General features: G+C 67.3%; 53 protein-coding genes and 2 pseudogenes (1 of these 55 only partly in view). 30 read left to right on the forward strand and 25 right to left on the reverse strand.

What is annotated here, in order from left to right; genetic code table 11:
• Positions 1-133 precede the first annotated feature (133 nt).
• Positions 134-1,129 (forward strand): annotated as a pseudogene (locus RM423_RS14435) (IS630 family transposase).
• A gap of 17 nt (positions 1,130-1,146) precedes the next feature.
• On the opposite strand, the gene RM423_RS14440 reads toward RM423_RS14435, so the two are convergent.
• Both RM423_RS14440 and RM423_RS25670 read right to left on the reverse strand, forming a co-directional pair.
• The gene (locus tag RM423_RS14440; RefSeq protein ID WP_311423740.1) at positions 1,147-1,380 is read right to left on the reverse strand and encodes a hypothetical protein; all 234 of its coding nucleotides are present in this window, start codon (positions 1,378-1,380) and stop codon (positions 1,147-1,149) included.
• 133 nt (positions 1,381-1,513) lie between these two features.
• Complete coding sequence (locus RM423_RS25670; protein ID WP_396327726.1) at positions 1,514-1,891, reverse strand: ApeA N-terminal domain 1-containing protein; 378 nt, start codon at positions 1,889-1,891, stop codon at positions 1,514-1,516.
• Between the two features lie 133 nt (positions 1,892-2,024).
• Between RM423_RS25670 and RM423_RS14445 the strand changes: the two genes are divergently transcribed.
• From RM423_RS14445 to RM423_RS14505, 13 genes are all read left to right on the forward strand, one after another.
• Positions 2,025-2,519, forward strand: a complete 495-nt coding sequence (locus RM423_RS14445) for a hypothetical protein (RefSeq protein ID WP_311423741.1) — start codon at positions 2,025-2,027, stop codon at positions 2,517-2,519.
• Positions 2,520-2,610: 91 nt separating this feature from the next.
• A complete protein-coding gene (locus RM423_RS14450; protein WP_311423742.1) occupies positions 2,611-3,522 on the forward strand; it encodes an aminoglycoside phosphotransferase family protein in 912 nt (303 codons plus the stop codon).
• A 162-nt stretch (positions 3,523-3,684) separates the two neighbouring features.
• Positions 3,685-5,361 (forward strand): GspE/PulE family protein, encoded by a 1,677-nt coding sequence (locus tag RM423_RS14455; protein ID WP_311423743.1) that lies wholly within the window; start codon positions 3,685-3,687, stop codon positions 5,359-5,361.
• Between the two features lie 37 nt (positions 5,362-5,398).
• Entirely contained in the window at positions 5,399-6,508 is a 1,110-nt protein-coding gene (locus tag RM423_RS14460) for a type IV pilus twitching motility protein PilT (protein WP_311423744.1), read from the forward strand.
• A 4-nt stretch (positions 6,509-6,512) separates the two neighbouring features.
• Positions 6,513-7,742, forward strand: coding sequence for a type II secretion system F family protein (locus RM423_RS14465; RefSeq protein ID WP_311423745.1), 1,230 nt, complete (start codon positions 6,513-6,515; stop codon positions 7,740-7,742).
• 212 nt (positions 7,743-7,954) lie between these two features.
• Positions 7,955-8,383 (forward strand): prepilin-type N-terminal cleavage/methylation domain-containing protein, encoded by a 429-nt coding sequence (locus RM423_RS14470; protein ID WP_311423746.1) that lies wholly within the window; start codon positions 7,955-7,957, stop codon positions 8,381-8,383.
• Between the two features lie 128 nt (positions 8,384-8,511).
• Entirely contained in the window at positions 8,512-9,303 is a 792-nt protein-coding gene (locus RM423_RS14475) for a prepilin peptidase (RefSeq protein ID WP_311423747.1), read from the forward strand.
• A gap of 34 nt (positions 9,304-9,337) precedes the next feature.
• Positions 9,338-10,417 (forward strand): type IV pilus assembly protein PilM, encoded by a 1,080-nt coding sequence (gene pilM / locus RM423_RS14480; protein WP_311423748.1) that lies wholly within the window; start codon positions 9,338-9,340, stop codon positions 10,415-10,417.
• Complete coding sequence (locus RM423_RS14485; protein ID WP_311423749.1) at positions 10,414-11,130, forward strand: hypothetical protein; 717 nt, start codon at positions 10,414-10,416, stop codon at positions 11,128-11,130. The genes pilM and RM423_RS14485 overlap by 4 nt, the downstream gene beginning before the upstream one ends.
• Positions 11,127-11,795 carry a hypothetical protein gene (locus tag RM423_RS14490; protein WP_311423750.1) on the forward strand — a complete coding sequence of 223 codons (669 nt, stop codon included), beginning with the start codon at positions 11,127-11,129 and terminating at the stop codon, positions 11,793-11,795. Before RM423_RS14485 ends, RM423_RS14490 begins: the two co-directional genes overlap by 4 nt.
• 10 nt (positions 11,796-11,805) lie before the next feature.
• Positions 11,806-14,484, forward strand: coding sequence for a putative Ig domain-containing protein (locus tag RM423_RS14495; RefSeq protein ID WP_311423751.1), 2,679 nt, complete (start codon positions 11,806-11,808; stop codon positions 14,482-14,484).
• A complete protein-coding gene (locus tag RM423_RS14500; RefSeq protein WP_311423752.1) occupies positions 14,469-15,122 on the forward strand; it encodes a hypothetical protein in 654 nt (217 codons plus the stop codon). The genes RM423_RS14495 and RM423_RS14500 overlap by 16 nt, the downstream gene beginning before the upstream one ends.
• Before the next feature lie 77 nt (positions 15,123-15,199).
• Positions 15,200-16,759 (forward strand): ricin-type beta-trefoil lectin domain protein, encoded by a 1,560-nt coding sequence (locus RM423_RS14505; RefSeq protein WP_311423753.1) that lies wholly within the window; start codon positions 15,200-15,202, stop codon positions 16,757-16,759.
• Between the two features lie 4 nt (positions 16,760-16,763).
• On the opposite strand, the gene RM423_RS14510 is transcribed toward RM423_RS14505, so the two are convergent.
• A complete protein-coding gene (locus tag RM423_RS14510) occupies positions 16,764-18,017 on the reverse strand; it encodes an MFS transporter (RefSeq protein ID WP_311423754.1) in 1,254 nt (417 codons plus the stop codon).
• A gap of 131 nt (positions 18,018-18,148) precedes the next feature.
• Between RM423_RS14510 and RM423_RS14515 the strand changes: the two genes are divergently transcribed.
• Both RM423_RS14515 and RM423_RS14520 read left to right on the forward strand, forming a co-directional pair.
• On the forward strand, positions 18,149-18,673 hold the full coding sequence (locus tag RM423_RS14515; RefSeq protein ID WP_311423755.1) for a MarR family winged helix-turn-helix transcriptional regulator: 525 nt from the start codon (positions 18,149-18,151) through the stop codon (positions 18,671-18,673).
• 125 nt (positions 18,674-18,798) lie between these two features.
• On the forward strand, positions 18,799-19,332 hold the full coding sequence (locus RM423_RS14520) for a VOC family protein (RefSeq protein ID WP_311423756.1): 534 nt from the start codon (positions 18,799-18,801) through the stop codon (positions 19,330-19,332).
• A 99-nt stretch (positions 19,333-19,431) separates the two neighbouring features.
• Here the strand turns inward: RM423_RS14520 and RM423_RS14525 are convergent, their stop codons facing one another.
• Complete coding sequence (locus RM423_RS14525) at positions 19,432-20,301, reverse strand: alpha/beta fold hydrolase (RefSeq protein ID WP_311423757.1); 870 nt, start codon at positions 20,299-20,301, stop codon at positions 19,432-19,434.
• A 65-nt stretch (positions 20,302-20,366) separates the two neighbouring features.
• Between RM423_RS14525 and RM423_RS14530 the strand changes: the two genes are divergently transcribed.
• Positions 20,367-21,026 (forward strand): class I SAM-dependent methyltransferase, encoded by a 660-nt coding sequence (locus tag RM423_RS14530; RefSeq protein ID WP_311423758.1) that lies wholly within the window; start codon positions 20,367-20,369, stop codon positions 21,024-21,026.
• Positions 21,027-21,043: 17 nt separating this feature from the next.
• Here RM423_RS14530 and RM423_RS14535 read toward each other — a convergent pair whose 3' ends face one another.
• Together RM423_RS14535 and RM423_RS14540 are read right to left on the reverse strand one after the other, a co-directional pair.
• A complete protein-coding gene (locus tag RM423_RS14535; protein WP_311423759.1) occupies positions 21,044-21,799 on the reverse strand; it encodes an SDR family NAD(P)-dependent oxidoreductase in 756 nt (251 codons plus the stop codon).
• A gap of 31 nt (positions 21,800-21,830) precedes the next feature.
• Complete coding sequence (locus RM423_RS14540; protein WP_311423760.1) at positions 21,831-22,175, reverse strand: Dabb family protein; 345 nt, start codon at positions 22,173-22,175, stop codon at positions 21,831-21,833.
• Positions 22,176-22,361: 186 nt separating this feature from the next.
• On the opposite strand from RM423_RS14540, the gene RM423_RS14545 reads away from it, so the two are divergent.
• Genes RM423_RS14545 through RM423_RS14555 form a run of 3 tightly spaced genes read left to right on the forward strand, consistent with a single transcriptional unit; the run spans position 22,362 to position 24,810 of the window.
• Complete coding sequence (locus RM423_RS14545; protein WP_311423761.1) at positions 22,362-23,627, forward strand: aminotransferase-like domain-containing protein; 1,266 nt, start codon at positions 22,362-22,364, stop codon at positions 23,625-23,627.
• Positions 23,624-24,034, forward strand: coding sequence for a cupin domain-containing protein (locus tag RM423_RS14550; RefSeq protein WP_311423762.1), 411 nt, complete (start codon positions 23,624-23,626; stop codon positions 24,032-24,034). Before RM423_RS14545 ends, RM423_RS14550 begins: the two co-directional genes overlap by 4 nt.
• Positions 24,034-24,810: an SDR family oxidoreductase gene (locus RM423_RS14555; protein WP_311423763.1), complete on the forward strand. Its 777-nt coding sequence runs from the start codon at positions 24,034-24,036 to the stop codon at positions 24,808-24,810. The genes RM423_RS14550 and RM423_RS14555 overlap by 1 nt, the downstream gene beginning before the upstream one ends.
• Before the next feature lie 64 nt (positions 24,811-24,874).
• Here the strand turns inward: RM423_RS14555 and RM423_RS14560 are convergent, their stop codons facing one another.
• The 11 genes and pseudogenes from RM423_RS14560 to RM423_RS14610 form a co-directional block, all read right to left on the reverse strand.
• On the reverse strand, positions 24,875-25,630 hold the full coding sequence (locus RM423_RS14560) for an N-acyl homoserine lactonase family protein (RefSeq protein ID WP_311423764.1): 756 nt from the start codon (positions 25,628-25,630) through the stop codon (positions 24,875-24,877).
• Positions 25,631-25,665: 35 nt separating this feature from the next.
• A complete protein-coding gene (locus RM423_RS14565) occupies positions 25,666-26,652 on the reverse strand; it encodes a threonine ammonia-lyase (RefSeq protein WP_311423765.1) in 987 nt (328 codons plus the stop codon).
• A pseudogene (locus RM423_RS14570) lies at positions 26,649-27,036 on the reverse strand (MaoC family dehydratase). Before RM423_RS14570 ends, RM423_RS14565 begins: the two are co-directional and overlap by 4 nt.
• Complete coding sequence (locus tag RM423_RS14575) at positions 27,033-27,872, reverse strand: HpcH/HpaI aldolase/citrate lyase family protein (protein ID WP_311423767.1); 840 nt, start codon at positions 27,870-27,872, stop codon at positions 27,033-27,035. The pseudogene RM423_RS14570 and the gene RM423_RS14575 overlap by 4 nt, the downstream one beginning before the upstream one ends.
• Positions 27,869-29,074, reverse strand: a complete 1,206-nt coding sequence (locus tag RM423_RS14580; protein ID WP_311423768.1) for a CaiB/BaiF CoA transferase family protein — start codon at positions 29,072-29,074, stop codon at positions 27,869-27,871. Before RM423_RS14580 ends, RM423_RS14575 begins: the two co-directional genes overlap by 4 nt.
• Positions 29,071-30,018, reverse strand: a complete 948-nt coding sequence (locus RM423_RS14585; RefSeq protein ID WP_311423769.1) for a succinylglutamate desuccinylase/aspartoacylase family protein — start codon at positions 30,016-30,018, stop codon at positions 29,071-29,073. Before RM423_RS14585 ends, RM423_RS14580 begins: the two co-directional genes overlap by 4 nt.
• Positions 30,015-30,866 carry an alpha/beta fold hydrolase gene (locus tag RM423_RS14590; RefSeq protein ID WP_311423770.1) on the reverse strand — a complete coding sequence of 284 codons (852 nt, stop codon included), beginning with the start codon at positions 30,864-30,866 and terminating at the stop codon, positions 30,015-30,017. The genes RM423_RS14585 and RM423_RS14590 overlap by 4 nt, the downstream gene beginning before the upstream one ends.
• Before the next feature lie 39 nt (positions 30,867-30,905).
• Positions 30,906-32,606 carry a DUF885 domain-containing protein gene (locus tag RM423_RS14595; RefSeq protein ID WP_311423771.1) on the reverse strand — a complete coding sequence of 567 codons (1,701 nt, stop codon included), beginning with the start codon at positions 32,604-32,606 and terminating at the stop codon, positions 30,906-30,908.
• Positions 32,603-33,793 (reverse strand): dipeptidase, encoded by a 1,191-nt coding sequence (locus RM423_RS14600; protein WP_311423772.1) that lies wholly within the window; start codon positions 33,791-33,793, stop codon positions 32,603-32,605. The genes RM423_RS14595 and RM423_RS14600 overlap by 4 nt, the downstream gene beginning before the upstream one ends.
• 22 nt (positions 33,794-33,815) lie before the next feature.
• The gene (locus RM423_RS14605; RefSeq protein WP_311423773.1) at positions 33,816-35,171 is read right to left on the reverse strand and encodes a M20/M25/M40 family metallo-hydrolase; all 1,356 of its coding nucleotides are present in this window, start codon (positions 35,169-35,171) and stop codon (positions 33,816-33,818) included.
• Positions 35,158-35,865, reverse strand: a complete 708-nt coding sequence (locus RM423_RS14610) for an SDR family NAD(P)-dependent oxidoreductase (RefSeq protein ID WP_311423774.1) — start codon at positions 35,863-35,865, stop codon at positions 35,158-35,160. Before RM423_RS14610 ends, RM423_RS14605 begins: the two co-directional genes overlap by 14 nt.
• A gap of 125 nt (positions 35,866-35,990) precedes the next feature.
• On the opposite strand from RM423_RS14610, the gene RM423_RS14615 reads away from it, so the two are divergent.
• A complete protein-coding gene (locus RM423_RS14615; RefSeq protein ID WP_311423775.1) occupies positions 35,991-36,557 on the forward strand; it encodes an Lrp/AsnC family transcriptional regulator in 567 nt (188 codons plus the stop codon).
• 9 nt (positions 36,558-36,566) lie between these two features.
• Here the strand turns inward: RM423_RS14615 and RM423_RS14620 are convergent, their stop codons facing one another.
• From RM423_RS14620 to RM423_RS14630, 3 genes are read right to left on the reverse strand one after another with little or no spacing between them, the layout of a single operon-like run.
• Positions 36,567-37,829 carry a methylaspartate ammonia-lyase gene (locus tag RM423_RS14620; RefSeq protein ID WP_311423776.1) on the reverse strand — a complete coding sequence of 421 codons (1,263 nt, stop codon included), beginning with the start codon at positions 37,827-37,829 and terminating at the stop codon, positions 36,567-36,569.
• Positions 37,826-38,650: a M55 family metallopeptidase gene (locus RM423_RS14625; protein ID WP_311423777.1), complete on the reverse strand. Its 825-nt coding sequence runs from the start codon at positions 38,648-38,650 to the stop codon at positions 37,826-37,828. The genes RM423_RS14620 and RM423_RS14625 overlap by 4 nt, the downstream gene beginning before the upstream one ends.
• Complete coding sequence (locus RM423_RS14630) at positions 38,647-39,594, reverse strand: N(4)-(beta-N-acetylglucosaminyl)-L-asparaginase (RefSeq protein WP_311423778.1); 948 nt, start codon at positions 39,592-39,594, stop codon at positions 38,647-38,649. The genes RM423_RS14625 and RM423_RS14630 overlap by 4 nt, the downstream gene beginning before the upstream one ends.
• Before the next feature lie 600 nt (positions 39,595-40,194).
• Here RM423_RS14630 and RM423_RS14635 point away from each other — a divergent pair.
• A complete protein-coding gene (locus tag RM423_RS14635) occupies positions 40,195-40,998 on the forward strand; it encodes an SDR family NAD(P)-dependent oxidoreductase (protein ID WP_311423779.1) in 804 nt (267 codons plus the stop codon).
• Positions 40,999-41,048: 50 nt separating this feature from the next.
• Here RM423_RS14635 and RM423_RS14640 read toward each other — a convergent pair whose 3' ends face one another.
• Genes RM423_RS14640 through RM423_RS14660 form a run of 5 tightly spaced genes read right to left on the reverse strand, consistent with a single transcriptional unit; the run spans position 41,049 to position 46,616 of the window.
• Positions 41,049-42,083: an oligopeptide/dipeptide ABC transporter ATP-binding protein gene (locus RM423_RS14640; RefSeq protein ID WP_311423780.1), complete on the reverse strand. Its 1,035-nt coding sequence runs from the start codon at positions 42,081-42,083 to the stop codon at positions 41,049-41,051.
• Complete coding sequence (locus RM423_RS14645; protein ID WP_311423781.1) at positions 42,080-43,135, reverse strand: ABC transporter ATP-binding protein; 1,056 nt, start codon at positions 43,133-43,135, stop codon at positions 42,080-42,082. The genes RM423_RS14640 and RM423_RS14645 overlap by 4 nt, the downstream gene beginning before the upstream one ends.
• Entirely contained in the window at positions 43,132-43,995 is an 864-nt protein-coding gene (locus tag RM423_RS14650; protein ID WP_311423782.1) for an ABC transporter permease, read from the reverse strand. The genes RM423_RS14645 and RM423_RS14650 overlap by 4 nt, the downstream gene beginning before the upstream one ends.
• On the reverse strand, positions 43,992-44,933 hold the full coding sequence (locus RM423_RS14655; protein ID WP_311423783.1) for an ABC transporter permease: 942 nt from the start codon (positions 44,931-44,933) through the stop codon (positions 43,992-43,994). The genes RM423_RS14650 and RM423_RS14655 overlap by 4 nt, the downstream gene beginning before the upstream one ends.
• Positions 44,934-44,984: 51 nt before the next feature.
• Positions 44,985-46,616: an ABC transporter substrate-binding protein gene (locus RM423_RS14660; protein ID WP_311423784.1), complete on the reverse strand. Its 1,632-nt coding sequence runs from the start codon at positions 46,614-46,616 to the stop codon at positions 44,985-44,987.
• Between the two features lie 288 nt (positions 46,617-46,904).
• Here RM423_RS14660 and RM423_RS14665 point away from each other — a divergent pair, with 288 nt between their 5' ends.
• The 8 genes from RM423_RS14665 to RM423_RS14700 all read left to right on the forward strand — a co-directional run.
• Entirely contained in the window at positions 46,905-49,064 is a 2,160-nt protein-coding gene (locus tag RM423_RS14665; RefSeq protein ID WP_311423785.1) for an amidase family protein, read from the forward strand.
• A 314-nt stretch (positions 49,065-49,378) separates the two neighbouring features.
• Positions 49,379-50,419 (forward strand): LacI family DNA-binding transcriptional regulator, encoded by a 1,041-nt coding sequence (locus RM423_RS14670; RefSeq protein ID WP_311423786.1) that lies wholly within the window; start codon positions 49,379-49,381, stop codon positions 50,417-50,419.
• Positions 50,420-50,641: 222 nt separating this feature from the next.
• Positions 50,642-51,616 (forward strand): isoaspartyl peptidase/L-asparaginase, encoded by a 975-nt coding sequence (locus RM423_RS14675; RefSeq protein WP_311423787.1) that lies wholly within the window; start codon positions 50,642-50,644, stop codon positions 51,614-51,616.
• A complete protein-coding gene (locus tag RM423_RS14680) occupies positions 51,616-51,864 on the forward strand; it encodes a hypothetical protein (RefSeq protein WP_311423788.1) in 249 nt (82 codons plus the stop codon). Before RM423_RS14675 ends, RM423_RS14680 begins: the two co-directional genes overlap by 1 nt.
• Entirely contained in the window at positions 51,861-53,303 is a 1,443-nt protein-coding gene (locus tag RM423_RS14685) for an amidase (RefSeq protein ID WP_311423789.1), read from the forward strand. The genes RM423_RS14680 and RM423_RS14685 overlap by 4 nt, the downstream gene beginning before the upstream one ends.
• Positions 53,300-54,223: an ABC transporter permease gene (locus RM423_RS14690; RefSeq protein ID WP_311423790.1), complete on the forward strand. Its 924-nt coding sequence runs from the start codon at positions 53,300-53,302 to the stop codon at positions 54,221-54,223. Before RM423_RS14685 ends, RM423_RS14690 begins: the two co-directional genes overlap by 4 nt.
• A gap of 14 nt (positions 54,224-54,237) precedes the next feature.
• Entirely contained in the window at positions 54,238-55,152 is a 915-nt protein-coding gene (locus tag RM423_RS14695) for an ABC transporter permease (protein WP_311423791.1), read from the forward strand.
• A 72-nt stretch (positions 55,153-55,224) separates the two neighbouring features.
• Positions 55,225-56,700, forward strand: the 5' portion of a protein-coding gene (locus tag RM423_RS14700; RefSeq protein ID WP_311423792.1) for an ABC transporter substrate-binding protein. The gene runs 147 nt beyond the window's last position; the window shows 1,476 of its 1,623 coding nt (coding positions 1-1,476); it begins with the start codon at positions 55,225-55,227; its stop codon lies off the right edge, out of view.

Consider the following 56,700-nt stretch of genomic DNA (forward strand, 5'->3'; position numbering starts at 1 on the left):
CCGCCGCCGGCACTCCGCCTGCGGCTACCGCAGCCCGATCACCTACGAGAACACCACCACCGCGGCTACGCTACGACCGGCCGCATAACAATCAAATCGCGTGTCCACTTTTCGGGGCGAAGGCCCGGTGGGAATGGCGAGGTCGATGTCGTTGCCGCATCGCACAGTGGTCCAGGCCAAGGGTTTGCTGTTGGCCGCGGATGGGGCCGCGAATCAAGAGATCGCCCGCCGGTGCGAGGTCGATTCGGACACGGTGCGGCGGTGGCGCAGACGCTTTGCCGACAAGGGTGTCGAGGGCGTCGGGGTGATCGCCAAGGGTCGCGGGCGTAAGCCCCCGATGCCGGCAGGCACGGTCGAAGAGGTCGTGCGGCTGACCCACCAGGAGCGGCCCGCGGACGGCTCGAGGCACTGGAGCACCAGGTCGATGGCGACCCGAGTCGGGATCGGCAAGGACGCGGTGGCCCGGATCTGGTCTGATCATGGGCTCAAGCCGTGGAAGGTCGACACCTTCAAGATCAGCAACGATCCGCGTTTCGAGGAGAGACTCGTCGATGTCGTCGGGCGTTACCTCAGCCCGCCGTCGCGGGCGGTGGTGTGCAGCTTTGATGAGAAGACCAGTGCCAGGCCCTGGACCCTACCCAGCCCTCGCTGCCGATGAAACGTGGCCGGGCCGCCACGATGACTCATGACTACAAGAGGAACGGCACCATCGATCTGTTCGCGGCCATGAACCTGGCCACCGGCGAAGTACTCACCGATCTGCGCAAAGGCCACGCTGGCGCCGACGTTTTGCGGTTCTTCAAACAGATCGACGCCACCGTGCCCCGCGGCCTGTCCGTCCACGTCGTCCTGGACAACCTGTCCGCCCACTCCACGCCCGAGATCAGAAATGGCTGGCTCACCGCGACCGTCGCCGCTGGCACCTGCACTACACCCCGACATCGAGCTCCTGGCTCAACCTCATCGAACGCTGGTTCAAAGAACTGACCGATCGGCGCCTACGCCGCGGCGTATTCACCAGTGTCGCCGATCTCAGTGCGCCATCACCACCTGGGCCGAGCACTGCAACACCGACCCGAAACCATTCATCTGGAAAACCACCGCCGAAGACATCATCACCAAGGTCTAACGCGGACGCGACACCCTTCACCAGGGACCGAGAGCGACGCGCCTTGGGTCTCGGATGACCAACGACATGCTGATCAGCCCGCACGCTTCCCCGCTGGCCAGCGTGAGCAGGTCGCAGAAGGCCGAGGTCATGGCGTCGAAACCCGAGTAGGCGGCGCGACCCGGCGGCGTCAATGTGAGCCCGGCGGTCGCATCCCCGATCACGGATGCGGTGTCGCGGCGCTCTTCGAACCGGAAGACGCTCGACAGCAACCCGGCGCTGATCGTCCACCCCCGACTGTGACGCCCACTGGGTCGGGGGGCCGAATGTGGGCGGAGCGATCTATGCCGTCGCTGTTTAAGCGGTGCTCCACGGCGGAGATGGCCAACCAAGTCATGAAGTTTCTCAAGGTGGAGGCAGGCACGCCTGAAGATCGGCTCGTCGAGGTCTTGGAGGTGCACCCCGATCAACGCCCTCCCGGCGCCCAGCGAATGGAAGCTCGGAGCTCCGAAGCCGGCTGTCCTTGATCCTCTGGTGGCAGTGCACCAACGTGATCGAGGTGCCCTCGCAGGTCCCATGGACCAGGGGTAACTCGCGCTGCTTGCCAGTGAAGGAGAACCCGTTCCCGCTGGGAAGCGGAATCCGGACGTCGAGGTCGAAGCCGCCGATGAGTTCGAGCGCGATCTCCCCGTCAGCGCCGATCATCAGAACGCCGGGCTGAGCTTCTGTCCGAACCCGGCACAGACCAATAGCCATGCCACCGCCGCTCCTCAACCACAGCATCAGAATGACATGCCGCCACAACCAGTACTGAGCCACGATCTTGACTGACTGACTGTCAACGCCAGCCGGTTGCGTAGCGACGGCGCATCAGCGTGCTGATCGACATCCCGCTCTCGCAATCCGAGGCAAACGAATGCTCACCTCTTTAGATGCCGCCCGGCGTTCTCCACATGCCCTCGAGGCAGGAACCGAATCAAGACGATGCAGGCTACAGATCGGCCGAGGTTCCCAGCTCTACCAGGTCCGCAACGTGCTGCGCGCCGGCGCCGAGAAGCTGTCCGAACGACAGATCATCCGGCTCAACGCCGGGCTGGAGGCCGGGGACCCGAACTACGAGGTCACCATCGCCTGGCAGTGCTATCAGAAGCTGCGAGCCGCGTTCAGCGCCAAGGACCTGCACCGCGGCCGCCGCATCGCGATCGAAGTGCTCGACAGCTTCCACACCTGCCCCATCCCGAGATCGCACGGCTCGGACGAACACTGCGTTCCTGGCGGGAACAACTGCTCGCCACTTCGGCACCGGCCGCGCGAACAACTGAGCGGCACCGAAGCGATTCAACGGGATCATCGAGCTACACCGCCGCATCGGCCTCGGCTTCCGCAACCTGGCCAACTACCGACTGTGTGATCTTGGCTGCCGGACGGCTCATCCACCCGAATCTCCGATGAGCCCGTAATCGACGTTGCGAGCCGATGGCGGATACCGCGATAATTCCACGATGCCTGAAGTCGTCCATCCGGACGGTCGCGCACACATTGATGCCGCGCTGGTGAAACGTCTGATCGCCACCCAATTTCCGCAGTGGAGTGGATTGAGCGTCGTACCGGTAGAGGTCGACGGCTGGGACAACCGCACCTACCGCCTCGGCACCGATATGACGGTACGTCTGCCCACTGCCGACCACTATGCGCCGGCGATCGACAAGGAGCACCGCTGGCTGCCCGTGCTGGCACCACCTGTGCCGGTGGAGATTCCGGTCTGTCTCGCCAAGGGCAAGCCCAGCGATGGCTTTCCGTACAACTGGTCCGTTCGAAACTGGATAACCGGTGAGACGGCCGATCATGCACACATCCCCGAAGAGGCGGAATTCGCGACGCAGGTAGGCGAATTCCTCCGCGCGTTGCAACGCGTCGACCCGACTGGCGGTCCGGTCGCGGGCGTACACAGCTTCTATCGAGGCGCGCCCCCGGCCCACTACGACGGTGAAACCCGACGCGTGCTCGAGGCACTGGCGGGCCGTATCGATACGACGACTGCCACGGCGGTCTGGGCAGCGGCGCTGAGCGCGACCTGGACGGGCCGGCCGGTCTGGTTCCACGGAGACGTGGCCACCGGAAACCTGCTGGCCAGGAACGGCAGGCTCGTGGCCGTCATCGACTTCGGAACGTGCGGCGTAGGCGATCCCGCCTGTGACCTGGTGATCGCCTGGACCAGGTTCTCCGGAGAGAGCCGAGAGGCGTTCCGGCACGCCGTCCGAGCCGACGACGGAACCTGGGCACGGGCGCGGGGCTGGGCGTTGTGGAAGGCGCTGATCGGACTGGCCGAGCATATCGATACCGACGCTCAGCGAGCGGCGATCAACCGCCGGGTGATCCAGAACGTGCTCGCCGACCATAAGCGCTCGACCTGACCGCAGCGCGACGGATTACGCAGCAGATCACGCGACTTCCGCCGGGACGCTCAGATCTGCAACGCACAGCCGATAGGAAGCGCAGTGGTGCCTACCCGTCCACGATAAATCCCCCGGTCGGGGGCGCGGTAGGTCACCACTTCGGCGTTTCCCGGAGGAGCCATGGACCCAGCACTGCGCGCCATTGTGACGGCACTGCGTACCCGGGGCATGAGCGACGAGGTCATCCAGCATGCGATGACCACCGCTGAACTGACGTCCCGCCCACTGCGCACCGTCCTCATCGACGACCAGCTTGTCACCGAGTTCCAGCTCGCGCAGGCGGTCGCCGAGGCCTACGGCGTCGAGGCCGCCGAACTGTCGAGCTTTCCGATCGAACCGGCTGCCATGGGCAGGGTTCCGCTGACGCTCGCACGCCGGCACCGAATGCTTCCCATCGCCGTCACCGAAAGCACCATCACCGTCGCGGTCGGTGATCCCGGCGATGTCCTGGCCCTGGACGACATCCGGGCCGCCACCGGCCTCATGGTGCGCCCGATGGTCGTCACCAAGGACGAGCTGAACCGGCTGCTGGACCGCTACACCCGGGAGAGCACCGATCTCGACCAGGCGGCGGCGCAGATCGTCGCGGACGAGGGCGCCGCCAGCAGCAGTGACGGGCTGAACTCCGTCAACGAGGACGCCCCCGTCGTCCGTTACGTCAATGCCCTGCTTGAGCGGGCGATCACCAGCCGTGCCTCCGACATCCACCTCGAGCCCAGCGAGTACGACCTGAAGATCCGGCTGCGCATCGACGGCGTGCTGCACGAGGTCGACGCGGTGCCGCGCGGAATCCAGGCAGCCCTGATCTCGCGCCTGAAGATCCTCTCAGGCCTGGACATCACCGAACGCCGGGTGCCGCAGAACGGCCGCATCACCAAGGAACTGGGCGGACGCAGCATCGACCTGCGTACCGCCACCCTGCCGACGGTGTGGGGCGAGAAGGTCGTGCTGCGGGTGCTCGACACCGGCAGCATCGACCTCGAACTGCGCAAGCTCGGGTTCACCGACGACAACTACGCACGCTTCTCGGCCAGCTTCTCCAAGCCGCACGGCATGGTGCTGGTCACCGGGCCGACCGGTTCCGGCAAGTCCACCACCCTGTACGCCACCCTCGGCGAGATCGCGCGGCCGGAGGTCAACGTGATCACCGTCGAGGACCCGGTGGAGTACCGGATGGACGGCATCAACCAGGTGCAGGTGAACGTCAAGGCGGGCCTGACCTTCGCCGCCGTGCTGCCGGCGATCCTGCGCTCGGACCCCGATGTCGTGCTGATCGGTGAGATCCGGGACCGGGCCACCGCCCAGCTCGCGGTCGAGGCTGCCCTCACCGGCCACCTCGTGCTGTCGACCCTGCACACCAACGACGCTCCGAGCGCGATGCCACGGCTGGTCGAGATGGGGATCGAGCCGTTCCTGGTGGGATCCTCGCTGGACTCGGTGCTCGCCCAGCGACTGTCCCGCAGGCTGTGCGAGTGGTGCAAAGAGGCCTACGCGCCGCAGGAGAAGGACCTGTCCGGCGCGCAGTGGCCCTTCGAGGTGTTCGGGAAACCGGAGAACTTCTGGCGTCCGGTGGGCTGCCGGTCCTGCGCCCAGACCGGCTACCGCGGCCGGTTGGCGATCAACGAGGTCATGCCGGTCTCGGAAGAGATCGAGCGGCTGACCGTTCGGCACGCGGCCGCCAGCGAGATCAAGAAGGTCGCGATCGCCGAGGGCATGGTGACCCTGCGCGACGACGGCCTTCGCAAGACCATGGCTGGGCTCACCAGCCTCGAAGAGGTACTCCGGGTGACGGTATGACGCCGCCATCCACTGCAAAGACAACTGAGGAAGTCACATGAATCCGCTGACCGCAATTGACGGCCCGTTCTCGATGCACGAGGCGAAGCGCGAGCTGGACGAGCTGCTGAGCCTGCTCGTGGAGCGGGGTGGCTCGGACCTGCACATCACGGCAGGCATCGCCCCGTGCTTCCGGGTCAACGGCGAGCTGAAGCCCTTGGAGGGCCGGGATCGGCTGCTGCCCGTGGACACCGAGACGCTCATCCGGTCCATCCTCAGCGACGCGTTGTGGCACCGCTTCGAGACGACCCAGGAACTCGACACCGCCTACGCGCTACCGGGGGTCAGCCGCTTCCGGGTGAACGTGTACCGGCAGCGCGGTGCCGTCGGCGCCGTCATGCGTGCGATTCCGCACAAGATCCGGGGCCTGGAGGAACTGGGGCTGCCACAGTCGGTGGAGAACTTCGCACACCTGCCCCGTGGCCTGGTGCTGGTCACCGGCCCCACCGGCTCGGGAAAGTCCACCACGCTGGCCAGCCTGCTCGATGTCGCCAACCAGACCCGCGCCGCGCACATCGTGACGATCGAGGACCCGATCGAGTACCTGCACCGGCACGGCAAGAGTGTGGTCAACCAGCGCGAGGTCGGCTCGGACACCGCTGACTTCTCCGTTGCCTTCAAGCACGTGCTGCGGCAGGACCCCGACATCATCCTGGTCGGGGAGCTGCGCGACCTGGAGACCACGTCCGTTGCGGTGACCGCGGCCGAGACCGGTCACCTGGTGCTGGCCACCCTGCACACCCAGTCCGCGGCCCAGACCATCGACCGGCTGATCGACATCTATCCCCCGCACCAGCAGCAACAGATCCGCGCGCAGCTGTCCAACTGCCTGCAGGGCGTGGTCACCCAGGCGCTGGCGCCCCGCAAGGACGGGATGGGCCGCACCATCATCTGCGAGATCATGACGGCCACCTCCGCCATCCGGAACCTGATCCGGGAGGGCAAGGTGCACCAGATCCCGTCCTTCCTGCAGTCCTCCTCCGACGCCGGCATGATCAGCTTCGACCAGCACCTGGCCCAGCGCTACGCCGACCAGGTGATCAGCAAGTCGACGGCCCTGGAACTCGCGCACGACCCCAACGAGTTCAAGCGACTGGCGAGGATCTGACCCGGTGGCCACCAAGACCTTCAGCTACGAGGCCATCGACGCTACCGGCGTCATGTCGAAGGGCAGGATCGAGTCTGAATCTGCCGAAGCCGCGGCCAACGCGCTCGCCGACCAGCGGCTGGTGCCGCTTTCGGTCACCGGCGCCGGCGGGGCCCTGCAGAAAGAGATCAAGATCCCCGGCCTCGGGGGACGCACCAGCCTCAAGGACTTGGCGGTCCTGTCCCGGCAGTTCGCGTCCATGACCTCCTCTGGCCTGACTATGCTGAGGTCGCTGTCGATCCTGGAAGACCAGGCCGCCAAACCGAAGATGAAGACAGCGCTGGCGCAGGTCCGCGCGGACGTCCAGGGCGGCATGCCGCTGTCAATCGCGATGTCGCAACATCCCGAACACTTTCCGCTGCTGATGATCAACATGATCAAGGCCGGTGAGACCGGCGGTTTCTTGGACGAGGCGCTGTCGCGGATTGCGCGGATGTACGAGTCGGATGCCAACCTGCGCGCGAAGATCAAGTCCGCCATGACGTACCCGGTCATCGTGCTGCTGTTCTCGCTGCTGCTGGGCACCGGCGTGATCATCTTCATCGTTCCGGTGTTCGAGAAGATGTTCAAGAACCTCGGTGGCAAGCTGCCGCTGCCCACCCAGATCATGGTCACGCTGTCGCACAACATGTATTGGCTGCTGCCGATTATCCTGGTCGGCTCGGGGGTGGGGCTGCGGGCATATCGCAGGGCGGTGCGCACGAACTACGGCTTCCGGCTGGCAATGGACCGCTTCAAACTGAAGCTGCCCGTCTTCGGAACCCTGTTCACCAAGCTGGCGATCAGCCGGTGGGCACGCAACCTCGGCACCCTGCTGGCGGTCGGCGTGCCCATCATCCAGGCGTTGGACATCGTCGGCGGAACCGCGGGCAACGCCGTGGTGGGTGAGGCGATGAGCGACGTGCGCGACGCCGTCCGGTCCGGCTCGCAGATGTCCGGCCAACTCGCCAAGCATCCGATGTTCCCCAACATGGTGGTGCAGATGCTCGAGGTCGGCGAAGAGACCGGCCAGATCACCGAGATGCTGGACAAGGTGGCCGATTTCTACGACCAGGAGGTCGAGACCGCCACCGACTCCCTCACCTCGGCGATGGAACCGCTGCTCGTCGTCCTGCTGGGAGCCGTCATCGGCACCATGGTCGTCTGCCTGTACCTGCCGATGTTCTCTATCTACCAGCACATCCAGAGCAACTGAGCCCTGTCCTACCCGCAGCGCCGTGCCCGGTCCGGGCTGCGGCGTTGCGCCGTTTTCCGGCCCAGGCCATCGTTACCCGAATGGAATATTCCGTAGTGAATAACTTGTGAAGTCGCCTCAGGTACCTGAGAATCGCGCCGATTTCATAGCTGAAGCACCACCTAACGCAAGCCGGCTTCGCCGCCGCTACCCGACCGAGCCAGGAGGCTCCCATGCTCAACAAGCTCCAAAAGCTCCGCGAGGAGCGCGCCGCAGGCGACAAGGGCTTCACCCTGATCGAACTGCTGGTCGTCGTCGTCATCATCGGCATCCTGATCGCCATCGCGATCCCGCTGTACCTGAACTACCAGAAGGGCGCCAAGAACAAGTCGGCGCAGTCTGACACCCGCAATGCCATCGCCGTCGTCGAGCAGTGCTACGCCGACAACAGCAACACCTACCCGGCCAGCAGCACCGCCGACGTCACCGGAACCATCCCGCTAACCTGCGGCACCGGCACCGGCACGATCAACATCTCGCCCGGAAACAAGATGACCTACACGCTGACCTCAGGCACCTACACGGTCAAGACCGTCGCCGGCAGCCCCGGCAGCGCGACCTACATCTACAGCAGCTCGACCGGCCAGACCGCCGCCTCCTGATCCCTTGTTCACCGGAGTGACCGGCCGGGATGGGGCGCCAATCGTCCCGACCGGCCGGTCACTCGCGTTTACCACCACCACAGCACCAGCTCAACCGAGTCCCCCAACCAGCCCAGAGGATGCCGACGATGCCGATCCTGATCGCGGCGGCTGCCCTGCTGGGGCTGGCGATCGGCTCGTTCCTCAACGTGGTCATCCACCGGATGCCACTGGAGCAGTCGTTGTCGACCCCGGGCTCACACTGCCCGACGTGCGGTTCCTCGATCAGGGCACGCCACAACGTTCCGTTGCTGGGATGGCTGATGCTGAAGGGCAGGTGCGCCGACTGCCGATCGCCGATCAGCCCGCGGTACCCCTTGGTCGAACTGGCCACCGGAGCACTTTTTGTTGCGGTGACACTGCAAGCGCACCGGTTGCACGAGCTGCCGGCGTTACCGGCACTGCTGTTCTTCACCGCCATCGGGATCGCACTGAGCCTCATCGACCTCGACGTGCACCGGCTGCCGAACTCGATCGTTATCCCGTCCTATCCGGTGCTGGCGCTGATGCTCACTGTCGCGGCGGTGGTGGCCGACGACCCGGCGGCACTGGTTCGCGCAGGGATCGGCGGCCTGGCCCTGTTCGGCGGATACTTCGTGCTGGCCTTTGCCTACCCGGCGGGAATGGGCTTCGGAGATGTCAAGCTCGCCGGGATCATCGGTGGCATATTGGGATTCCTGTCGTATCAGGCTCTGATCGTCGGCGCGTTCGCGGCCTTCCTGCTCGGCGGCGTCGTAGGAATAGCCGTGTTACTCAGCAGGGCTGGCTCACGCAAGACCGCGCTGCCGTTCGGGCCATTCATGATCGCCGGAACCCTCATCGCGCTGTTCACGGCGCCTCAGATCGCCGGCGCTTATACCGATCTTGTCTTCAACGCCTAAGTTATCAGATCCCGCGATCTGGTTTGGAGAACCCATGAAGCAGCGCCGGACCGGCATAGCCAAGGTCGGGGTGGTCAACACCGACGGCCATGCCATCGGCCTCGACCTGGGAGCGACGTGCGTGCGCGCCGCAATCCTCGCGCCAGGAGCGCAGGACGGCCACCCGTCGGTGACCGTGCACGGTCTGGGGCAGCTGGAGTTGCCCGAGGGCGCAGTCGTCAACGGCGTGGTCTGCAACGAAGCCGCTGTGACCGACGCCCTGCGGGCGCTCTGGCGGCTGAACAACTTCGAGTGCCGCAACGTCATTCTCGGCATGGCCAACCAGCAGATCGTCGTGCGGGACATGACCGTTCCCAACCTGTCCCCCGATCAGCGCGCGAAGGCGCTGCCCTTCCAGGCCCGTGAGATCGTCGCGTTGCCGATGGACCAGGTGCTGCTGGACTTCGCTCCGCTGGCAGAACCAGACGCTGAGACGAACACCGTGACCGGACTGCTGGTGGCGACTCCCCGCCAGCCGGTGCTGGCGGCGGTCGCGGCGGTCGAGAAGGCGGGGCTCAAGGTGGCCCGCGTCGACCTGTCCACCTTCGCCACCCTGCGTTCCATCGCCGACGAGCGACTGGCTGTCGAGGCGGTGCTCGACATGGGCGCGCACCTGACCAGCATCGTCATACACAACCAGGGCATTCCCAAGGTCGTCCGCACCGTGTCACGCGGCGGCCGGGAACTCACCGACGCGCTCGCCGACAAGCTCGGCTTCAGCCCGGACGACGCCGAGCGTGCCAAGCGTGACATCGGGCTCGACGGACCCCACCCCGAGATCGCCAGGATTCTCAACGAGGTCCTGCGCCCGCTCCTGGCAGAGATCAGAAGCTCGATCCACTACTTCGGATCCACCAGCAGCGGAGCGAGCCTGGAGCGGATCTCGCTCACCGGCGGGGCGTCCTCACTGCACGGGCTGGCCGAGCTGCTGACCGAGCAGATGAGCATTCCCACGTCGGTCGTCGCGCCGATGCAGCACATCAGCAACCGCTGGACAGCCGCCCAGCCGGAGGCCAACCCGGAGTTCCACGCCAGCGCGGTGTCCGTCGGCCTGGCCATGGGAGCGGCAGCATGACCGCCGTCGGCCCGCAGGCCCGGATCTGGAACACCATGCCCGGCTGGGGAATCGTCGCCGACCTCACGCCGCCCGAGCTCACCGCATCACGTCGGCTCGCTGTCATCCGCAAGGCACTACTCGCCGGCATGGTCTCACTGCTGGTACTGCTGGTACTGCTGGTGCTGCTGTACGGCTACACCGCCCACGCCAAGCACATGGCCTCGAACGATCTCGCCGAAGAGAACAGCCGTACCTCGCAACTGCTCGCCGAACAGCACCGCTACAGCGACGTCACCCAGCTGCATGCCTCGATGACCGGAATCGACGCCAAGATCGCCACTTTGATGACAGCCGACGTCGGCTTCGCCAGCACCATCGGCTCGCTCCGGAGCGCCCTGCCGCCGACGATGGCCCTCGACGACATCGAGGTGAAGATCAGCCCGGCGGGTGCCCTTGCCGCCACCGCCGGTTCCGCGCAGGCCGGCACCGCGTCCTCACTGGACACCTCGGGTCACAAGTCGATCGGCCAGGTCATCCTCAACGGCAGTGGTCACAGCCTGGACGACCTGCCCGCGTACCTGGCGAACCTCCGCAAGATCACAGGAGTCATCGACGTGGTTCCGGTCTCCAACGAGGTCAGCGGCCCGTCGGCCCAGTTCAACGTGACGTTGTCGCTCACCGACGAGGTTCTCACCCATCGCTTCGACGCCAGCAAGGTGACCGGCCGATGAAACTGCCTCAGAACGAGAAGACCTGGATCGCCGGCGGCTTGGCCAGCGCCCTGGTGCTCACGGCCGCGGCCTGGTTCGGCGCGATCTCACCCCAACGGTCCAGCGCCGCTGACCTGCGCAGCCAGCGCGCGGACGCCGAGACCCAGAACACCGTCCTGCTCGTGAAGACGAACCGGCTGCGTTCGGACAGCAAGAACCTGCGCCAGCTGTCGGCGCAGTTGGCCGACCGGCTCAAGCAATTGCCGATGGACAGCGACTTCTCCGGCCTCACCCTGCAGCTGAACCGCCAGGCCGCCGCCTCGCACGTGATGTTGACCAGCATCGTGATCGGCACGGCCGCACCCGTCAACGGTGCGGCGTCGGGTGCGCACAGCGTCGCCTCGGCCACGGCCAATCCCGCCGGAGGCATCTACGCTGTACCGCTCACGGTCGTGTCGTCCGGATCACTCGCCAACCAGAAGGCGTTCCTCACCAAGGTCCAGCAGGCCGGACCACGGCTGGCACTGGTGACCTCGACCAAGCTCGTGCCCGGGACCGCCGAGAACGGCAAGTCCATCGATCCCGGCTCCAGCATGACAACCGTCTTCACCGCGTTCGTCGCTCCGCAGAGCGCTCAGGTCGCGGCACAGCTGGCCAAGCAGCTCGCTGCCGGAAGCTCCGGCTGATACCACTTCCATGATCAAGGGCCTGCTCGCCGCGCGCCGCGACGCCGATTCGCGTGAAGGCGGTTTCATGCTGCTGGAAGCCATCATCTCCATCAGCCTGATCGTCGTCATCATGACCGCGCTGACGACCTTCTTCATCACCGCGGGGCGTTCCACGAGCGACCTCAGAAGTCGTCAGACGGCATCTCAGCTCGCAGCCGGCGCGATCGACCGCATCCGGGCTTTGCAGCCGTCGGACACCTACGCCGGACGGACCACCACCGCTGTCGCGAATCAGTTCCAGGCGGCACCGGCTGCGGTCGCCGGCTGGTTGGCCTCGATGAACCAGGTCAGCGACGACAGCGGGGCCACGCCCAAGCTGCCGATGGTGGACTACGTGACGCCGGCCGCCGGCCCTCGATTCACCCTGACCACCTACATCGGCTCCTGCACGGTCGCGACCGCGTCCGATCCCGGCACCGCGTGCGCCAACACCACGGGATCGACCGTCAGTGTGTCGAACTTCCTCCGGGTGGTTCTCGCCGTCACCTGGCAGGACAACCACTGCGCGGCCAGCGGCTGCATCTTCGCGACCGCCACCCTGCTCAGCGTCGACAGTGATCCCGACTTCCTGCTCAACGAGACACCGCCGCCGGTTCCGGTGATCAGCGACCCCGGTCCCCAGTCCGCCGCGATCAACGACGTCGTCTCGCTCCAGCTTGCCCTCGACGGCGGCACCGGTGTCAGCCCGGTCACCTGGAGCATTCCGGCCCAGGGTCAGCCCGGCAGTCTGCCTGCCGGGCTGACCATCAACACGGCTGGCCAGATCACCGGCACGCCCGACGGCCCGGCCAACGGCAGCGGGCAATCGGTGGTCGTCACGGTGACCGACGCATTCCTGCGCACGGTGTCGAGGACGTTCACCTGGAAGATCCTCAACGATCTGGTACCCAGCAATGTCGGTGCCCAGTCGGCGTACTTGGGCGTCGCGATCAGCAACCTCACCCTTACCGCGACGGGTGGATCGGGACCGGCGTTCAGCTGGAGCGTTCCGGTGCAGGGCCAGACCGGCAGCCTGCCGCCCGGGCTGAGCCTGAACCCGAGCAGCGGTGTCATCAGTGGCATCCCGACCAGCGTCGGAACCTACCAGAGCCTCATCACCGTCGCGGACTCGTCCGGGCGGACGAGGCCCCGTGTCCTCGCCTGGACCATTGTTCCCCCACTGGTCGCAGTGACCCCCGCCGACCAGATCAGCACCGTGAGCACCGCAATCACGGCGCTGCCGCTCGGTGCCAACGGCGGTTCCGGAAGTTACGTCTGGAGCGATCCGAGCAGGACGCTGCCGTCCGGGCTCTCGGTCAGCTCCGACGGGGTGGTCACCGGCACGCCGACCGGCACCGTGTCCGGCCTGCAGGTGCGCCTGACCATCACCGACGCGGCCGCACGGACCAGCACGACGCAGACCTTCACCTGGTCGGTGGTCCTCGCGCCGTCCGTATCGGCGCCCGCCACCCAGATCGACACCGTCGGCGGGGCCGTCAGCCTGCAGCTGGGTATCGGGTGCCCGAACACCCCTTGCGCGATGGCCCTGACCAACGCCCCGCCGGGACTGTCGATCAGCGGCGCCGGCCTGATCACCGGCACCGTGAGTGCACCGTCTGCCAACTACACCTCGGTCCGGGCCTCGATCACCGACGCCGCCGGCCGGACGGTCACCAGCAACGCCTTCACCTGGACGATCATGCCGCCGCCGACGGTAAGCGCCCCGGCGGCCACCTTCACTACCCCGGCCGGCAGCGCCATCACCTCCCAGGCGCTGAGCTACACCTGTCCCACCGCGTCCTGCCAGTTCACCGTCACCGGCATGCCCAGCGGTATCGGCCTCGCGACCACCAGCACCGGCACCGCGAGCGCTGTCGTGAACGTCATCACCACAAGCGGGTCCATCTACCTGGGAGGCACGATCAGCACCAGCGCCGGCGGCTCGTACGCCGTCGTGGTCACGCCGCTGGACACCAGTGACTCGATCGCGGGTATCGCGGTGTCGTCAACGTGGACGGTGACCCGGCCCACCGCCTCCGGACTGCCCACCCCGTACACGCTGCTGCGCGGCTGGACGGTTTCGAGCCCGGTCGACTACACCTGCCCGACCGCCAGTTGCACCCTGACCCTGTCGGGCGCGCCGGCCGGTCTCGGCCTCAGCTCGACCGCGACCGGGACCGTGTTCACTTCGGTCAACGTCGTGTCGACCTCGGGCGTGGTTTACCTGCGGGGGACGGTCAGTAGCTCCGCCGTCGTCGGCAGCTACGCGGTCAAGGTAAGCCCGGTGGACACCAAGTACACCGTGACCGGCATCGCGGCCACCGCCATCTGGACCGTCGCGAGCACCGCCCCGGCCCTGGCGAACCTGACCGCGACCCGGGGCACGGCCATCGCCACCCAGTCCCTGGGCTACAACTGCACGTCGGCCTGCACGGTGAGCTTTGCCAGCACTAGCAGCGCGAGCGGTTCGCTGGCCGGCAACTGGCTCTCGGTCACCTCTACCGGAACACCGACCTCGACGGTGATCGAGGCCGCGGGCAGCGGCACGTTCTACGTGGCGGGAACCGTCAGCAGCACGGCAGCCACCGGCACGTACAGCGTGAGCGTCACCATCAACGATCCCAACGGGATCACGATCACGGAGCCTGCGACGTGGACAATCCAATGAGGCGGCTCGCAGCACGGCTAAGGCTGCGGCTACGCTCCGACGAGGGCGTCACCATGGCCGAGATGGTCGCGGGCATGGCGTTGATGACCGTGTTCCTCGGCATGTTCACCGGCGCGGTGACCCTGCTGACCCAGGGCTCCAGCCGCGCGGAAACGCTGATCGCGACCTCCGGCCAGCTGAACAACGTGTTCATCCGTTTGGACAAGTCGATCCGGTACGCGGCGGCCATCAGCACTCCGACCCTCACGGCCAACACCTCGAACAACTACTACGTGGAGTTCCAGACCACCAACACCGGCCAGGCCGTTTGCACGCAGCTGCAGTTGAATACCGCGACATCCGTGCTGAGGCAGCGGACCTGGGTGGTGCCCAGCAGCGGGCCGATCACCGCCCTGACCGACTTCACCGCGCTCGGGACTGACCTCAGGGCGCCCACCGCCCCGTTCATTCTGGTCGCCACCGGCGCGCTGGACTTCGAGCAACTGACCGTGACCCTGAGTTCCGGCATCGGCAGCTCGTCCGTGACATCGTCATCCTCGGTGACGTACACCTCGGTCAACAGCAAGGACGCCTCGTCGCGGGCCGACCGTGATCCCACCCAACCGAACAGCGTGTGCCAGGAGGCGGGTCGGCCGTGACAGTGTCCTCGATCTGGCCGCAGCGCCTGTGGAACCGCTTTGGCCAGCGCTTATCAGACGATCGCGGATCACTGCCCATGGCCATGATGGTGATGCTCATCGGCCTGACGCTGACCGCAGCGCTGATCCCCAGCATCATCAACCAGCGCCGGTCGACCACCTTCGACACCACCCGGGTGCACTCGCTCAACGCCGCCCAGAGCGGAGTAGACGCCGTCATCGGCAAAATCCGCGACTCGGTGAGCTCGGGCAAGGGCGACCCGACGAAGCTGCCCTGCACCACCGATGCGTCCCAAAACCAGACGCTGCCGCTGACCGGCAACGTCACAGGCGGCGCCGCGACCTACAGCGTGACGATCCAGTACTACGTCAGCAATCCCACCGGACATCCGGAAGTGCCTGTCATGCGCTGCGTGCCGGGCTACGGCACCTATGATCCCGGGTCCAGTTCAGTCATCCCCCGCTACGCCCGGATCACCTCGACCGGTTCAGACAATGCCGGTGGCGTCACCGCGGACGGCGGCTCGCCCCAGCGCACCCTGACCACCGTGTATGCCTTCCAGGTGGACAACTCCAACATCAGCGGCGGAGCCATTCGCGTTTATCCCAACGGGACAACGGAATCGACAATCTGGTGCATCGACGTAGGATCAGGCACGCCCACGGCGGGTGTGACAATCCCGAAGCTGCAGCAGTGCAGCACCAGCTACCCGCCGGCCCCGCAACAGGTCTTCGCCTACCGCACCGACCTCACCCTGCAGCTGACCAGCTCGATCGGGACGATCGTCGGTGGCATCACCTACACCACGGGTCTGTGTCTGGACATCCGTGACAAGAGCTCGACCACTCCGACCTCGGGTAGCCCCCTCATCCTGAGGCAGTGCGGCGCACTGGGCAGCCCGGTGTGGTCCCAGCAGTGGAGCTTCGACGACCACAGCTCCTTCCAGGCACCCACCTCGTCCAGCGCGACAACGGCCACGCTGTCCAATCTCTGTATGACGGTCACCAGCCACACCGCGAACGCGCAGGTGGCCCTGGCCACCTGCGACGGTTACCTCATCAGCCCCACGGACGCCTGGATCCCCACCCCGAGTGTCGGTGCGGGCGCGGCCGCGGCGGCGGGCTCCATGCAGTGGATCAACTTCCAGCAGTTCGGCCGCTGCATCAACTCCCCCGGAGCGGTGACCAACCCGCCGTACCTGATCGCGCCTGGCTGCAAGCAGAACCCCAAGCCAGGCGGCGTGAACTGGAACCAGAAGCTCACCTTCGACAGCAACTCCGGGTGGTTCTACTACAACACCGGTGGAGTCAAGTACTGCCTCTACAACCAAGGCACCGGCGTCGACACCTTCGTACTGCTTACGGTCTGCTCCGCTAATGCTGGCAACAGCGTCCCGCCGTCTCGTATGGTGTGGACCCGTTCCACACCAGCCACCTCGCCGTCGATACCGTTCTCTCAGCAGTACCGCTTTCAGAACGGCGGGTTGTGCCTGTCGCTCAAGACCGTGCCGACGAACGATCAGTTCACCGTCTGGCCCAAGCTCGTGATGGCCACCTGTGACTACAGCACCTTGCAGCAGTGGAATGCCGTCAACGTCACCGGCAGCTTCTCGCTCCAGGACACCTCGGAGAAGTAGCGCCTCAGCCGACCAGTTCGGGGATCTGGAACTTCTGCGGTGGGCGGCCCGTCGATCCGGGCGCCATCCTGCGCAACCGCAGCGCCGCCACGGCGGCGGCCACACAGAAGAGCATCTGCATCGCGATGAACACCGCGGGCAGGTCGAGACCGAGCAGTGCCCCCGACAGGATTGGGCCGATCGCGGTAGCCACGGTGGTCGCGCCGGTTACCGCGGCCATGGTGCGTCCCGCCGCCCCCTCGGGAGCCAGCGAGGCGGCCAACGGGGACAGGATCGGCGCCATCATGGTCTCGCCCAGGGACAACGCGGCGAAGCCGAGGAACACGAAGATCGAGTCGAAGCCCCCGACCAGCAGCGGCAAGCCGAAGACCGCCCAGCAGCCGACCCACAGCACTGCGCACAGCGCCAGTAGCGAGGTGCCCCGCCGGCGGCGGGTGTAGGCGACCACGGGTCCGGTGAGCGCCGCGACGAGCACCGCGTTCACCGCGACCGCCGCACCGAGCACGGCGGGGTTCACAGTCGTCGACTTGAGCACGTAGGCGGGCAGGCCCGCATCGAACTGCGCGTAGCAGGCCAGGGTGATCAGCAGCGCGATGCCGAGCAGCCAGCGGATCGGCTTGCGCGCCAGGATCTTGCCGTACGACACCGATCCGGTCGCCCGCTCCCCCGCGCCGGAGCGGCCGGCCGCCGCGTGCGCGCCACGTCCGGCCATTGCCACTACCGCGGCGCTCACCAGGGCGACTGCCGCGGCGAGCAGGTACACCGGGCGCATTCCGGCCGGGCTGGACAGGTCGACCAGCATGCCGCCGAGCGCGGCACCGGCGGCGGCGCCGAGGTTGGTCGCGATGAACTGCCAGGCGAAGACGTCGCGCCGGCGGTCGGCCGGAGTGCGCTCCAGCAGGATCACCTGGATGGCCGGTTGGGACATCGCCAGCGCCGCGCCGAACCCGGCTGCCGCCAGCCAGACACTCATCGGGTTGGCGGCGAAGGCCAGCAGGACGGTTGAGATCGCCATCGCCACCCGGGCCAGCGCGGCCACCACGGTGGGATTCGCCCGATCGGCTGACCAGCCCGCCAGCGGGGCGGCGATGATCGAGCCGATCGCGAAGGCCGTGAAGGTGGCCGTGGCGACACCGCCGCCCAGGCCGCGCGCGCTCGAGATGTCTGCGTACAAGAACGGGAATACCGCACCCCAGCCTGCTGTGGCGAGAGCGCCACCCGACAGCAGGACAAGGGTCCGCCCGAGACCGGACTGCACTGTTGCTCCTCTGAAATCACCGCGGCACGACGTGGCCTTGCCTAGGACCGCGTGCCTGGCGGCCAGCCATACGTTTCGATATTAAAATTCGGCATCGAACTTTCGATATCGAATAACTGTACACTGATGCCGTGGCGAGCACTTCGGATGGTCCCCGACCCACGACAGCGCCGAGCACGCGCCCGCTGTCGGAGTACGAATCCGCTGTCGCCGGCTTCACGGCTGCCGGCGCGGACGAGACGGTGCAGCGGGTCGTGACCGCCCTGTCCCGGGTGCACAAGCGACTCGACAACTTCTATCGCGAGCAGCTTGCCGACCTGGAGCTGCAGCGCGGCGACTGGGGCGTCCTGCAGGCACTGGCCCTGCAGGGACCGGATGGGTGCTCGACGCCGTCGCGGCTCGCCGACGTCAACGGAGTCTCACCCTCGACGATGACCCACCGGCTGGACCTGCTGGCCGAGCGCGGACTCGTCGAGCGCGCGGTGGACCCGGCCAACCGCACCCGCAGCAAGGTCCAGCTCACCAGGACCGGCCGGGAGCTGTTCAACCACGCGGTGCTCGACGCCGACATGGTGGAGTCCGAGGTGCTGGCCCCGCTCGACGAGCACGATCAGCGCCTGCTGGCGGACCTGCTGGAGAAACTGCTCGGCGCCTGATCGGTATGCCCCGGCCGGTTGGTATGGCCGGGGGTCGCCATGGCGTACCAACCCTGGAAGGCGAAGTTGAACGATCAACTAAATTGGATTAGGCTGGACACAACCCGCTAGCCCAGGAGGCCGCCATGTCCATCTTCCGGTTGAACCATGCCGTGCTCTACGTCCGTGATGTCGAGCAGAGCGTCGCCTTCTATCGCGACGTGCTCGGCTTCGACTACATCGAGGGCGGCGACGCCATGCGGGGCGCGGCCTTCCTCCGCGCTCCCGGCTCGGCCAATGACCACGATCTGGGCCTGTTCCAACTCGGCCCGCAGGCAGCGGCCTCCACGGCCGGGCGGTCCTCGGTCGGGCTGTACCACCTGGCCTGGGAGGTGGACACCCTCGGGGACCTCGAGCGGCTGGCCGGCGGGCTGGCGGCGGCCGGTGCACTGGTCGGGGCCTCGGACCACGGCACCACCAAGTCGCTGTACGCCCAGGACCCGGATGGGCTGGAGTTCGAGGTGGTGTGGATCATCCCGGCCGAGTTCCTGACCGACGAGGACCGTGGCAAGTCGGCAACCATCCGCCCCCTGGACCTCGGACGCGAGATCGCCAAGTACGGCCGCGAGGCACGCAGCGGAGTGGGGATCTCGCGGGAACCCGCCGTCGTCGGAAGCTAATCGGCGAAACCTCTGCACGCAGTAACGGCCGTGGTGCCCGCACCGGCGTGACCGTTCCCGCCGCGTCGTTCGCGGTACCGAAGCCGAGGAAGGCAAGATTCAGCGGCGCGGAGCGACCAGGTTCTCGAGGATCATGCCGAGCTGCGAGACCAGCGACAGGTGCCCCTCGGTGGCGAACAGGTGCGCCTCGGCGCCCGGAATCCTGGCCGCCAGCCACTGCCCGTGCGCGAACGGCACCATCCGGTCCTTGCGGCCCTGCCACACCGAGACCGGCACCGGAATGTCGGAGAGCGCGAAGCCCCAGTCCTCGACGAAGGCCAGGTCGTCGTCGCGCCAGCCGGCGATTCCGGCCGCGACCGCCCCGCGGAGGGCGGCGGCCATGTCGTCGGCGAACTCCCCGGTCAGCGCTTCGCGGTCCACCGACGAGAGCAGGCCCGACATCCCTTCCACCACCGAGTCACCGGTCGCGCCGCCGAACACAGCGGTCATCGGCTCGAGGAAGGTGGTCAGCGCCTCGGTGCCCTCGAACGCCGCCGTGAACTCCGCGACGTTGCTCTCGTCCATGCCGTCGAGAAAGTCGATGCCGGCTGCGGGGTACGGCGCCACTCCGGCCAGGGTCGCCGCGCCCAGGCAGCGATCGGGAAGCAGGGCGGCGCAGGCCAGCGCGTGCGGACCCCCGCCGGACCAGCCCAGGGTGTGGAACTCCTGGACACCGGCGGCATTCAGCACTGCCCGGACGTCCGGAACGCAGTCGGCCACCGTCCGCCCCGGCTTGGCGCTCGACTGCCCGTAGCCGGGGCGGGAGTAGCTGATCACCCGCAGCCCGAGCGCGGACGCCGGTCCGGTCACCGCCCGGAACAGCCTGGCCGCATTGGGCGTACCGACATGAAACAGCAGTGCCCGGCCGACCGCCGGACCGCTGACCAGGTACTCCAGCTGCCTGCCGTCCGCGGCTTGGGTGATCGCCATGGAGCCGATGATATGCGGACCGAGTCGAGCCGTCAGCACCTCTCGCTGCCCGTAGGCTCGGTGATATGACAGCGCGGGACAAGACAGCACAGGACGGGCAGGACGCCCGCCCGGCCACCACCCGATGGGCCGAGCTGACCGGCAGCAGCACCGGCGCGGACTGCGCCCGGCGTTTCGAACAGCTCGCCGCGGACGGCCGGGACATGCACGGCGAGGCAGGTTTCTGCGCGACGCTGATCGGGCCGCCGGCCCGGGTGCTGGATGCCGGCTGCGGAACCGGTCGGGTGACGATTCGGCTGGCAGAACTGGGCTATCGGTGCGTCGGCGTGGACCTCGATCGATCCATGCTCGACGAGGCGCACCGGCTTCGCCCGGACCTCAGCTGGCACGAGGCCGACCTCGCGAGCCTGGACGCCGCGACCCTCGGAGCTCCGTTCGACCTGGTGGTGGCCGCCGGCAACGTCATTCCGCTGCTCGCGCCGGGCACCCTGGCGGCCACCATGTCGGCTCTGGCCGCGGCGCTGGCGCCGGGCGGCACGGTGGTCACCGGGTTCGGTCTGGACGCCGCGCACCTGCCGCACGGTTGCCCGGTCACCTCGACGCGGGAGTACGACGCCGCGTGCGCGACCGCCGGCCTGTGGCTGGCGCAACGCCACTCGGACTGGGCCGGTTCGCCCTTCACCGGCCTGGGCAACGGGTACGCGGTGAGCGTCCATCGGCTGTGAGTAGCAAGTCAGTTGCTTCAGCGCAGGTAGGACGCGCCGTTGGCATCGAGGATCGCGCCGCTGGTCCACCGCGCCTCCGGCGAGCTGAGCCAGCCGACCGCCGCGGCGATGTCGGCTGTCTCACCGGCCCGCCCGAACGGACTCTGCGCGCGGATGCCGTCGCCGACCGGGCCGCCGAGCAGGTGCTCGGTCATGTCGGTGGCGACGAAGCCAGGCGCGACACCGTTCACCACAATGCCCCGCGGTGCGAGGGCCACGGCCAGTGACTGCGTCAGCGCGTGTAGCCCGGCCTTGCTCGCCCCGTACGCGGGTGCGGTCGGCTCGCCGCGGTAGGCGCCACGCGAGCCGACCATGACGATCCGCCCGCCCTCCGGGCCCTGTTCCCGGTTGAGCAGGTGGTCGACGACCTGCCAGGTCACGGCGGCGGCGCCGAGCAGGTTCACGCCGATGACCTCGCGCCAGTTGGCGTTCCACTCCTCGTAGCTGGTCTGCTCGATCGGCCGCTCCACATAGATGCCGGCGTTGTTGACGAGCACGTCGACAGTTCCGAGCGACTCGACCGCGCAGTTCACCAGGTCCGCGACCGCGCTGTCGTCGGCGAGGTCGGCGGCCAGCATCACGTGGCCGTCCCCCGGCAACTCCGCGAGCAGCGCTTCGGCGGCTGCCACATTGGACTGGCAGTGCACGGCGACGCGGTCGCCGCGGGCGGCGAGCGTACGGCTGATCGCCGCGCCGATGCCTCGGGAGCCACCGGTGATCAGGGCACAGGACATGAAAGCTCCTCGTTGACGGTGAAGGTCATGCTCAGGTTCTGCCAGCCGAAGCCGGCGGCGGCACGATGACGGTCTGCTCCGTGAGGTGGTAGTCGAAGGCCAGCGGCGTGCAGTCGTGCTCGAGCACCCAGGCGAGGAACCGCTGATGCACCGGGTGCCGCTGGTAGGCCTGCAGTGCGGCGACGTCCTGTAACTCCATGTAGAGCAGGTACTGGTGACCGCGGGTGCGCGCGCCGGTCAGGTCGGAGCCGAACCGGAGGGCGTCGATGCCGCCGATCACCCGCGGCCAGGCTTCGATCTGGTCGCGCATCTCCCGCGCCTGAGCCTCGTCCAGCTCCTCGGTGAAGGCGAACAAGACGATGTGCTGCAAGGTCATCGGGCCACCTGCCGCTCTCTCCCGGCCCGGACGGGCGCGAGTTCATTGTCGCTGAATCAAAAGAAACGTATAGTTGCGTGCGGACCTTCGATCCGTAAGGCTACAACGCCAAACGACCCGGCAGATGTAAGTAATGTCCGGCGTCGCTGGACCGCTTGATCAAAACGCTGCCGGAAGGACGACAATATGCCATCCACCGACCCCGATCCCGCGTCGGCGCTCGCGCCGAATGTCAGCTCTGGCTGGGGCACCCGGCTCGCGAAGCGGACGGCCGGCAGTGACGGGTTCCTGACCGGCATCCTGGCGCTGGCGAACGCCCACGGCGTCATCAACTTCTCGGGCGGCTTTCCCGCACCCGAGTTGTTCCCCACCGAAACCCTCGGCGCGATCGTCGACGACCTGCTCAGCACCGACGCGGCGGTCGCGCTGCAATACGCGCCCAGCGACGGAATCGCCAGCACTCGCGAGGCGATCGCCGACTACCTCCAGTCGGCGGAGGGGCAACGGCCGGCGACCGGCGAGCTGATGATCACCAGTGGCGGCATCGACGCGGTGACCCTGATCGCCAAGAGCATGCTGGACCCCGGCGACGTGGTCGCCGTCGAGGAACCTACCTACCTCGGCGCGGTATCCGGCTTCCTGAGCTTCGAGCCCGTGCTGCACGGTGTGCCGATGGACGAGCACGGCCTCGATGTCGACGCCCTGGCGGCGCTGATCGAGCGCGGCATCGTCCCCAAGATGCTGTACACGATTCCCGAGTACCAGAACCCCAGCGGTCTCACCCTGAACGCCGTCCGGCGGACCGCGCTGGTGGAACTGTGCCGTGCCCATCGAATCCTGATCATCGAGGACGTCGCGTACCGCGAGCTCGGGTTCTATGACGAGAAGCTTCCCAGTCTCTGGTCGTCAGCGCCCGATGTGGTGCTGCAGATCGGCACGTTCTCCAAGACGTTCTTTCCCGGAGTGCGCCTGGGTTGGGCGGCCGGCCCGGCGGAGATCGTCGCTCAACTGGTGGTGGCGAAGCAGAACTCCGACCAGTGCTCCGGCGCGCTCGGTCAGCGCCTGGTGGAGCAGTTCCTGCGCGGTGGCCACCTGCCGGCGCAGCTGGAGCGTGAACGCGCGCTGTACCGCGGCCGCGGCGAGGCGATGGCTGCCGCGCTGGAGCGCCACCTTCCCCGGCCCGCGACCTGGACGGTGCCCCGCGGCGGCTTCTTCAGCTGGGTGCGGGTCCCCGGCGTGGACACCGTCGACCTCGCCGTGGCCGCCCGCGCGGTCGACGTCGCGTTCGTCCCCGGCTCCCCCTTCTTCGCCCGAAGTGCCCAGCACGATTACCTGCGACTGTCCTTCAGCCGCGCCCAATTGCCCGAGATCGACGAGGGAATCGCCCGACTCGGCCGCGCCATCGACCACGCACGCCGATCCGCACCAGCATCCCAGGAGACGACAGCATGAGCGACGAGCAGCACTTCAACCTCGACGGCGCCGGCACCCCGACCGCCCCCGGGATCTTCGTGGATCTCGACACGGTTGCCGACGTGGAGTTCGTCCCCGGCCTGAGGTTCCAGCCGACCCTGGGCCAGAATTCGCTGGCCAACTACGTCACCTTCCAGCCGCACACCGAGGCTCCGATGCACGTGCACGTCGAGGAGCAGGTCGTGGTCGTCGTCGACGGCGAGTTCGACTTCACCATCGACGGCGAAACCCGGACGATGCGGCGGGGCGACCTCGCAGTCATCCCGCCGTGGGTACCGCACGGCGCGAAGACCGGGGACCAGGGCTGCACCGAGGTCGACGTCTTCAGCCCACCGCGCACCACCCTGCTGGCCCACGTCCACCCCGAGCCGACCGGCGACGCCTGATGGATCTGGGTTTGCGCGGCCGGCGTGCGGTTATCACCGGCGGGTCCAAGGGCATCGGCCTGAGGGTCGCGCAAGAACTTGCGGCCGAGGGCGCGTCCGTCGCCATCTGTTCACGCAATGCCGAAGAACTGGCAGCGGCGGCCGGCACGATCGCCGACGTGCAGACCTTTCATCAGGTCACCGACGTGACGGACCCCGGTCAGGTGACCGCCTTCGTGAACGCCGCCGCCGAGGCGCTCGGTGGCATCGACATTCTGGTGAACAACGCCGGCGGCGCGCGGCCAGGCAACTTCGAGACGCTCAGCGACGAGGACTGGCAGCACGATCTGGACGTCAAGCTCTTCTCCCAGATCCGTTGTGTCCGGGCAGCATTGCCGCATCTGCGACGCAGCGACGCGGCCCGGGTGATCAACGTCAACGCCGTGTACGCCAAGTACCCGGACCCGGCGTTCTTCGCCACCACCGTGAATCGCGCGGCGTGCCTGAACCTCAACAAGGCGCTGGCGCTCGAATTCGGCTCCGAGAACATCCTGGTCAACAGTGTCAACATCGGGTTCGTGGTGACTCCGCAGTGGGAAAACATTCGCTCGCGCCGCGCACCGGACAAGCCCCTCGAGGAATTTCTCGCCGGGCTCGCCGCCGACGAGGTTCCACTCGGCCGCTTCGGCGACGTGGACGAGGTCTCCGGTCTGGTCGCCTTTCTCGCGGGCAGCCGTGCCAGCTACATCACCGGTGCCGTGATCGACGTCGCCGGCGGCATGGGCAAGTACGTCTGAGCCCCGCTTGCCGGCAGCGCCGTGACGACGGCGCTTGCCGGCAACTGGGCTAGCGGTAACCGAACTAGCGGTAACTCTGCGGTGAGCGGTGGAACTGCTTGGCCTGAGCCGGGTCGTGGCCGAACAGCAGGGTCGCGTTCTCATCGGCGGCGACCCGCTTGAGCTTCTCGCCCGACTGCTTGGCGGCCACCGGATCAGCCTGGCTCGTCCAGCTGTCGTGATCGAGATTGTCCTGCGTGTAGATGGCATCCCCGCACACCACCACGTTGCCGGTGTCCTGCAGCCGGACCATCACCGACTGGTGCGCGGGCACGTGTCCCGGCGTCAGCAGGATCTCGATGCCGGGGAACAGTTGCGACTCGCCGTCGAGAAGTTCGTACTTCAGCTTCGGCAGGTTCCAGTACTGGTGCGGAAAACCGGTGTTGACGCGGGCGTAGTCGTAGTGCTCGCGCTGGACGAAGAACGTCGCCCGCTCGAAGAGGTCGTTGTTGCCGGCATGGTCGAAGTGCAGGTGGGTGTTGATGACGTAGTCGATGTCGGTCGGCTTGACGTCCAGCTCCTGCAACCGCAGCCCCAGGTCATCCGCCGGCCCCATCTCGGGCACCAGCCTCTCCTCCATCGGGGTTCCGCGCCAGGTGGCGGCCGGATCGGTGATGTGCAACCGGCTCATGCCGGTGTCGACCAGCAGGTTCTTGCCGTCGTCCAGCTTGACCAGGTAGGAGGGCACCGGAAGCTTGACCAGCTGCCCGTCGTGCACTCCTGGCGCCACCGTCTCGTACGGACAGTTGCAGGTTCCCAGCGGAATGATGAACATTTCCATGGCGGTTCCTCTCGTCGGGGTGAGGTGCGCGTCGATCAGGGGGCGGGCGAGAGCATCTGGGCGTAGGCAGCCATCGCGACGTTGCCGCCGCTCACGACGGCGGCGAACCGGCCGGTGGCCGGCAGTTCAGCGGCACGGTGCAGGTAGGCAGCGGTGGACACGGCACCGGACGGTTCGGCCACCAGGCGGCAGTCGGTCGCGATTCGCCTGACCGCGTCGCGGATCTCGTCATCGTCCACCGTGATGATGTCGTCGACGTAACGGCTGACGTGGCGCCACGGAATCTCACCGAGCGACGTGGTTCGCAGACCGTCCGCGATCGTCCGGTACGTCTGCTCCGGCGTCCAGGTCACCCGAGAACCGGTGCGGAAAGACTCAGCCGCATCCGCGGCGAGTGCCGGTTCGACGCCGATGACGAGGGTGTCCGGCTTCAGTGCCTTGACCGCGGTGGCAACGCCTGAAAGCAGGCCGCCGCCACTGACCGGCACCAGGATCACGTCGATGTCGGGAAGATCCTCGACGATCTCCAGTCCCACGGTGCCCTGCCCGGCCACGATCGCCGCGTCGTCGTAAGGCCGGACCAGCACCATGCCGTGCGCGGCGGACAGCTCCTCGGCACGGATGTCGCGCTGGTCCGGCGTCACGATGACCACCTCGGCGCCCAATGCCCGGACGCCCTCGACCTTGACCTGGGGCGCCGCATCGGGCATCACGATGACCGCGCGGATGCCGAGCTCGCGTGCCACCCACGCCACCGCCCGCGCGTGATTGCCGCTGGAATGGGCGACCACGCCGCACCGACGGGCATTTTCGAGCTGCGGCAGGATCGCGTTGTACGCGCCCCGCAGCTTGAACGCGCCGCTGACCTGAAGCGACTCGGCCTTGAGCCAGAGCGGCCGGTCGGCGTCGGCGGAGGTGAGCGGCAGCAGCGGTGTCCGCAGCACCAAACCGCGCAGGCGCTCGGCAGCGGCTCGGATGTCGTCGAGGGACACCAGGGCATCGGAAGGGACTGTTGACGTCACGAGGATGACACCTCCGGGAGCTGCGGGCCGTGACCACGTCGATAGACCATGACCGTACGGCGGAACGTGATGACGGGCGTGCCGTCCTGCTTGAAGCCGATCGTCCGCACCGTCACGATTCCCACGTCGGGCCGGCTGCGGGATTCTCTGGTCTGCAGTACCTCAGACATCGAGTACACCGTATCGCCCTCGAACAGCGGATTGGGCAGCCGCACGTCGTCCCAGCCGAGATTGGCCATCACGTTCTGCGAGACGTCGCTGACGGACTGCCCCGTCACCAGCGCGATCGTGAACGTTGTCGGTCTGGCTCACGGTGCGGCCCAGCGGGTGGCGGTACACGTCGCCCACCGTGAAGTCCTCGAAGAACCTGCCGCGACCGGTCATCGGGTGTACTCCAGGATCCGCCGGCACGATCTTGCGACCGCCTCGTCGATCATGGCGCCGTGCGCGTCCACTGCGACGCCGCTGCCCCCCGTCAGCGCCGCCTGGTAACGGCTCAGGGTGTCCACCGCCGCGTCGATCTCGCGCTGGCTGGGCGTGAAGGCCTCGTGCACGGCGGTGAGCTGAGCCGGGTGGATCACCGCGCGCCCGGCGAAGCCGAGTCTTTTCAGGGCAGCCGTCGTCCGGGCGAACCGATCGAGATCGGAGAAGTCGGGTGACACCGGAGCGACCGGAGGCATCAGCCCGGCTGCCGCGGCTGCCGCCACCACGGCTGCCCGGGCTGGCAGCAGCTCCAGCTCGTCCGGACCCGGCGTCATCCCCAGGTCCGCGGCCAAATCCAGTTCACCCAGTTGCAGCACCGACAACCCGGGCACGGCGGCGATCGCATCGAGATTGCGCAGGCCGCGTGCCGTCTCGATGATCGCCATCACCGCCACCGGTTGCGACTCGCGGGCGCAGCTGCGCACGCCATCGACCACAGACGCCACCTCGGCCGGTCCGCACACCTTCGGAACGCAGATTCCGAAGAGCCCTGGGCCGAATACCGCGCGGAGGTCGGCAAAACCGCGCTCGCCCGCGTTGATCCGCACCCAGCGCTGCACCCCGTCCTCGGCCCGCTCACTCAACCAGGCGCGCACCGCCTCGATCGCCACCGGCTTCGCTGTTTCGGCCACCCCGTCCTCGAGGTCGGCGATCACCGCGTCGGCGCCGCGCTGATGCGCCCGATCCAGCCGGTCACTGGCGTCCCCCGGCACGTAGAGGTAGCTGCGCGCGATCACGCCAGTCCCTTTCCGAACGCGCCGGCGCCGTCGAGTTCGGTGATCCGCCGCTCGTCATAACCCAGCAGGCTGGACAGGATGTCCGGGCCGTCCTCATGCCGCGACGGTGCCCGGCGATAGTCCGGACGCTCGTCGCCGACACGCACCGGGCTGCTGACCTGCCGGACGGTGCCGAAGCGTGGATGTTCCGTCTCCACCACCAGATCACGCGCCGCGGTCTGCGGATCTTCCAGCGCGGTTGCCACCGAGTTGACCGGGCCGCACGGCACCGCGACCGCGCGCAGCTCGGCGAGCCATTCCGCCGACGGCCGGGTGCTGAACGCCTCTTCCAGCAACGGCACCAGCACATCCGCGTTCCGGCGGCGAGCGGCGAAGCTGGCGAAGCGCTCGTCATCGGCCAGCTCCGGCCGTCCGATCGCCGTCGTCAGCCGGCGCCAGAACTTCTCCTTCGGGCACGCCACCACGATCCAGCCGTCCGCCGTGGGGAATGCCTGAAACGGGATCAGCGAGGGGTGAGCGGAATGGTGTGTCCGCTGCGGCTCGAAGTCGCCGTTGAGATTCCAGATCGCCGGGTAGGTCAGCATCGAGATCGCGGTGTCGAAGAGGCTGATGTCGCAGTCCATTCCGACACCGTCCCGCCTGGCCGCGTGGACGCCGCTCACCAGCGCCATCGCGGCCACCAGCCCGGCCGAGTAGTCGACGAGCGAGAGCCCGGACTTGGTCGGCGGCCCCGTCGGCTCACCGGTGAGGTCCATCCAGCCGGCGAAACCCTGCAGGATGTAGTCATAACCGGGCTCGGAACTGCGCGGCCCGGTCATGCCGAAGCCGGTCAGCGCACAGCATACGATCTTGGGGTTGAGATGCTTCAGATCCGGGTAGGTGATCCCGATCTTTGCCGGCACGTCACCGCGGAGGTTTGAGTACACGGCGTCGCTGACCCGGACCAGGTCCTCGAAGACGGCACGGCCCTCAGGTGTGGAGAGGTCCAGGCTGATGCTGCGCTTGTTCCGGTTGAATGCCTCGAAGAACAGGCTGTCCTCGCCCTCCTGGTAGGGCGGGACGTAGCGGCCGATGTCGCCGCCGGTCGACGGGTCCTCGATCTTGATGATCTCCGCGCCGAGGTCGGCCAGGTGCACACTGCCGAACGGCCCGGCGCCGTACTGCTCGATCGCGAGGATCCGCAGATCCGCCAGCGGCCTCATTCCCGGGTATCCGATCCGGGCTCCGGCGCGTTGCGGGCCAGGCCGAGCAGCAGGCCGTCGGCGCCCACCGCCGGGCTGGTGGTGAGGAACAGCAGCGTGCCGGCCTCCGGAGCGTGGATCTCGGCGAACACGTCGCCCCACACGTCGCTGACCGTTCCGAGCAGGTCGCCGCCCTCCACCGAGCTGCCGGTGGCCACCGCCGGTTGCCACCACCCTTCCCGCTCGGTACGCAGCCAGTGCCAGCCCTCATGCTGCTGAACCGGCCGGGCCGGTTCCGGATCGCCGGCCAGCACCCCGACGAACCGGGCGAGGTTGCGCAGGCCCGCGAGGTGGACGTCGATCGCCGCACGCTGCATCAGCCCATTCTCACCCGATTCGGCGACTATGGCGGCGATGCCGGCGTCGGCGGCCGCCGCGCAAGTGCTGCCTGCGACCGTCCGGGCAGCGGCCGGCTGCCGCACACAATGCGCCAAGCCGTAGGCCAGTGCCAGCTCTCGCGATGACGATTCGACCGCGGACTGCTCATAGATCGTGAACGGCGCCAGCGCTTCCGGCAGGTCCCCGGCATGCATGTCGACCAGGTAGTCCGAGCCCAGCACCAGCTGCTGGAAGACGTGGTGGGCCAGCACCTCGCTGTAGGAACCCGCAGGGTCGCCCGGAAAGCTACGGTTGAGGTTCTTGCCGTCCGCGGGCACCACGAAGGCCGATCGCGCCCAAAATGCGGGGACATTCACCACCGGCACCACGACGATCCGCCCCGACACCGCGGTGACGTCGAGAGTGGACACGAATTCCCGGGCCGCCGCGATCGAGGCGTACTCCGCTCCGTGCACCCCCGCGAGGACGGTCAGCCGCGGGCCGTCCTGCTCGCCACGGATGTCGAAGTAGGGGATCCGCAGGCCGTTGCCTAGACCGGTTATGTCCAAGTCCTGCCTGCTGATCACGACGCCACCGCCTCGGGCACGGCATCGGCGAGGAAGTCGCGCATCGTCTGCTGAAACAGCTCAGCCTCTTCGAACTGCGGCGAGTGGCCGGACTTCTCGAAGACCACCAGCTGTGCGTCGGGGATCAGCTCGGCGATGGTCTGCGACGACGACACCGGCGTCACCCAGTCCGCCCGGCCCACCGTGACCAGGGTCGGGCAACTGACCGTGGCCAGTGCCGGCTTGAGGTCGTACACCGGCGCGTTGTGCTGGAAGCACCAGTTGTGCGCCTCGTGCCGGTAGCTGCCGGCCTCTACCCGCGCCGCCGCGGCGACCGGGTCGTACTCGAAGTCGTACAACGGGATCAGCTCGGCCCAGCACGTCTTGAGGTCGGCGTCATCGCGGATGTTGCCGCTCCAGTAACGGTCGAAGTTTTCCCAGTTCACCTCGACCCGGGTCTGGGTCCGCGCGTTCTCGCGGGCGATGGCCAGGTTGCTGCGGTCGGCGGAGGTGTCGCGCAGGATCATCGCGCGGACCCGATCGGGATAGGCAATCGCGTATTCCAGAGCGATGAAACCACCGTAGGAGCCGCCGGCCACCACGATCTGCTCAGCACCGGCCCACTCGCGCAGGGCATCGACGTCGGCCGCCCATTGCGCGTGTGAGTAGGGCGGAACCGCCTCGCTCAGCCCACAGCCGCGAGCGTCGAAGACGATAACCCGGAACAAATCCGAGAGCGGGCCGAAGGTCTCCCTGGGCTCGGCCAGCGAACCGATACCGCCGCCGCCGTGGTGGGCGATGAGCACCGGCGCGCCCTGCACCCCGAGCACCTCCACGTTGAGATTGGCACCGTTTATCTCGAGAAACACTGGTCGCTCCTTTCGAATAAGGGTGGTGAATCGACCGGCTCAGCGTGCCGCGGACTCGATCCACCGGAGCACGACCTGCTCCAGCACACCGAGCGGTACCGCGCCATTACCGAGCACGGCGCCGTGGAAGGACCGGATGTCGAAGCCGGAGCCCAGCCGCTGCTCGGCCACCCCGCGCAGCCGGGTGATCTCGCGACGGCCGATCAGGTACGCCAGCGCCTGACCCGGCCACGAGATGTAGCGATCGATCTCGTTGCGGACGTTCGCTTCGGTCGTGGCCGTGTTGTCCCACATATAGCGCATAGCCTGCTGCCTGGACCAGCCCAGGTGGTGCATGCCGGTGTCGACGACCAACCGGCAGGCCCTCAGCGCGTCGAAGGACAGCATGCCGAGTCGGCAGACGTCCGAGCTGTACAGCCCCATCTCGTCCGCCAGCCGCTCGCTGTAGAGCCCCCAGCCCTCGACGTAACCGCACACCTCGGCGTCCAGGAACCGGCGGAAGTCCGGCAGCTCGGTCAGCGTCTGCGCCGACGCGATCTGCAGGTGATGACCGGGAGTGCTCTCGTGGAATGCCAATGCCTCGTACTCGTAGACGAAACGCTCCTGCGGGTCGGCGGTCAGCACGCAGTGCGCCCCGGGACGGGAGCCGTCGCCGGCTGGTGGCCGGTAGTAGGCAAGCGCGGCATTGCCCGCCTCTATCGGGTGGATCTCTTCGATGACGCAGTCGGCGATGTCAAATGACGGAAACCAGGCGTCGCGGGCTGCCTCGGCCCGCCGTAGCGCGTCGGCGACGGTGTCGACGATCTGGGAACGCTCGGTGAAGCGCAGCGCGGGATCAGTGCGCAGCCGGCTGAAGATGGTGGGCAGGTCGCCGGTGCCCAGCGCCCGCTCGCCCAGTTGCTGCCACTCAGCTCGCAGGCCCACGACGCAGTCCAGCCCGATCTGGTGGATCTCGGCCGGTGACAGCTCGGTCGTGGTGTGCCGCCGGACTGCCGCGCGATAACCCTCCTCGCCGCCTGGGACGAACTTGATCCCCACCTGGTCATCGGCGCGGGCGACCGACAGCAATTCCTCCCGCAGGCATTCGAGCAACCGGTGCAACGCCGGCCGGACCCGCTCCTGCAGGATGGTGCTGGCCTCGGCACGCTGCTGCTGATGGCTGGTGTCCTCGTGGGGAAGCGGGCTCAGCAGGGTGTCGGAGTCCGCACTCAGCGCGAGGTGCCCGGTCAGTTGCTCGATGGCTTGGTTCACTCCGACCCGGGTGGGGATCCGTCCCTCCGCCTTGGCCTCGCGGTACCGCGCCGCGATGGCATCCACGAACGCGGGCAGCCCGACCAACCTGGTGAGGTAGTCCTCGACCGCGTCGGGGCCGGCCATCGACGCCGTCGGAATGGACATGAACATCATCGCCTGCGGTGAGGAATAGGCATCCGCGGACGCGCTCGTCTCCCACAGGCAGTGCTCCAGATCCGAGCGGGCGCCCCAGGCAAGGCGCGCCAGTACCGCGGCATTGATCTGGTCCACCTCGTTCAGTGTTGCCGCGTCGATCTTGTCCAGTCGTCTCTCGAGGTCGGTGATCCGGCTGATGGTCGCGGCCGAACCTGCCCTGCTCGGATCGGGTACCAGGGAATCGAAACCGGTGACACCGAGCTGGGTGGCGTTGAACGGGTCGCTGGTGTGCTGGATCTGGAAGAACTCCGCACTCAACTCGGCCAGTTCGCTGTTCGGCTCGGTACTCATACCCAGATCCCTTCGAGAGCACGAAGGATGTTTCCGCCGAGCACCGCGACGATATCGGCGTCGGAGAAACCGTCCTTCACCAGCTCCGCGCAGATATTGGGAAAGTTCTCGGACGGGTTCTCCAGGCCGTCGACGTACTCGACCTTCTCGTAGCTGGGGCCACCACCGGTGGAGACGCCGATCTTCAGCAGGGGTCCGAACACCGTGTGCAGCCCGACGTGGTCTCCGTACAGGGTGTCGGGCCCGAAGGCGACATGCTCGATGCCCACGAGGTCGACGCAGTAGCGGAAATGGTCCATCACCGACTTGATGGTGTGCCGCGGATGCTCGGCCGACAGAGTGGTGTGCGGAGCGGCGGACATCCCGATCACCCCGCCGGTGCCGGCCACCGCCCGCAGGACGGCGTCGGATTTCATTCGGGGCGTGTTCCATACGCCTTTCGCGCCCGCGTGGGTGATGAAGACGGGCTGCTCGCTCGCCTCGCAGGTCTCGATACCGGTCCGGTCCGAGGAGTGTGAGACGTCGATGGCCAGGCCCAGGGCGTTCATCCGCTCGATCGCCCGCCGGCCGAAGGCGGTGAGACCGCCGTCGAAGGACTCGTTCAACCCGCTGCCGAGGGCGTTGGCGTCGGAGTAGGCGATGCCGATCTGGCGAACTCCCAGGCCATAGAGGACGTCGAGGCGATCGATCTCGTTCTCGATCGGGGTCGCCGCCTCGAGCCCGAACACCAGGCCGACCCGGCCCTGAGCGTGCACCCGGTGGATATCGGCGACCGTACGGATCACCTCGACCTCGTCCTGGTGGGCGAGATCGGCCTGGCGCATCCCGAGATCGGTGATGACGTCGTTCCAGCGCCACGGAGCATTGCCCGTGACGCACGCGGTTCCGTCCATCATGTTGTCGAAGACGATGGTCATCCGGGAGGAGGCGAGACCGCGGAAGGCGGTGTGCTGCCTGCCGGTGCGGTTGTACGCCGGGGTGTCGCGCATGTCGTCGGGAAACCGGACGGGGTGATCGTGCAGGCTGATGACGATGTTGTCGGTGAGCAGCCGGTCGACCCGCTGCGTCTGGTCCTCCGTGAGCACCGCCTCGTACGGCGGAACCCTGCCCGCCTCCGGCGCCAGCGGAATCTCGACAAGCTCGCCCGGCTGAAGATAGCCGTAGGACGAGTACGCCCCGGCCGTCACCGCGCCCTCCCATCAGGCCGCGTCACGGGCTGAAGCCGGTGCTCGCCCTCGGCCAGCAACCGCCAGAGCTGTTCCCACGCCGCATTCCCTCACGCAGTCGGGCAATTCGCATGAACTCGTTCGGAGCGTGCAGCTTCTCATCCGCCGTGGAGAACGAGAAGAACAGCGTCTTGGCACCGAGCACCTCTTCGAACAGTGCCGTCGCCGGCAGCGTTCCGGCAATCACTGCAAGCAGAACGTCCTGGCCCGGGTACACCTGCTGCAAGGCGGCGATGGCAGCCCGGATGGCCGGGTGATTTCCGGGGATCGTGTACGCCGGCACGCCGCCCTCGTCCGGCCGGACCGCGACGCGCACACCCGGAATCCGCTGGGCCAGCACGTGCTCGGTGATGGCCTGCAGCACCCGCTCCGGGCGCTGCCCCGGAACCAATCGGCACGAGATGTGCCCGGTCGCCAGGTGCGGAATGACGGTGTACTTGCCACCGGCGGTAATGCCGTTGAGCTCCAGCGTCGGCCGCTCCCAGAGCCGTTCCAGGGTGGTGTACCCGGCTTCGCCGAAGACCTCCGGAACGCCCAGCCCCTCGCGGTACCGTTCCTCGTCGAAGTCGACCGCGGCGATCTCGGCACGGCGAGCGTCGCTGAGTTCGGGAATGCCGTCGTAGTACCCCGCGGCGGCGACCCGTCCGTCGGGCGTGTGCAGGCGGCCCAGGATCTCGACCAGCGCGTGCAGCGGATTCGCCACCGTGCCACCGAAGCGACCCGAGTGCAGGTCGTCGTCCGCGCCGCTCACCTCGATGTCCAGGGTCACCAAACCCTTGGAGGCGATGGACAGCGACGGCTCGCTGGGACGCCACATCGCCCCGTCGGCAGAGATGACCAGGTCGGCCGCCAGTTCGTCGGCATGCTCGCGGAGGTAGGCCGGCAGGTGCGGGCTACCGATCTCCTCCTCGCCCTCGAACAGGAACTTGACGTTCAGCGGAAGCTGGCCCTCTTGCTCCATAAAGGCTTGCGCCACCTTGAGGACGACATAGACCGGCCCCTTGTCATCACTGGAGCCCCGTCCGCGCATCACGTCGCCGTCCACGGTCAGCTCGAACGGCGGCGTCTTCCACTCGTCGAGGTCGCCGGTCGGCTGCACGTCGTAGTGCCCGTAGACCAGCACGGTCGGCGCACCGGGGCTCTTGAGCCAGTCCGCCCGGACCACGGGATGGCCCGCCGTCGACTCGACCCGCCCGTCGGCGAAGGCAAGCTGGCCGGCCAGCCACCGCGCGGCGGAATGCATCGTCTGGGACGAGGCATCGCGGCTGACGCTCGGTATGGCGACGTAGCGGGTGAGCTCGTCGACGTACTCGGAATGGGTGCGATCAAAAGAGAGCATGGCCGCCGTCAACCGAGAGGGTCTGCCCGGTGATCCAGCCGGAATCCTCCGAGGTGAAGAACAGAACGCCGTGTGCGATGTCCTGCGGCTTGCCGAGTCGGCGGACCGCGATGCCGTTGACCAGGGAGGCCTGGCCGTCCTCGCCATAGCCCTCCCACTGCTCGACGGTGGTCGGGTTGGAGAGCACGAAGCCCGGCGCGATGCAGTTGACGGTGACGCCGAACTGACCGAGTTCATGGGCCATCTGGCGAGTGAAGCCGATCTGGCCGGCCTTCGCGCTCGCGTAGGCCTGGATTCCGGTGAGGCTCACACTGCGGCCCGCGCCGGAGGAGATGTTCACGATCCGGCCCCAGCCGCGGTGCTTCATGCCGGACGCTACCGCGCGGGTGCAGTTGAACGTACCGGTCAGGTTCGCCGCGACCACGGCGTTCCAGTCCTCGTCACTCACCTCTTCGATGGGCTGGTGCACCTGCCCGATCACACCACCGGCGTTGTTCACCAGGATGTCGACGTCCCCCAGGCCGGCGAAAAAGGCGTTCACCGCACCCGAATCGGTGATGTCGACGGTGTCCTTGTCGACGCGGTGCACCTTGGCGCCGGCGGCCTCCAGCCGGCTCGCTATCGCGGAGCCGATACCGTGCGCCGTGCCGGTGACCACGGCCACCCTGCCACGGCCCTGCTCTTGCTCAGTCATGTCACGCCCTTGTGTCCTGTGCACACCACGGCCAGTTGGCTCCCGCAATTGTGCAGTTGCTGATTTGTGCAGTACCGGTCGAGGAACGTCGCTGCCGACCCGGTGCCTGCCGGTATTCTCACACCATGCCTCCAGGTCGACGGAAAGTTCAGCTCGGTGCTGCCGCCACTCCGCTCAGCAGCCTGGTCACGACGGCGCCGAAGCGGTCCGAAGCGGTGGTGCTCGATGATGTCGATCGTCAGATCCTGGTCTTGCTGAGCACCGACTCCCGTCGCTCGCAGCGTGCGATGGCCCGGGAGCTCGGCATGTCGGCCCCCGCTGTCGGCGAGCGCATCGGCCGGCTGGAGCGCCTGGGCGTGATCCTGGGCTATGGCATCCGGGTCGGCTGGGACGCGGCAGGCTTTCCGATGACCGTGTACCTGACGATCACCGCCGTGCAGGGTTACCAGCAGAGTCTGCTGGTGCAGAGCATCTCCAGGATTCCCGAGCTCGAGGACCTGCACATCGTCACGGGCTCCATCGACATGCTGGCAAGGTTTCGGGTACGTGATCACGCGCACCTGCGGCAGTTGTTGATGGAACAGGTCTGGCAGATCGAGGGCGTCCAGCGCACCGAGACCTCGCTGAGCATCATCGAGATGGAGCCGAAGAACGTCGTCGCCGAACTGCTCGCGGACGAGCCGGACGCCTGACCGGCGCACTCAGGCAAGCTGCGCATGGCGCTCCCGGCGGGTGCCGGCAATCGCGGTGACGCGTGCCATCTCGTTGCCGACAATCATGAGGCCTTCGTCCACGCCCATACCGGGTTTGGCCAGTACCTGACCGGCACCGCAGGCCATCGCCAAGTGCGCGCTGACCTGTGAGGAGCGATCGGTCTCGTTGCAGGTTCCGCCGCAATAGGCGAGCAACCCGTGTGCGCGGACCAGCAGCAGTGCCTCGATGGTGTTGTTGATGCCGCCGAGGTCCGGCGTCTTGACGTGTATGACGTCGGCTGCACGCCGCTGGACGAACAGCTCGATGTCCTCCAGGGTGTTGCACCACTCATCGACCGCTATCCGGACGTCCGCGCCCAACCGACGAAGCTCAGCCAGCAGGTGCACGTAGATCTCGATCTGTGCGTCCCTGCTGCCCGCGTCGATCGGGTGCTCGACCGTGAGCTGGTACGGAGCCGCCAGCCGGCCGAGACCCGCCAGGTATTCAGCCACGGCGGCTATGTCACCGTCGAAGGCGAGGCCGATGGTGCCGTAGGTGTCGAAGTGCAGCCGCGGCCGGTAGCCAGCCGTCGGCCGGAGTTCACTGATCCTGTCCACCAGCCAGCCCAGGTAGCCCTCCAGCAGCTCACCGCGCGGTCCCAACTTGGTCTCGACATTGTTGATCAGACCATGCGGCAGGACGTCGACCTGTTTGAGGATCATCTTGTCCGCGTTGGTGTACTGCTCGTCGCCGGTCTGGGCGAACATCGGCACCGGGGCCAGCTCGACACCTGTCGCGTACTCGTCGCGAACCACCTCGGCCATCGTCAGTCGCCTGCTCTGCGCCACCGCGTCGAGCAGGGCCTGGGTGACACCGTAACGGATCGCGGTGTGCAACGACCCCGTCGGCGTCCGGTGGCGATCTACCAGCTCTGCCAGCTCGCAGAAGGACGTCAGCTCCGCGCCGAGCAGCAGTGGTACCAGGTGCTCGGTGATGTCCCGCGCGGCTGCCGCGGCGCTGAACACCGGGTCACGGCCGCCGGCGCCGCTGTACTGAACCGCCGCGCAGTCCCCCTGCGCGACCGAGCCGTCGTCGAGGAACAGCAGCACAGACAGCGCCTCACCGGCCTGGCGGGTGGTGGTGAACCCCGGCGTGACCGGATCGCCGCGGTAGTTGAAGCCGTCATGCGCCGCGCCGGCCTTGATGGCGGCCTGGTCGTCGGCGAAGAAGCCGGCACGAACCGGCACGGTCCGCAGGTCGATGACTCTCATTCGACCAGACCGCGGCAGAGCAGCACGACCGTGATGAACCGCTGATAGATCTCCAGCGGGTCCTCACTCACGATCGTCGCCGCGAGCGGGCCGGTGCGGTCGACACCGGCGACCCGGCTCGCCAGCTCGCAGTAGTCGCTGGTACGAAAGGAGATGGCCAACGTCACGGGACGCTCGATCTCCGGAGCGCCCGCTGTGCTGAGCTCGTCCAGGGCGAGCCCGGCCTGCTCCCGGATCAGGTCCTGCGCCACCGACGGGTGCAGCGACTCCGCGGCGAACCGGGTGATCGACTTCTTCACCACGGCGGCTTTGATAGCGGGACAGAATCGCCGGGTCTCTTCCGCGGTGGTCTCGTCGCCGGTGACGAGGACGATGGGCACCCCATAGGCGCTGGCCACCAGGGCGTTGATGCCGGCCTCGCCCGCGACGATGCCGTTGATGGTGACCTCGGCGAATGCCAGCGGAAAGTAGGTGTGCGAAAGCGTCGAACCCTCGCTGCCCATCGAGCCGTGATAGGACACCAGGAAGATGGCGTCGAAGCTGCGGTCCAGCCCCTGCATCATGTACATCGGCTTGTAGCGCCCGGACAGGTAACTCGCCCGTCCGGCCAGCGCGTCGGGCTTGAGGTTGGCCATCTTGGAGTGGGCGTCGTTGACCAGGAACTCGGTGGCACCGGCCTGCATCGCGCCCTCGATGGCGGCGTTGATCTCAGCTGTGAGCAGGTCCGCGTAGTACGGGTACTGCAGGCCGGTGCTCATGCACTGGTCCCAGTCCACCACACCGGCGGTGCCCTCCATATCGGAGGAGATGAAGATCTTCACAGAACCCTCCTCGGGTGCAGTTCAGGCTCGGTGGATGTCTCGGTCATGACCGCATAGACGGAGCCGGTCTGACCCGCGGCGGCGCCATGCCGGCCGTCCGGGGTGAGCGCCAGGCAGCGCAGTTCCGCGCGGAACTCGTCCGGCAGCGTCGCGGCGTCGGTCAGCATCGCCAGGCAGGCCTCGGCCGGGTCCAACCCGCGAGCCAGGTCGGCCACGATGTTGCGTGCTCCGGTCGCCCGCATGCTCAGTTCGCCCCGGCCGGTGCAGGCCGCCCCGCCGTACCGCAGGTCGGCGTAGTTTCCCGCTCCTGGCAGGGCGGAATCTCCCACCCGGCCGGGGTACTTCCACGGATAGCCGCTGGTCGAGACGCCGACGACAAGCTCGCCGGAGGAGTCCAGCGCCAGAATATTGATGGTGCCCCACGGCCCGTCGTGCGGGGCGAGTCGCCGCACCAGTGCCAGGGCCGTCTCGCGATAGCGTTCATCCCCCGCACGGGCATTCGTGTTCTCGCCCTCGACCGATTCCGCTGAAGGCTCGAGCGCGCTTCGGAACAGCTTTCGCGACTCCTCGGTCAACAACTCGGCCCGGCTGAAGCCGTTCTCTTCCGCGAACAACTCGGCACCCGCCCCGACCAGCAGGCTGTGCTGAGGCAATTTCTCCAGCACCGCCCGGGCAATCGAGATCGGGTTGGGAAAGCCCTTGACCGCGCCGACGGCCCCGAAGGCGCGCGAGGATCCGACCATCAGTGAGGCATCGAGTTCCACCAGGCCCTGTGCGTTGGGCAGGCCGCCGGTGCCGACGTAATGGTCGGCCAGGTTGTCCTCGCAGCGTCGCAGGCCTACCTCTACCGCGTCCAGCGCTGAGCCACCTGCCGCCAGAATCGCCATGGCGGCCGGCAAACCCACTTCACTGCGCTCACTGCCGATCACCACCGGCCGGCTCATGCGGGAACTCGCGCTGCGAAGGCGCCGGCTGATCCGGCGTTGCGGTGGGGCATTCCTACTCCTTGGCTGGCGCGCGACGGCGGAGTACGCCAGGCGCGTGGTGACAGAGGACCAGGCATCGCCTGGGCGTCAACCTGACCAGTGCGATGACCGAGATTGAATCGACGGATGTTTCGAGGGAGTTGCAAACGCATGAACCTATCGTTCGGAAGGCTCCGCAGACCTCGGCAAGTCAGCGGGTTCGACCGGATCAGGTTAGAGCAAACGATTGTCTTTGGATAGTCACACCGCTCGGTTACCCGCCGAACTGCTGTTTCAGTGGCTCGTCACCGTCTCGCAGGCGCATCGCGAGCGAGGAAATGCGGCTGGCGACCATAGCCAACCGGGGCGAAAGGTTCAGGGTGCACCTCTCATTGTTACGGATGTTCGACACTCCTTGCGCCTATCACCCGTATCGCTTACGGTCTGCTCATATACCTGCAGGGTGCTTTTGAGGCGGCCGTCAGCGGAGACGAACGCCCTGCATTCTGCCCGGCGTGGGTTCGGGTCGTGCCACAGCGTGTCGGGTTTCACCCACGGTGAAAGCGAGCACAACAGCAGATGACACGGATTGACGGCAAGACGGCGATTGTCACAGGCGCAGGCAACGGCATCGGACGGGCCATCGCGACGGCCTTCGCCGGCGCGGGCGCGAACGTGGTGGTCTCCGACGTGCTCCCGGACGACGGTGAGCGCACCGTCGGCGAAATCACCGACGCCGGTGGCACGGCCTTCTTCGTCCCTGCGGACGTCTCCGATGCCGAGCAGGCCGAGAACCTGATCGCTGCCGCCGTGCAGCGATTCGGAGGGCTCGATATTCTCGCCAACAACGCCGGCATCGGCGGAGGCAAATTGCGGCTGCACGAGATCGAGCCGGCGGACTTCGATCGGGTTCTCAACGTGAACCTGCGCGGCACGTTCCTGTGCTCCAAGTACGCCATTCCGCACTTCCTCGCGCAGCAGGACGGCCGGATCGTCAACACCGCTTCCACCTACGGGCTGATCGGCGCTCCCAACGCGGCGGCCTACTGCGCCTCCAAGGGCGCCATCATCAACCTGACCCGGCAACTGGCCGTCGACTACGGCCCGGACGGCATTCGGGTCAACGCCGTCTGCCCCGGTTACATCGACACCCAGCTGGGACGCCGCGGGCCACAGCTGACGCCCGAGGAGTTCGAGGCCGCGACCGCCATCCGCGAGAAGGCGGCCCGGATGCAGCCCCTTCGCCGCCAGGGCCAGCCGTCCGAGATCGGCGAGGTAGCGCTGTTCCTCGCCTCCGATGCCGCCTCGTTCATGACCGGATCGGTCGTTCCGGTCGACGGTGGCTGTGTCACGACGTTCAATTACGGCGAAGCGAGCAACTGACCGCCAGGTACCGCTGACTGTGATGCGCGACCACGGTCAGCGGTACCGGTTCACGCGGTGACGCCGGCCCGCTCGGGCACGTGTACGCACGCCGCCGACCTGCCTGGCGCGAGCGGATCCGCGATCAACAGCGGCTCGACGGCGCACCGCCCGACGACGGCCGGACAGCGATCGAAGTACCGGCACGGAGTCGTCCCGTCGCGCCGCGCGGACTCGGCGACCTCTTCCCGGATGGGACTGCTCTCCACAGCGGCCTGGGCCAGCTCCTCCGGCACACCGTCCGCGCCGATCAGCCGGGGGACGGAGCCGATCAGCAACCTCGTGTACGGATGGGTCGGATCCTCGAACAGGGTTTCGGTCGGCCCGGTCTCGACAATCCGGCCCCGGTACATCACCGCCGTGCGGTCGCTGACCTGACGCACCACCGCCATGTTGTGCGAGACGAAGATGACCGACAGGTTCAGCGTCTCCTTCAGGTCGGTCAGCAGGTTGATGATGTTGGCCTGTACGGACACGTCCAGTGCCGACACCGGCTCGTCGGCGATCAGCACCTCGGGCTCGACCGCGAGGGCTCGCGCGATGCCGATCCGCTGGCGTTGACCACCGGAGAACTGCTGCGGCCGCTGTCCCAGCGCTCGCTCGGGCAGGCCCACGAGGTCCATGAGCTCGCGACTGCGCTTCCCGATCCTGTTGCGTGGAACCAGCTTGTGGAACTTCAGCAGCTCCGACAGCGTCTGCCCGACGGTCATCCGGGGATTGAGTGAGCTGTACGGGTCCTGGAACACCATCTGGATGGCGCGGCGCTGCGCCCGGGTCGGAGTCGGTTGCAGCACCTCACCCTCGTACCTGATCACTCCGGCTGTCGGCCGGTACAACCCCACGATGCAGCGGGCCAGGGTCGACTTGCCGCAGCCCGACTCGCCGACCAGACCGAGCGTTTCCCCCTTGTGCAGGACCAGATCCACCCCGTCGACGGCGCGGTTGACGGTGGGTTTCTTGCCGAACAACCGGTCCGTGACAGCCACCGGCGTGGTGAAGTGCTGTGCCAGGCCGCTGACAGACAGCACCTCGTTGCGGGGCGTCATCGCTGCTCCACCAGCTCGGAAGTGATCATCGCGGGCCAGCTGTCAGCGGTATCGGCGCGCCAGCAGGCACTTCGCCGCTGGGAGATCACCGGATGCGTCGACGACCCACTCGCGTCGAGCGCGCCGACGTGGGCCAGCGGTGGCTCCTGCGCCATGCAGTGCTCCACCGCGAAGGGGCAGCGTGGCGAGAACGAACATCCATGGATTACCTGGCTGAGGTCCGGTGGCTGTCCTTGAATGGTGATCAGCCGGTCCACCCGGTGATCGGCGTCCGGAACCGAGCGCAGCAGCGCGAACGTGTAGGGGTGCCTCGGCCGGTTGACCAGCTCGGTGAGGCCGCCGGCCTCGACCACCTTGCCGGCGTACATCACGTACAGCCGCGAGCAGGTCTGGCTCACGACCGCAAGGTCGTGACTGACCAGCAGCAGCCCGACGCCCTCTTCCTCCTTGAGCCGTCGCAGCACGGACAGGACCTGCGCCTGGATGGTGACGTCCAGGGCGGTGGTCGGCTCGTCGGCGAGGATCACCCGGGGGCTGGTGGACATGGCGATGGCGATGCAGATTCGCTGCCGCATGCCGCCGGAGAGTTGGTGCGGGTAGAGGTCATAGCGCTTCTCGGCATCGGCGATACCCACCTGCGACATCAGCTCGACGGCGATGGCGTGTGCCTGCCGCCGGGACTTGCCGAGCTTGTGGCGCGGCGCCTCGGCGATCTGGTCACCGACTCGCATGACCGGGTTCAGCGCGGTGAGCGAGTCCTGGAAGATCATGCTCATGGTGTCGGTCAACCGGGTGTGCAGCTGTTTGGCAGGCAATCCGGTCACGTCCTCACCGTCGATCAGGACGGTGCCGCCCTGGATGCGGGCCGGCCGCGGCAGCACACCGAGCAGGGCACGCAGCGTCAGACTCTTGCCGGAACCCGACTCACCGACCAGGCCCACGGATTCACCGGAGCCGACGGACAGCGACACACCGCGTACGGCGTGCAGGCGCCCGTGCGACACCGGGATGTCGACGTCGAGGTCCCGGACCTCGAGTACGGGGGCGGTCATTGATTGGCCTTCTCTACGATGCCGTCCGCTATCAGAGCCAGCGCCAGGCCGGTCACTACGACCGCGAGTCCTGGGATCGTGGACATGTACCACTTGGTCAGGATGAACTGCTGCCCCTCCTGGATCATGGTTCCCCAATCGGGCGTGGGGGGCGGTACTCCCAGGCCGAGGAAGCCGAGCGTGACGATGGCGAGCAGCGTCAGCACGATGTCGCTCATCGAGAACACGATTGCCTGCAGCACCACGTTCGGCAGCAGGTGGCGAAGCAGGATCCGCCAGGTCGGCAGGCCACTGGCCCGCGCGGCCATCGCGTACTCCTGCTCCTTGGCGATGAGAACCTGGCCGCGGACGATCCGGCAGTACGCCACCCAGCCCACCAGGGTGATGGCGGTGTAGATGCTGGTCGTGCCCGGCCCCATCGCGAACACCAGCGCGATCACCAGCACCAGAAACGGGAACGCGATCACGATGTCCACGATGCGGCCGATGATCGCGTCCACCCACCCGCCGAACCAGCCGGCGACGAGGCCCACCAGGCTGCCGATCAGGAAGGGTGAGATGACCGCCAGCACCCCGACGCGCAGATCGACCCGGGCGCCGTAGAGCAGCCGCGCCAACACGTCGCGGCCGAGGGCGTCGGTGCCGAGCAGGTGGTGCGGAGACCCCGGCGCCTGAAAGGCATCGTTGAGGTTCTGCTTGATGGGGTCGTAGCTGGTCAGCAGCGGAGCGCATACCGCGCAGGCGACGATCAGAGCGAACAGCACCAGCCCGGCCACCAGCGGGGCGTTCCACCGTCCACTGCGCCGGCGGGAGGTGGGGATCGTCGCCACCACCGGGCCGACCGAGGTGACCGCGCTCATGCGAGGTTCACCCGGGGGTCCAGCGCGGCGTGGGTCACGTCGGTCAGCAGGTTGACCGCCACGACCATGATCGCAAATACCATCGTGATCCCTTGCACGGTCGGAAAGTCTCTGCCGAGAATGGAATTGATCATCTGCTGCCCGATGCCGGGCAGTGAGAACACCCGCTCCACTACCAGCGTCGAGCCGGTGAGGTAGGCGATGTTCACGCCGAGCACGGTGATCGACGAGACGGCGGCGTTGCGCAGTGCGTGCCGCAACACCACTCGGGACGTGCTGAGCCCCTTTGCCCGCGCCGTCACGATGTAGTCGCTGCTGAGCACGTCGATCATGCTCGCCCGCAGGCTTCGGATCAGGATGGGCGAGAGCGTCAGGGCGATGGTGATGCCGGGCAGCACGATGGAGCGCAGGTGCGACGCGAACGTGTCCCCGAAGCCCGCCACCGGGAACCAGCCCAGCTTCAGGCCGAAGACCAGAATCAGCATGATTCCGAGCCAGAACGAGGGAAGCCCCAGCCCGACCACCGGCACGGCCCGGATGACGTTGTCCACGACTCCGTTGCGCCGTGCCGCCGCCAGCACGGCGAGTGGCACGGCGATCAGGATGGTGAACACGGTCGCCGAGATCAGCAGCCACAGCGTCGTCGGCAGGCTCGTGGTGACCAGTGACGTCACCGAGCTGTTGTAGACGAACGAATACCCCAGATTCCCCCGGAAGAGGTGCCCGAGGAACGTCACGTACTGGCTCCACAACGGCTTGCTGAGACCGAGCTGCGAGCGCAGCTCGCGCACCGAATCCGGCGTGGCGTGTGACCCGAGCAGTGTCGTCGCCGGGTCACCGGGAATCAGCCTGATCAGGAAGAACACGATGAACGAGATACCGAGCAGAACCGGTATCAGAGAGATGAGCCGTTTCAGGGTGTAGATCAGGTACTTCATCTATGCCGCCGCTCCCTATGGCTGCCGAAGTCCGCTGTCTGGGCACGCGGATCAGAGTGAGACGTCTTCCATGTGGTAGTAGCCGGTGGGCAGAACCTTGAAGTTCTTCACCGAGGTGGTCTGGGAGTACGGGAACGGTGTGTAGAACAAGAACCCGAGGAAGGCGGCGTCGGCTGCCTGCTGCTGGATCTTGCTGTACAGCGCCTGCCGCTTGCCCTTGTCGAACTCGCGCTGGGCCTGGTGAACGAGGGCGATCAGCTCGGGGTTGTTGTAGCCGGTGTTGAAGGAGTGGCCGCCCGACATCGGGTCCAGGGCGAACTGGACGAGCTCGTCCGGGTCGGCCAGGTCCATCGTCCAGTACGAGTGCGCGATCTCGTACTGCAACTTGTTCGTCAGGTCATGCTGCGCGCTGGCGTCCACATTCTGGATCTTCATGGTGATACCGAGATCCTTCAACGAAGACTGGAGAATCTGCGCGATCGCGGCGTCGACCGTGTCACCGGACATCGCCAGGAAGGTGGTGGTGAACCCACCGGCGACGCTGGACTGCTTGAGCTCTGCCCGCGCCTTGTCCATGTCATAGGTGATGCCCTGGCAGTTCTTGTCGTAGTAGGGCGTCGACGGCATCATGAACGAGTTCGCCGGGGTACCGGTCCCGAACAGGATGTTCTTCACCAGCGCCTCCCGGTCGATCGCGTACGAGATCGCCCGGCGGACGTGCACATCCGCGTACGGGGTCTTGGTCTGATTCATCAGGATGTAGTCGGTACGGGTCGAGGGGAACAGGTCCACCGCGAGCTTCGGCGTCGCCTTGATCTGCTGCAGGCTCGAGAACGGCGGGTTCTCGTTGATCTGGGCCTGGCCGCCCTGCAGCTGGATGGACCTGGCGTTGTCGTCGGGTACCACCTTCCAGGTCACCGTGTCCAGTGCCGGCTTGCCGGCCTGCCAGTACGAGGGGTTCTTCTTCAACCTGATGAAGTTGCCCTTCTGCCAGGTGTCCCACATGAACGGTCCGGTCGCCACCGGCGCGGTGTAGAACTCCTTCGCCGTCTTGCCAGCGTAGTTCTTCGGGATGATGCCGTTGTTCGGGCAGCTCAGGTCGGCCAGCAGCGGAGCCCAGGGGTACTTCGTCTTGATGACCACCGTCATGTCATCGGGCGTGGTGACCTCCTTGATGGCCGAGTTGATGAACTCCCAGCCACCCTTGGTCTTGCTCGACTCGTCGATGGAGAATTTCACGTCCGCCGCGGTCATGGGCTGGCCGTTGTGGAACTTGACGCCCGGCTTCAGCTTGAGCGTGCACGACAGGTTGTCGGCGGCCATCTGGTAGCTCTCAGCCAGCCACGGCTTCACGCCGAGCCCGTCGTCGGTCATGGCCACCAGGGTCTCGTACATCTGCTGGTACACCCACAGCGACGCGTTGCTGAAGACCGTGGTCTTGTCCATGTCCACAGAGTCATTCGCGCGGACGATGGTGAGGTTGCCGCCCTTCTTGGCGGCGCCGGCCGACGACGGCTTGGACGAGCTGGAGCCACAGGCGGCCAGGATGGGCGCGGCTGTGAACGTTCCGATCCCCAGTGCGCCCAGCTGCAGCATTCGGCGCCGGCTGATCGACGGGACCCGAAGACCCGCCGGGATATCGCCGGCCGAAGGGGTCGACGCGTCAGGGTTGCGGTGGGGCATGCCTACTCCTTGGTGATCGCGGGGGCCGCGGACGCGGCCTGGCGGGATGGTGACGAGTTGCTCGGTCGTTGCGTCGTGCCGGTGCGGGCCCGCTGCTATGACGATTCCAGCAGCCTTGCGTTTCTATGAGATTGCGGGACGTGGACCTATCATCTGAAAGGCCGACGCCGGTTTCTTGAGTGCGTAGCGTCGACGGCTCAGGCTAGAGCAAACGATTGTCCTTGGGTAGTGTCAACGAACCCGGAGCTCAATAGGTATCTAATCGTTGTTCCATAAGGGGCTATTATCATGCAACTCACCATCATCGGGGCCGGTGCGATCGGTGGCACCGTCGGCGCCCATCTCATCCGCTCCGGCCACGAGATCCTGTTCTGCGACGCCGATCCAGCGCACGTGACGGCGATCAACGAGCATGGCCTCAGCATCGAGGGCCCGGTGGAAAACTTCACGGTCGAGGCGAAGGCCGTATTGCCGGAGCAGCTGCCGGAACGGCTCGGCCGGGTCGCCATCGCCGTCAAGAGTCACCACACCGAGCAGGCCGCCGAACTCGTCCGGTCCCGGCTCGAACCCGATGGGTACGTGGTCAGCTTCCAGAACGGGCTGACCGCCGATGTCCTGTCTGCGGCGGTCGGAACGGACCGGCTGATGGTCAGCTTCGTCAACTTCGGCGCTGACGTCCTCGGTCCTGGCCGCATCCTGCAGGGTAATGTCGGCACCTTTCGGGTCGGCGAACTCGACGGCCGGATAACCCCTCGGCTCAAGGAACTCGTGGCGGCGCTGCCCTACGCCGAAGCCACCGACAACATCCTCGGCTTCCTCTGGGGCAAAGAAGCATACGGAGCCATGCTGTACGCCGGCGCCGTCTCGGATCTCTCCATCGCCGACACGCTGGAACAATCACGCTGGCGGCCGCTGATGCTCGCGGTCGCCCGCGAGGTTCTCGCCCAGGCACCGGTGCGCCCCGAAGGGTTCGACGGCTTCGACCCCGAAGACCTCGAGGGCTCGCTCGGCCGCCTGGTGGCGTTCAATCGGGCCAGCGCCAAGTCGCACAGTGGCATCTACCGGGACCTCATGGTGCGCAAGCGCAAAACCGAGGTCACCGACCTGCTCGCCGACCTCGAGGGGCCGCTCACCACCTACGCCGGCAGGATCATCCAAGCCATCGAACGGGGCGAGCGGACCTGTGAGGTCGCCAACCTCGAACTGCTCGCGGCCTACGAGCGCGCGGATCGGCTCGGCCGGCCCCTGGACGCGCTGGTCGCCCTCTTTCCCGCGCCACCGCGGGCAGCCAACGGCCCCCTGCATGGCGTTCCGGTCGCCGTCAAGGACATCATCGACATCGCGGGTCACCCACGTGGCAATGGCAATCCCGACGCCATGCGCTCGGCACCGGCCGTGGCGGACGCCCCGGTCGTCGCGGCACTTAGGAACGCCGGGGCCGATGTCTTCGCGGCGACCGCGCTGCTCGAGTACGCCGCCGGCGCAACACACCCCGACGTTCCGGAGACCCGAAACCCCTTCGACCTCACCCGGACGGCCGGCGGATCCAGCGGCGGTTCTGCCGCTCTGGTCGGTGCCGGCGTCTGCGACATCGCGCTGGGCACCGACACCGGTGGCTCGATCCGGCTTCCGGCGCACTACTGCGCCTGCGTGGGATTCAAACCGAGCTACGGTGCGCTTCCCCTGGACGGTGTGGAACCACTGGCGCCGTCACTGGACCACGTCGGGCTACTCGCTCGCGACCTGGCGACTACCGTCCGGGTTTTCGCAGCGCTGACCGACACATCCGCGCCCGACGACTCTTCAGGTGATTCCTCAGGAAACGCCGCCCTCCGTATCGGCCTGCTCACCGGACAGCTCGACCGGCCGGAGCTGACCTCGGCAGTTGCCGACGCGATCGGAAAAGCCATCGAGGTGCTGCGGTCCGCGGGCTGCTCGACCGTCGAGGTGGATGGTGCGGCGTTCGACCGGCTCGGTGAGACGTTCAACGACATCCTCCTGTTCGAAGCCTGGCAGGTGCACGGCGAGCGGGCGTCCAGCACTCCCGAGCACTACGGCCCGGAGACGCTGCGATTGCTGCGGGCGGGCTCGGCGGTCAGCGCGGCCGACTATCGCGCCGCCGTCGATCGGCGCGCGGCCCTGCTCCCGGACGCGCTCGCGGTGTACGGCGGGGTCGACGTGCTGCTGAGCCCGGCGGCACCGTTCGTCGCGCCGCCGACGACGCCGCCGGTCGACACCCCCGAGGGGGAGGTGGAGGGCCTGTACTCCGGCATCCACAACCTGACGGGGGCACCGGCCCTCACGCTGCCATGCGGCTGGAGCCGGGACGGTCTGCCGATCGGCTTGCAGCTGGCGGCAGCCCCAGGAGCGGACGCTGCCCTGCTCGCCGCCGCCGGTTTCGTCGAGTCGGTCCTGGACGTCGAGCGGCGACCGCCCGCCGTCGGCTGAACGGCCACCCGCACAGCACCCGACAGCACCCAACATCCGGCACCCCAACCTCCGCTATCCCACATCCACCTATCCCGAGAAGGCAGGTCTCATGCGCGCTGCTCGCTACCTCGCGGCCGGCGGCGATGGCGATCTGCGGCGTTCTCGCCGGTTGTTGTAGTGTTGCGGCGTCACGGATAGGACGTATCCACTGCGGTAGTGACGGGTAGGACCGCCTGACATGCGGGTCGATTCCTCTCTCGAGCCCTGTGAGACCAAGCCGAATCCGCTATGACGGGCGGTGAAGAGAATGGGAGACCTCCGCTATTAACAGTGTGGCTCCGGCCTCAGTGGGGCGTCGGCGCGCGCGCCTGGTCGACGTCGCGGCAGCCGTGGGCCTGCACGTTTCCACGGTGTCGCGCGTGCTCAACGGCGATGCGAACCTGTCCATCCGTCCGGAGACCCGCGACCGCATCCTGCTCGCGGCGCAGCGCCAGGGCTACCGCCCCAACGCGATGGCGCGGGCACTCAAGGCCTCCCGGACCGGCGCCCTGGCCATGGTGGTGCCGCTGCTGCGCAACCCGATCTGGTCCAGTATCCAACGTGGCGCGCTGCACGCGGCGGCGGAGGGCGGCCAGATCGTGATGATCCTGGAGCAGCCTCAGGACGACATCCGACCCCCGAGCGACTATCAGTATCTCATCGAAGAGAGCCGAGCGGACGGGCTGCTGATCGCCACCGCGCAGCGCTCGGGTGGTGAGCGGCCGCGATCCTTGACGGTGCCGCACATCTACCTCAACCGACGCGGTCCGCGGCGAGGCAACAACGTGGTCATGGACGAAGAGGCCGCCATGCGGCTGTTCATCCACCACCTGGACGAACTCGGGCACAAGCGCGTCGGCATCATCGACGGGTTCACCGTGATCGACACGGTGCAACGGCGAACCGTCGCCATCCGTGCCCTGTGCGCCCAGCGAGGCATGTCCCCCACGTTCGAACACGCTGAGGACACCGAGATCGGCGGTTACGAGGCGACGGTCCGGCTGCTGTCACGCCGGGAGGTCCCGACCGCCCTGGGCGTCGGAAACCTCAGCCAGCTGTTCGGCATGATGAAGGCGCTCCGCGAGGCCGGCGCGTCCGTTCCCGACGACATCTCCCTCGTCAGCTTCGACGAGGACCAGTGCCTGGCGTTCCTCGAGGTACCCATCACCAGTGTCAGCATGCCGTTGTTCGAACTTGGGGCTGCCGCGGTGCGGGCGCTGATCGGCCGGGTCGACGGTCTTGCCGGGACGGACGAGATGGTCACCGATCCGCTGGTGCTGATCGAGCGTGCCTCCACGGCCGCCCCCCGCGCCACCCGCCGCATCGGCAGCTGATCCGTTCAGGGCGACCCGCCCGCCAACACCACCGCGTTGCGTTAAACACACCATTTGCAGCGTGAATCACTGCCCATCTGCTAATCACGACACTTGTCCACTTATCGCAGCGGTCCGTGCATCACAGGGTTTCAGCATCATTTCTGCGCCGTCCACCATCGAAACAAACGATTTACCGAAACCCCTTCTCGTAAGCAAACCTTTGCCTTAGTCTCTTGAACCATGTTGCTGATCGGAAGTGCGAACGCGGACGTCGGCATCGACCTCGCCTGGAAGGTCCTGCTGGATGGCGGATCTGCTGTCGATGCGGTCGAAATCGGGCTTCGCGAGGTGGAGGACAACCCAGCCGACCACACCGTCGGCTACAGCGGATATCCCAATATCGACGGACAGGTCGAGCTCGATGCCTCGATCATGGACGGAAGTCACCGACGGGCCGGATCGGTCGGCGGCCTGCGCGGCTATCGCGCGGCCATCACCGTCGCGCGAACCGTGCTCGAGCGGTTGCCGCACGTCCTCGTCGTCGGTGACGGAGCCGGCCGGCTGGCCGCGGAGATCGGGCTCGAGGCGGAGGACCTGCTCACCGGCGAAGCGGAATCGACCTGGCGAACCGGGCTCCAGCGGGTGCGTCAACACAGCGACGGTGAACTCAGCACGATCGACTCGGTGCACGACGTCATCGGCGAGATCTTCGATCCGGAGGCCGCACGATCAGGCACGTTCGCGACGGCTGCCGACGTGCCGCCGGGTGGCACCGTCAACCTGATCGCACGCGATGCGGCCGGCCGCATCGCGTCCGGCGTGAGCACCAGCGGCTGGGCGTGGAAGTACCCGGGCCGGCTCGGCGACACACCTGTGATCGGCGCGGGCAACTACTGCGACGACAGGTACGGCGCGGCAACCTGCACGGGTTGGGGCGAGCTCACCATGCGCGCCGGAACAGCGCGCATGGTGGTCGCCGGCCTGGCCGCCGGAATGCCGCTGGAGCAATCGTGTCGCGCGGCGATGGCAGACCTCGCGGGGCTGGAGGACGGCGAACCGGGCGGTCGCGGTTACGTGAACCTGGTCGCCATCGACGCCGCCGGAAACCACTGCGCCCTGACCACCAAGCCCGGCACCGAGTACGTCTGGCGCACCGAGCAACTCGACAGCGCGCGGCGCGAGCCGCGAACGCTTGTCGACCTAGAGGTCAGCTGATGTCGGCGGCAGCGAGCCAACCGGCGTACCCGCAGCTGTCGGCGGAGTCCACCAGCGCGGTAGCCCAGCGACTGGCGGAGGTCGTCTCGCGCTATCACGGCGACACGCTCGCCGATGACCAGCTGCTGGAGCTGCGGTCGCGGCTCGGGACCCAGCTGGCCGCAGCGGAGCGGCTGCACCGCTTCCCGCTACGCAATGACCAGGAACCCATCTTCGTAGTCCGGGCCGATGACGGAGGCGTCGCATGACCGAGGATGAACTCGCCTTCTGCAGCATCCGCGAGCTGGGCGCCCTGATCCGCGCCGGCGAGACCTCGCCGCGTGAACTCACCGAGCTGTACCTGGCACGCCTGGATGAGGTCGGCCGTCGCCTGAACGCGGTGGCCACCATCACCGAGGACATCGCAAGGCGCGAGGCGGCGCTGGCGGAGGCGGAGTTGCGCTCGGGCCTGGACCGCGGCCCGCTGCACGGAATTCCCTATGGGCTGAAGGACATTGTCAGCGCAGTCGGTGCCCCGACAACGTGGGGCGCCTTCGCCGACCAGCGGTTCCAGCGGGAGGCCACCGTCACCCGGAAGCTGCGGGAAGCCGGTGCGATCCTGGCGGCGAAGGTCGCGACCATCGAGATCGCCGGTGGCATGGGCTACGACAACCCGAATGCGTCACTGACCGGAGCGCCCGGCAATCCGTGGCACACCGAGCGCTGGACCAACGGCTCGTCCAGCGGACCCGCGGCCGCCGTCGGAGCGGCGGTGGTGCCGTTCGCCATCGGAAGCGACACCGGCGGATCGATCCTGCTGCCGGCCGCCTTCACCGGCACCGCGGGGCTGCGCGCGACCTACGGCCGGGTCAGCCGAGCCGGTGCGATGACACTGTGCTGGACGCTGGATCGGCTGGGGCCGCTGTGCCGGACCGCCGACGACTGCGGCCTGGTGCTGGAGGCCATCGCCGGCCACGATCCGCGGGACCCCGCGTCGCTCGACGCGACGTACCGCTACAGCCGCGTGAACTCCCGCCGGACCGGTTTCCGCTTCGGCGTGGTGGCCGGCGCCTGCGACGGCGCGGAGCCCGAGGTGAGCGCGAACTTCGCGACATCGCTGTCGGCGCTGGAGCAGGTCGGCACACTGGAAGAGGTCGAGCTGCCGGACCTTCCCTACGACGACGTGGCCGAACTCGTGATGAGCGCCGAGGCCTACGCCGCGTTCGACGAGTTCGTCGCCGGCGGCCGCACCGTGGAGCTCACCGCTGCCAAGGCACGCGGCCACCGGTTGGCCGGTGCCGTACTGCCCGCGCACGACTACATCCGGGCACAGCGGATCCGGCGCGTCATCGCCGACGAGTTCGGCGCGCTGGCCGGTCGCTACGACGCCCTGCTCGCCCCGTCGCTGGGAGTGGTCGCATCCGGAATCGAGGAGGACTTCGAGTACATGCTCCCTGGCGCGTTCGGCCGGCCGGTCAACTTCGCCGGCGTGCTGTCCGGCACGCCCACCGTCTCGGTGCTCAACGGGCTGGGCCGGGACGGCCTGCCCACCGGCATCCAGTTCGCCGGCGCCCGACTGGGCGAGAACAGCATCCTGGATGCCGCCAGCACGCTGGAGACGGTGACCGGCTCCACGTCCCTTCGTCCGGATGGGCCGTTCGGGGTGGCACGCCCTGCCGGTGCCGCGGTGAGTGGAGCTACCCGATGACCAACTACGTCCTACGCCGGCTGCTCTCGATCGTGGCGTTGGCCTTCGGCATCAGTGTCCTGGTGTTCCTCATCATCCGGTTGATCCCCGGCGATCCGGCGATCGCACTGCTGGGAACGAACGCTGGCGATGCCTCCCTGGTCGCCCGGTTGCACCACCAGCTGGGCCTGGACCAGCCGGTCCATGTCCAGTACCTGCGCTGGATCGGCAATGTTCTGCGGGGCAACTTCGGCTACTCCTATGGTGACCAGCGAACGGTCAGCTCGCTGCTCGCGGCTAACTTCCCCGCCACCATCCAGCTGACCCTTGCGGGGCTGGCACTGTCGCTGATCTTCGGAAGCCTGCTCGGGGTGCTCGCCGCGGTGCGGCGAAACCGTCCCGCCGACACGGTGACGATGGGTGTCGCACTGACCTGCATGTCGATTCCGAGCTTCTGGCTCGGCTTGCTGCTCATTCTGCTGTTCGCGGTGAAGATTCCGATTTTCGACGTTGTGGGTGGCACCTCGCTCAAGGGGCTGGTGCTGCCGGCCGTGACGCTCGCCCTGGGCAGCATCGGCTTCAACGCCCGTTTCGTGCGATCGAGTGTCATCAATGCCCAGCAGCAGAAGCACGTGATCACCGCCCGGGCCAAGGGAATCACCGCATGGCAGGTATTTCGCAAGCACGTGCTGCGCAACGCGATGCTCCCCATCCTCACCATCGTGGGCCTGCAGGTGGGCCAGCTGATCTCCGGAGTCGTCATCGTCGAGACGGTGTTCTCCCGGCCCGGCATCGGCCGCCTGCTCGTCCAATCGATCCTGTCCAAGGACTACCTCACCGTGCAGGCCGTCGTGCTCATCATCGCGGTGATCTACGCGGTCACCAACCTGCTGGTGGATCTGCTGTACCCGGTGCTCGATCCGCGTGTCGGAAACCGGTAAGGGAGCGGAGAAGAATGCAACCCAAGCCCACGTCCCTGGACGTCGAACCGGCCGTCGACATCGCGCCGCCGGAGATTGTTCTGGCCACTCCGACAAGGCGCCGGAGCGTGCTGCGCGCGTTCCGGCACCGCAGCCTGGCGGCAGGCACCGTGATCTGCGTGGTGCTCGTCCTGCTCGTACTTGCGACGCCGCTGCTCACCTCGCTGGACCCGAACAACCAGGACCCGCTGGCGGCCTTCGCTCCACCGTCCGGCGCGCACCTGATGGGTGCGGACTCCTTCGGACGCGACCTGTTCTCGCGGGTACTGCACGGCGGCCGGACGACGATGTTCGCGAGCCTGTGTGTCGTCCTGCTCGGCGGCGTGATCGGAACAGCGCTCGGCCTGATCGCCGGTTACTTCGGTGGTGCTGTGGGATTCACCATCATGCGACTGGTCGACCTGCTGCTCGCCTTTCCTGGCATCCTGCTCGCGCTGGCTGTCGCCGCGGTGCTGGGCAGCGGGCTCTCCAACGGCGTCATCGCGGTAGCCGCGATCCTGGTTCCGGTGTACGCCCGGCTCGTCGAGGGAGCCACCGTAGAGGTGCTGCACCTGCCCTACGTCGATGCCGCCGTGACCCTCGGTGCCAGTCCGCTGCACATCATCCGGCGCCACATCATTCCCAACGTCGCCTCCGGCATCATCATCCTGACGACGTCCTGGCTGGGCATCGCCGCGCTGTGGATCGCCGCGCTGGGATTCATCGGCCTCGGCGTGCAGCCGCCGACACCGGAATGGGGAGCAATCCTCAACGACGGCCAGAACTACATCACGGTCGCGTGGTGGATCACCGTCTTCCCCGGCATCTTCCTCGCGCTGTTCGTCGTCGGCGTCAACCTCCTCGGAGACGGACTGCGTGACGAGTTGGATCCCACTTTGTCCAGAAGCTAGCGCCCGGAGCCAGCGGCATAGCCGGCTCCACACCAAACCCCTTGTACTCCCCTGACCTAAGGAGTCATTCTCGTGAGGTTCACTCGAAAATCCGCGTCGACAACGGCGTTGGCTCTCCTGCTCGCCACCGCCGTCAGCGCCTGCTCCGGCGGGTCGGGCTCCGGCTCGGGTGCTGGTGGCGCAGCCAAGGGAGCGGTCGACAAACAGGCCAAAGTCACCCTCGGCTGGGCCGAGCCGGTGGACACGCTGAACCCGGCCACGACCGGCAACCGCGATGTCGGCCCGATCGACGCCAATATCTTCGACACGCTGGTGTGGCTGACGCCTGACTTCAAGGTGACGCCGGATCTGGCGACGAAGTGGACGGTGTCCCCGGATGCCAAAACCTACACGTTCACCCTGCGCGAAGACGTGAAGTTCCACGACGGCACGGCATTCGACGCCGCCGCCGTGGTCTCCAACATCAACTACATGACCAACAAGTCGACGCAGTCCAACATCTCGCTGGGCCTGCTCGGGCCGTGCACCAAGGCAACGGCAACGGCGAAGTACACGGTGAAGATCGAGTGCACGGCAGGCTATGCCCCGCTGTTGGCTCAACTCGGCGAGCCGTACATGGGCATGCAGTCACCGGCCGCGATTCAGAAGTACGGCAAGGACCTCGGCCTGCACCCGGTGGGTACCGGCGCGTTCGAGTTCGTGAGCTACCAGCCGAACCAGAGCGTCGTGCTCAAGCGCAACGAGGCCTACAACTGGGCACCTGCGGCGGTGAAGCACACCGGGCCACCGGACATCGCGCAGCTGACCTTCCAGATCGTGCCCAGCTCGCAGGCCCGGGTGACCCAGTTCCAGAGCGGTCAGTCCGACTTCATGCAGGAGACACCAGGCATCTTCTGGAACACCCTGGGCAAGACCGGCCGTTACACCTCGATCCAGTTCCCCATTACAGGCATGGGCATCTTCGCACCCATCAATGCCGGCTCGTTCCCCACCAACGACCCGGCCGTGCGCAAGGCGATCATGTACGCCGTCGACAAGGCCGGCGCCATCAAGGTCGCCGACGCCGGTGTCTTCGCGCCGAGCAACACCCCGCTGCAGAAGGGCATGGTCGGCTACGACTCCAGTCTGGAGGGGATGTACAGCTACGACCCTGCCAAGGCGGAGTCGACGCTGCAAGCAGCGGGCTGGACGAAGAACAACGGCATCTACGAGAAGGGCGGCAAGCGGCTGACCCTGAACATCACCGCGATCGCCTCGGTGCCGGAGTATCCCCTGATCGCCCAGGCCATCCAGGGCTACCTGCGCAAGGTCGGCATGGACGCCAAGGTCAGTCAGCAGGCGGTGCCCGCGTGGCTGGCGTCCAACATCAAGGGAAACATGTCGCTGACGCCGCTGCAGTACATCGCGGTGGACCCCGACGCCCTGCACCTGTGGTTCCTGCCCGGCCAGTACTTCAACTGGAGCCACTACACCAACCCGACCCTGACCTCGCTGATCAACCAGGGCCAGAAGGAGACCGACCCCGCGAAGCGGCAGACCATCTACTCC

This window comes from Jatrophihabitans lederbergiae, assembly GCF_031845305.1.
Lineage (GTDB): Bacteria > Actinomycetota > Actinomycetes > Mycobacteriales > Jatrophihabitantaceae > Jatrophihabitans_A > Jatrophihabitans_A lederbergiae.

Excerpts from the sequence above, each read along its gene's own strand:
- RM423_RS25670 (WP_396327726.1), bottom strand. The coding sequence starts at position 1,891 with ATGCTGTGGTTGAGGAGCGGCGGTGGCATGGCTATTGGTCTGTGCCGG.
- RM423_RS14445 (WP_311423741.1), top strand. The coding sequence starts at position 2,025 with ATGCTCACCTCTTTAGATGCCGCCCGGCGTTCTCCACATGCCCTCGAG.
- RM423_RS14450 (WP_311423742.1), top strand. The coding sequence starts at position 2,611 with ATGCCTGAAGTCGTCCATCCGGACGGTCGCGCACACATTGATGCCGCG.
- RM423_RS14455 (WP_311423743.1), top strand. The coding sequence starts at position 3,685 with ATGGACCCAGCACTGCGCGCCATTGTGACGGCACTGCGTACCCGGGGC.
- RM423_RS14460 (WP_311423744.1), top strand. The coding sequence starts at position 5,399 with ATGAATCCGCTGACCGCAATTGACGGCCCGTTCTCGATGCACGAGGCG.
- RM423_RS14470 (WP_311423746.1), top strand. The coding sequence starts at position 7,955 with ATGCTCAACAAGCTCCAAAAGCTCCGCGAGGAGCGCGCCGCAGGCGAC.
- RM423_RS14475 (WP_311423747.1), top strand. The coding sequence starts at position 8,512 with ATGCCGATCCTGATCGCGGCGGCTGCCCTGCTGGGGCTGGCGATCGGC.
- pilM (WP_311423748.1), top strand. The coding sequence starts at position 9,338 with ATGAAGCAGCGCCGGACCGGCATAGCCAAGGTCGGGGTGGTCAACACC.
- RM423_RS14485 (WP_311423749.1), top strand. The coding sequence starts at position 10,414 with ATGACCGCCGTCGGCCCGCAGGCCCGGATCTGGAACACCATGCCCGGC.
- RM423_RS14490 (WP_311423750.1), top strand. The coding sequence starts at position 11,127 with ATGAAACTGCCTCAGAACGAGAAGACCTGGATCGCCGGCGGCTTGGCC.
- RM423_RS14495 (WP_311423751.1), top strand. The coding sequence starts at position 11,806 with ATGATCAAGGGCCTGCTCGCCGCGCGCCGCGACGCCGATTCGCGTGAA.
- RM423_RS14505 (WP_311423753.1), top strand. The coding sequence starts at position 15,200 with ATGGCCATGATGGTGATGCTCATCGGCCTGACGCTGACCGCAGCGCTG.
- RM423_RS14520 (WP_311423756.1), top strand. The coding sequence starts at position 18,799 with ATGTCCATCTTCCGGTTGAACCATGCCGTGCTCTACGTCCGTGATGTC.
- RM423_RS14525 (WP_311423757.1), bottom strand. The coding sequence starts at position 20,301 with ATGGCGATCACCCAAGCCGCGGACGGCAGGCAGCTGGAGTACCTGGTC.
- RM423_RS14530 (WP_311423758.1), top strand. The coding sequence starts at position 20,367 with ATGACAGCGCGGGACAAGACAGCACAGGACGGGCAGGACGCCCGCCCG.
- RM423_RS14535 (WP_311423759.1), bottom strand. The coding sequence starts at position 21,799 with ATGTCCTGTGCCCTGATCACCGGTGGCTCCCGAGGCATCGGCGCGGCG.
- RM423_RS14540 (WP_311423760.1), bottom strand. The coding sequence starts at position 22,175 with ATGACCTTGCAGCACATCGTCTTGTTCGCCTTCACCGAGGAGCTGGAC.
- RM423_RS14545 (WP_311423761.1), top strand. The coding sequence starts at position 22,362 with ATGCCATCCACCGACCCCGATCCCGCGTCGGCGCTCGCGCCGAATGTC.
- RM423_RS14550 (WP_311423762.1), top strand. The coding sequence starts at position 23,624 with ATGAGCGACGAGCAGCACTTCAACCTCGACGGCGCCGGCACCCCGACC.
- RM423_RS14555 (WP_311423763.1), top strand. The coding sequence starts at position 24,034 with ATGGATCTGGGTTTGCGCGGCCGGCGTGCGGTTATCACCGGCGGGTCC.
- RM423_RS14560 (WP_311423764.1), bottom strand. The coding sequence starts at position 25,630 with ATGGAAATGTTCATCATTCCGCTGGGAACCTGCAACTGTCCGTACGAG.
- RM423_RS14580 (WP_311423768.1), bottom strand. The coding sequence starts at position 29,074 with ATGAGGCCGCTGGCGGATCTGCGGATCCTCGCGATCGAGCAGTACGGC.
- RM423_RS14595 (WP_311423771.1), bottom strand. The coding sequence starts at position 32,606 with ATGAGTACCGAGCCGAACAGCGAACTGGCCGAGTTGAGTGCGGAGTTC.
- RM423_RS14605 (WP_311423773.1), bottom strand. The coding sequence starts at position 35,171 with ATGCTCTCTTTTGATCGCACCCATTCCGAGTACGTCGACGAGCTCACC.
- RM423_RS14610 (WP_311423774.1), bottom strand. The coding sequence starts at position 35,865 with ATGACTGAGCAAGAGCAGGGCCGTGGCAGGGTGGCCGTGGTCACCGGC.
- RM423_RS14615 (WP_311423775.1), top strand. The coding sequence starts at position 35,991 with ATGCCTCCAGGTCGACGGAAAGTTCAGCTCGGTGCTGCCGCCACTCCG.
- RM423_RS14620 (WP_311423776.1), bottom strand. The coding sequence starts at position 37,829 with ATGAGAGTCATCGACCTGCGGACCGTGCCGGTTCGTGCCGGCTTCTTC.
- RM423_RS14630 (WP_311423778.1), bottom strand. The coding sequence starts at position 39,594 with ATGAGCCGGCCGGTGGTGATCGGCAGTGAGCGCAGTGAAGTGGGTTTG.
- RM423_RS14635 (WP_311423779.1), top strand. The coding sequence starts at position 40,195 with ATGACACGGATTGACGGCAAGACGGCGATTGTCACAGGCGCAGGCAAC.
- RM423_RS14640 (WP_311423780.1), bottom strand. The coding sequence starts at position 42,083 with ATGACGCCCCGCAACGAGGTGCTGTCTGTCAGCGGCCTGGCACAGCAC.
- RM423_RS14645 (WP_311423781.1), bottom strand. The coding sequence starts at position 43,135 with ATGACCGCCCCCGTACTCGAGGTCCGGGACCTCGACGTCGACATCCCG.
- RM423_RS14650 (WP_311423782.1), bottom strand. The coding sequence starts at position 43,995 with ATGAGCGCGGTCACCTCGGTCGGCCCGGTGGTGGCGACGATCCCCACC.
- RM423_RS14655 (WP_311423783.1), bottom strand. The coding sequence starts at position 44,933 with ATGAAGTACCTGATCTACACCCTGAAACGGCTCATCTCTCTGATACCG.
- RM423_RS14660 (WP_311423784.1), bottom strand. The coding sequence starts at position 46,616 with ATGCCCCACCGCAACCCTGACGCGTCGACCCCTTCGGCCGGCGATATC.
- RM423_RS14665 (WP_311423785.1), top strand. The coding sequence starts at position 46,905 with ATGCAACTCACCATCATCGGGGCCGGTGCGATCGGTGGCACCGTCGGC.
- RM423_RS14675 (WP_311423787.1), top strand. The coding sequence starts at position 50,642 with ATGTTGCTGATCGGAAGTGCGAACGCGGACGTCGGCATCGACCTCGCC.
- RM423_RS14680 (WP_311423788.1), top strand. The coding sequence starts at position 51,616 with ATGTCGGCGGCAGCGAGCCAACCGGCGTACCCGCAGCTGTCGGCGGAG.
- RM423_RS14685 (WP_311423789.1), top strand. The coding sequence starts at position 51,861 with ATGACCGAGGATGAACTCGCCTTCTGCAGCATCCGCGAGCTGGGCGCC.
- RM423_RS14690 (WP_311423790.1), top strand. The coding sequence starts at position 53,300 with ATGACCAACTACGTCCTACGCCGGCTGCTCTCGATCGTGGCGTTGGCC.
- RM423_RS14695 (WP_311423791.1), top strand. The coding sequence starts at position 54,238 with ATGCAACCCAAGCCCACGTCCCTGGACGTCGAACCGGCCGTCGACATC.